The sequence below is a fragment of the uncultured Caulobacter sp. genome (genome assembly GCF_947036865.1).
Lineage (GTDB): Bacteria > Pseudomonadota > Alphaproteobacteria > Caulobacterales > Caulobacteraceae > Caulobacter.
Genome location: NZ_CAMQSF010000025.1, coordinates 1 through 50463, shown reverse-complemented (window position 1 = coordinate 50463; position 50463 = coordinate 1). Strand labels below are relative to the sequence as shown.

Sequence of the window (50463 nt, the reverse complement as noted above, 5' to 3'; positions counted from 1 at the left end):
GGCGCCGCCGCCTTCCGCCGCGACGTCGGAAGGCGGCGGCGCCTCGGCCAGGCGCAGGGCGGCCACGGGACCCATGGCTTGAACCGCGTCCTTCGACAGCTGGTGCAGGTCGACCAGCGGCGTCCCGGTCTCGGCGGCGACCGCGCGCACGGCGTCCGCCCAGGGGGCGAGGTCGTCGAACACCTTTCCGGCCTTGAACTGTCGGCGGATCATCGGCGTGACCAGCACCGGCCGGGCGCCGACCGCGCGGGCCTCGGCGACGAAGCGGCGGAGGTTGGCGGGGAACTCCGTGGCCAGGTCCGTCGAGCGCTCCGGCCGTCCGGGCTGGTCGTTGTGGCCCAGTTGGATCAGCACCCAGGTCGTCTCGAAGCCGCCGGCGCTCATCTCCTTCAGCGCCAGGGCCCACGAGCCCTCGTCGCGATAGGTGCGGGTCGAGCGCCCGCCGCGTCCCAGGTTCACGCAGGCGAGCCTCGAGGACACGCGCCTGGCGCAGAACGCCCCGCCCCAGCCGCTGTTGACCGCCACCGTCGAGTCGCCGACGAGGACGATCTTGCTGGCGCGGAAGACGGGCGCCTGGGCCTGGGCGGCGGGGGCGAGCGCCAGGGCGGCGGCGATGACGGCTTCGAGCATGGCGACCTTCAAATCGGTGGGACCGTCCTCGCCCTTCGACAGGCTCAGGGTGAGGACGACTTTTAGCGCGGCGGTAGAGAACCTCACCCTGAGCCTGTCGAAGGGCGAGGTTCTCGGCGGGCCGCCTAACCCAGCGCCCCATATCGGAAATCCCTGAACCGCGCCGAGCCCTTGCCGGCGGCGTAGAGCCCTGGCTTCAGCATCAGAAAGCCGCCGCGCACATTGTGGTGGTAGCCCGAGACCTCCATGCCCCGGTCGAACCGCTTCCAGGTCCTGCCGCCGTCGCCGCTGGTGTGGAAGCTGACGATGTGGCGGGTGTTGCGCAGCCGCATCCGCATCCGCGCGCCGTGCGGATTGGCCGGCCGGCCGCGCTCGATGCCGTACTGGTGGGTGACGAAGGCCTTCTCGTCGAAGCCCAAGCCGCAATAGAGCTGTCGGTCGTAGAACAGGATCAGCCCCGCGCGGGTGTCGGGATCGACCTCGATGTCGCACTCGATCTCGTAGGCCTGGTCGCCGTTGACGAAGATCAGCGGCGCGCCGCTGGACGGCGCCTCGCCCGCGCCCTTCAGGGTCAGGACGCCGTTCTCGCGCTGGATGCGGCCCTGCTCCCCCGGCTTGGGGTCGAAGAAGGCCCACTGCACGCCGTACTTGTCGGTGGAGAAGTCGTCCGACAGCGCCTTCCCATGCGGGCCGGGCTTGCCGCCTTTCGGCTTGGGGATCGGTTTCGAAAGATCGCCGCCGCCGACCTCGAACCAGCCGTCGGCCGTCCAGGTCACCGGGGCCAGCAGGGTCTGGCGGCCCAGGGTGTAGAAGCCGTTTTCATAGCCGTGATAGACGGTCCACCAGTCGCCGCTTGGGCCTTCGACCAAGGTGGCGTGGCCGCGCGACCACCATTTTTCGGCGTTGTCGACGGTACGGACAACCGGATTGCGCGGGTGGTTCTCCCACGGTCCGGCCAGCGACTTGGCGCGGGCGACGATGACCATGTGGCCGGTCGGCGGGCCAGCCGTGCCGCCCACGGCGGTGACCAGGTAATAGTAGTCGCCGCGCCGCATGACCTTGGGGCCCTCGGGCGAGAAGCCTTCGACGTCCCAGTCGTCCGGATAACGCCAGGGGTCGTAGACGTGCTCGGGCGCGCCGACCGTCGACAGGCCGTCGGGGGCCAGCTGGATGCGGTCGCCGCCGGACAGGAACAGCCAGCGCTGGCCGTGCTCGTCGACGATGTGGCCGGGGTCGATATAGCGCGGCAGCTTCAGGTCGATCGGCTCGGACCACGGCCCCTCGATCTTGTCGGCCCAGATCACGTAGCTGGTGTTGTTGTTGGGCGCCTTGGCCGGCAGGTAGATGTAATAGCGGCCGTCGTGCTTGCAGAGCTCGGGGGCCCAGATCGAGCCGACATTGGTCTTCAGGGTCGTGGTGACCGGCGTCCAGTTCACCAGGTCGCGGCTATGCCAGATCAGCAGCCCCGGATAGGCGTCGAAGGACGAGTGGGTCATGTAGTAGTCGGCGCCGTCCTTCAGGATCGACGGGTCGGGATGGTCGCCGGCCAGGATCGGATTGAGGAAGGTCCCGTCGCCGAGATCGGCCTTGCGCTGGCCCTCGATCCCGCGCGCCCAGGTCTTGGGGGCCGCCGGGGCGGCTTCGCCGCCTGCGGGCAGGGCGGCCAGGCCGGCGCCGGTCAGCAGGGAGCCCAGCGCTCCGCGACGATTGATCTTGGCCATGGCGTTCCTTCCCCTGCGCTTGGCGCTGTTATCGGTCACAGCTAGCGGCAAGGGCGCGGCTTTGTCCACCGGTGTCATGAGGGTCGAGCCGCAAACGAAAACGCCCGGGAGAAGCCTCCCGGGCGCTCGTGTTCCTGGATGCTCCCCCTTAGGGGGAGGATTGGCGCTACCCCTCCATCGCCTCAAGCTCCTTGCCGCGCGTCTCGTGGATCAGCTTCTGCACGAGGAAGAACGAGACCAGGGCGCAGACGGCGTAGAAGCCGTAGGTGGCCGGCAGGCTGGCCTTCTTCATGATCGGGAAGCTGAACGAGATGGCGAAGTTGGCGATCCACTGGGCGAAGCCGCAGATGGCGAGGGCCGAGCCGCGCATCTGGTTGGGGAACATCTCGCCCAGCATCACCCACATGACCGGACCCCAGGAGAGGTTGAAGAAGATCACGTAGAGGTTGGCGGCGACCAGGGCGATCGGGCCGATCGACGGATCCAGGTGCAGGGCGCCATTGACCGTGGTGGCGGTCGAGAAGCACCAGGTCATCACGCCCAGGGTGACGGCCATGCCGATCGACCCGATCAGCAGCAGCGGCTTGCGGCCGATGCGGTCGATCAGGGCGATGGTGGCCAGGCACGCCAGGATCGACAGCGAGCCCGACAGGATGTTGATCTTCAGGCTGTCGTCCTCGGTGAAGCCCACCGACTGCCACAGCACCGAGCCGTAGTAGAAGACGATGTTGATGCCCACCAGTTGCTGGAACACCGCCAGCACCAGGCCGGCCCACAGGATGACGCGCAGCTTCTTGGTCACCGGGTCCAGCACGTCCGAGAGCTTGGGCTGGTGGTCGGCGGCGAGCGAGGCGCGGATCTCCTCGACCTTGCGGGCGCCCTGGCCGGCCCCGAACAGGCGCGACAGGACCGCCTCGGCCTGGGCGTCCTTGCCCTTGGCGACCAGGAAGCGCGGGCTCTCCGGGATGCCCAGAAGGCAGAGGAAGAAGAAGCCGGCGGGGATGACCTGCATCCAGAACATCCAGCGCCAGGCGGGCAGGCCCAGCCAGAACGCGGCGGTCGAGCTGCCGGCGGTGTGGGCCAGGGCGTAGTTGGCCAGGAAGGCGCCGGTCAGGCCGGTGATGATCATGATCTGCTGCACGGAGGACAGGCGGCCGCGAATGTTGGCGGGCGTGACTTCCGAGATGTAGACCGGGCAGAGCACGCTGGCGGCGCCGACGCCCAGGCCGCCGATCAGGCGGAAGATCACGAAGACCAGCGAGGTGTGCGCCGCGCCGGTGCCCAGGGCGCTGATCACGAACAGCAGGGCCGAGATGATCATCACCGTGCGGCGGCCCCAGACGTCGGCCAGGCGGCCGGCGGCGAAGGCCCCAAAGGCGCAGCCCAGCAGAATGGCGGCGACGTTCAGGCCCTCGCCCGCCTCGGTCAGGTTGAAGGCGGCCTTCAGGCCGGTCTGGGTGCCGTTGATGACGCCGCTGTCATAGCCGAACATGAAGCCGCCGATCGTGGCGACGGCGACGATGGCGGCGACGAAGGCCATGTTGACCTTCATGCCCTCCGCGCTCATGCCGGCGCTCGGGCCGGCGTTGGATACTGAAGCCACAGGTTTCCTCCCCATGGGGCCTTCCCGGCCCATTTGACGCCCCGACGGCCCTTTTCGGACCTCTGGTTGACGGCGACCTTAGTGTTACCGGTATCAGCACGCAAGCGGTGGTTCAGGCGCTCGCGCGGACTCTTCGCCGATGGCGAACCGATAGCAGAGAAGGGGGAGGTTAAGCGACGGGGCGCGTGCCGGGCGAGGGCTCAGGCGCGGGGCGGGGTGTCGTATTTCATCGCCCCGATGTCGTTGCCCTCGGGGTCCAGGAAGCGGATCAGCGTCCCCACGGTCGGGATCGTCGCCTTGGCGAAGATCACCTTGCCGCCGTGCGCCTCGACCGCCGCCGCCACCGCGTCGACGTCCTCGACGGCGAAGGTCGGCTCCAGGCCGTTGAGCCCGGTCCCCGAGCGGGGCTCCGAACGCTTGTGCATCAGGCCCTGGATCCCGGGCGCGGCGTCGTCGCCGGTCTGGATCAGGTAGAAGCCGGGCGGTCCCCACGGTTCGAAACGCCATCCGAAGACGGCCTCGTAGAAGGCGCGGGCGCGGTCGACATCGTCGACGTGAAGGGCGAAGGCGGCGAGGTTTGCGGTCATGTGGCAAAGCTAGTCCCCATGGCTTCGGCGCCGCAATCCCGCTATCTAGTCAAACAATGTCGAGAAAACGTCGCCTGCCCGCCGACGAGCCCTTCGTGGTGATCCGCAGCGCCGCCGCGGATCTGCCGCGCGGCGGGGCGATCGGCGGGCATGCCCACGATTGGAGCCAACTGGTCCATGTCGCCGCGGGCCTGGCCAGCGTGCGCACGGCGGCGGGCGCCTGGGTGGCGCCGCCCAGCGGCGCGGTCTGGGTGCCGGCGGGCCTGGATCACACGATCCGCTTCGTCGGGCCGAGCGCGTTCCGCACCCTCTACATCCGTCCGGACTGGCGCGACGACCTGCCCCGGGCCGCCGGGGCGCTGGCGGTGTCGGGCCTGCTGCGCGAACTGATCCTGCGGACGGTCGAGGTCGGCATGCTCGATCGCCGCGACGCGACCGAGGCGGCCCTGGCGGCGCTGATCGCCGGCGAGCTGCAGGCGCGGGGGCCGCCGCCGTTCGTCCTGCCCGCGCCGACCAGCCACGCCACCCGCCGCGCGATCGCGCTGGAGGGCGACATCGCGACCGTCGCCCGGACGGTGGGCCTGGCGCCGCGCACGCTGGAGCGGCGTTTCCTGGCCGAGACCGGGGTCAGCTTCGGGCGCTGGCGCCAGCAGAGCCGACTGCTGAGGGGGCTGGAGCGGGCGGCGGGGGGCGCCTCGATCAAGGCCGCCGCCGAGGCCGCGGGCTACGCCTCGCCCAGCGCCTATGTGGCCGCCTTCCGCAAGGCGTTCGGCGAGACGCCAGGCAAGTATTTCGACGTCTAGACGCGTGGAGGTCAGCGCGGGCGCCGCGTCACGCCCAGATGATGCTCGGCCTCGGTCACCCCGGCTTCGACGCCCAGCTCGGCATAGAGGTCCCCGGCCTCGCGCCAGGCGTCGAGCGCCGGTCGGCCCAGCGCCTCCAGCGCCAGCGCCGTCTGGCGCAGGGCGTTGGCCAGCGACAGGCGCGGCGCGTCGGCCCGCGCGCGATACAGCGCGACGGCCTCTTGGGCGGCGGCCAAGGCGGGCGTGGGCCTGCCGGCCTCCCGGTCGAGATCCGACAGATGACGCAGGGCGTCGGCCACGGCGATCGGGGCGCCCGCGTCTCGCGCGGCCAGGGCCGCCCGGGCATAGGTCGCGTGGGCCAGGTCGACGCGGCCGGCGGCGCGGGCCTGGCGCGCCTCGGCCATCAGCGTCTCGTGCTCGGGCAAGGCGATGTCCTCCCAGGCGTCATCCCGTTCGATCGGCGCGCAGCCGGCGTCTGACGGCGCCCACGCCGAGCAGCGCCAAGGCCGCGAGCGCGGCCGGGATCAGGGCCAGCAGCCAGACCACGACGACCAGAGCAAGCTGCGCCGCCGTCGTCACGACCACCAGGCCGCGCGACTCTCCAGCGTGTTGGAAGGCTCTGCTCACCGACAAGGCGCTGTCCGCGTTCGTAAGACCTGTCTGAAGTCGCGAGTATAGACCTACTCTCACGATCAACCTAGACAAGAATTTTACATTTGCGGTCACATTTCCCAGGTCGGCGTTCGCCGATTTTCTCGAACAGCCGTCGCCCGCCGCCGCGACTTAGTGATTGTGCCGGGGCGGCTTGGACGCCAGGTCCTGGTATTTGACCGCGAATTCCAGCACGCCGCCGGTCTCCAGCTGGCCGGTGTGGGCGCGGTAGATCTCCTGCCAGGGCGTCATGGTCGCCGGGACGGGCGGTATGCCGTCCTTCTTGCGCTCGGCGATCGTCGCCTCGTCCACCAGGGCGTCGCAGCGGCCGGTGTTGAGGTCGATGCGGATCACGTCTCCGGTGCGCAGCCAGGAAAGCCCGCCGCCGACCGCGCTCTCGGGCGAGGCGTTCAGGATCGAGGGGCTGTCGGCGGTGCCCGACTGACGGCCGTCGCCCAGAGTCGGCAGGCTCATGATCCCCTTCTTCAGCAGGTGATCCGGCGGCTGCATGTTGACGACCTCGGCCGAGCCGGGCCAGCCGATCGGCCCCGCGCCGCGGATGACCAGGATGCAGCGCTCGTCGATCTCCAGCGCCGGGTCGTTGATCCGAGCGTGATAGTCGTCGGAGCCGTCGAACACGATGGCGCGGGCCTCGAACACGCCTTCCTTGCCGGGCTCCGACAGATAGCGCGCGCGGAAGTCGGCCCCGATGACGCTGGACTTCATGATCGCGAAGTCGAACAGGTTGCCCTTCAAGACCAGGAAGCCAGCCTTCTCGGCCAGCGGCTGGGCGTAGGGGAAGATCACCTCGCGGTCGGTGGTCTCGCGGCCCTCGAGGTTCCGCGCCATGGTCTGGCCGGTGACGGTCATCACGTCTCCGTGCAGGCGGCCGTTCTGGAGCAGCTCCCACAGCACCGCCGGCGCGCCGCCGGCCCGGTGGAAGCGCTCGCCCAGATACTTGCCGGCCGGCTGCATGTTGACGATCAGCGGGATGTCATAGGCCGCGCGCCAGTCGTCGGCGGTGATCTCGACGCCCGCGTGGCGCGCCATGGCCACGATGTGCGGCTGGGCGTTGGTCGAGCCGCCGGCCGCCGCCACCAGGGCGATGGCGTTCTCGAAGGCCTTCTTCGTCAGAATGTCGAGCGGCTTCACGTCCTCATAAGCCAGGTCGACGATCCGCTGGCCGGTCTTGTAGGCCATCTGGCCGCGCTCGCGGTATGGGGCCGGGATAGCCGCGCAGCCGGTCAGGGACAGGCCCAGGGCCTCGGCCACCGCGTTCATGGTCGAGGCCGTGCCCATCGTGTTGCAGTGGCCCGCCGACGGCGCCGAGCTGGCGGCGCGCTCGATGAACTCTTCCTCGGTGATCTCGCCGGCCGCCAGCTTGCGGCGCGAGCGCCAGATCACCGTGCCCGAGCCGACCAACTCGCCCTCGTGCCAGCCGTCCAGCATCGGACCGCCCGACAGGACGATGGCCGGGATGTTGACCGTGGTGGCGGCCATGATGCCGGCGGGCGTGGTCTTGTCGCAGCCGGTGGTCAGCACCACGGCGTCGATCGGATAGCCGTGCAGGGTCTCGACGAGACCCAGATATGAGAGGTTCCGGTCCAGCGCCGCCGTCGGGCGACGGCAGTTCTCGAAGATCGGATGGACCGGAAACTCCATGGGGATGCCCCCGGCGTCGCGGATCCCGTCCCGCACCCGCTTCACCAGATCCAGGTGGATGCGGTTGCAGGGCGAGATGTCGCTGCCGGTCTGGGCGATGCCGATGATCGGCTTGCCGCTGCGCAGCTCCTCCGGCGTGATCCCGTAGTTCATGAAGCGCTCCAGATAGAGCGCGGTCATGTCGATGTGGTCGGGGTTATCGAACCAATCGCGGGAGCGGAACCGGCGGGGCGTGCGGTCAGGCAAGGCGAACCTCGTGTTGCGGCTGTCCGGCGACATCGACCCGGACGGCGAACAGACCGCCGGCCAGCGGATACTGGGCCAGGGTCTCGTCGCTCAGGTCCTTGCGCGCCGTGGTGAAGTAGAGGGTCTTCAGATCGGGCCCGCCGAAGCAGGGCTTGGTGACGTTCGGGGCGGGCAGTTCGACGCGGCCTATCGCCTCGCCCGTCGGCGAGAAGCGGATCGCGCCGAAGCCGCCCCACAGGGCGGTCCAGAGGCACCCCTCGGAATCGACCACCGAACCGTCCGGATAGACGTCGTCGCCGAGCGCGATCTTCACGAACACGCGCTTGTTGGACAGCAGGCCCTCGGGCGACAGATCATAGGCCCAGATCGTCTTTTCCAGCGTGTCTGTGTGGTAGAACGTCTTGCCGTCGGGCGACACGCACGGGCCGTTGGTGATGCAGATGTCCTTGTCCATCCGCGCCACGCCCTGGGCGTCCATGCGGTACAGCGAGCCGGTCTTGGCCGTTTCGCCATCGTGCATGGTGCCGAACCACAGGCGGCCTTGCGCGTCGACCGTCGCGTCATTGGGACGGTTGTCCAGTTCCGGCGGCTCGATGGTGAGCAGCGGCTGGTAGCCCGACAGCGGGTGGAACTTGTAGAGGCCGGACTTCAGGCCGGCGATGAAGCCGCCCAGCGAGAGGGGCGCCACGAAGCCGACCGGCTCGGGCGCGCCGACGGCCAGGGCTTCGCCGGTGTCGGGCTCGTAGCGGAGGATCTTCCGCCCCTTGATGTCGACGAACCACAGCGCGCCGCCGAACCAGATCGGGCCCTCGCCCAGCGTGGCCTTCAGATCCCAGACGCAGGTAACTTGATCGCTCATGACAGCCTCTTCAAAGCCCTCTCCCTGGATGGGGAAGGGTTAGGTGGCGGTGTCGGCGGCGTTCGATCCCGGATCGCCGCGTCACCCCATCCCCGACCCTCCCCCTTCAAGGGGGAAAGGGGCGTTTGTCAACGCCAGCCCGCGTCGATCCAGTATTCGTGGCCGGTGCAGAGGCTGGCGTCGTCCGAGGCCAGGAACAGCACCAGCGAGGCGACGTTCTCCGGGACGATGCGGCCCTTCAGGCATTGAGCCTTGACGATCTCGGCCTCGCCCTCCGGCGTGTACCACTTCTCCTGTCGCTTGGTCTTGACGTTGCCGGGGACCACGCAGGTGACGCGGATGTCGTCGGGACCCAGCTCCCGAGCCAACGCGCGGGTCATGCCTTCGATGCCGGCCTTGGCCGTTTCATAGAGGACGAGGTCCTCAAGGCCGAGGTGCCAGCTGATCGAGCCGAAATTGATGATCGCCCCGCCGCCGCGCTTGGCCATGCCCGGCGCGACCGCCTGGGCGGCGAACACCATGTGGCGCAGGTTCACGCCGATGCGGTTGTCCCAGTATTCGGGGGTCAGGTCGGCCAGGGTGTGGCGATCGTCGTTGCCGGCGTTGTTGACCAGCACGTCGACCTCGCCGATCTCCGCCAGCGTGGCCTTCAGCGCGGCCAGGTCCATCAGGTCGCAGCGCTTGTAGACCGGCGCGATGGCCGCGCCGGGCGAGAGCTGGGCGACCAGGGCCTCGGAGTCCTCGTCGATGATGTCGAGGAAGATCACCTCGCTGCCCTGGCGCACGAAGCCGGCCACCAGGCCCGCCCCGATGCCCGAACCGCCGCCGGTGATGACGACGCGCTTGCCCTTCAGGCTGGGATAGATGGCGGAGGACATGCTGCTTAGGACCACGAATAGGAGGTTTTGGTCTGGGTGAAGAACTCGACGGCGGCGAAGCCCTGTTCGCGGGCGCCGTAGGAGCTGCTCTTCGTGCCGCCGAACGGCACGTGATAGTCGACGCCGGCCGTGGCCAGGTTGACCATGGTCATGCCGGCGCGGGCGTGGCGCTGGAAGTGGCGGGCGTGCTTCAGCGAGGTCGTGGCGATGCCGGCCGACAGGCCGAACTCGACGCCGTTGGCGATCTCCAGGGCCTCTTCGTAGCTCTTGACCCGGATGGTCGAGGCGACGGGGCCGAAGACCTCCTCGTTGTTGATCCGCATGCCGGCCTCCGTGTCGGCGATCAGGGTCGGCCGCACGTACCAGCCCGGATTGTCGAGCTTGATCCGATCGCCGCCGGTGACCACGCGGCCGCCTTCCGAGGTGGCGATGTCGATATAGCGGTAGCTGGTCTCCATCTGGTCCTCGCTGACGGCGGGACCGATCTGAGTGTTCGGATCGAGCGCGTCGCCGACCCGCAGGGCCGCGACCTTCTCGGCCAGCAGGGCCACGAAGCGGTCGTGGATGCCGTCCTGGACGATCAGGCGCGAGCTGGCCGTGCAGCGCTGGCCGGTGGCGAAGAACGAGCCGTCCAGGGCGATGGCCACGGCGCGCTCCAGGTCGGCGTCGTCCAGCACGATCAGCGGGTTCTTGCCGCCCATCTCCAGCTGCACGCGGGCCTGGCGGGCCACGGCGGCGGCGGCCACCTGGGACCCGACGCTCTGCGAGCCCGTGAACGAGACGCCGTCGACATCCTTGTGCTTGACCAGGGCGTCGCCCATCGACCCGCGGCCGAACAGCATGTTGAAGACGCCCGCCGGGGCGCCGCACTCGGCCATGATGTCGGCGATGACGTTCGCGGTGGCCGGGGTCGGGCCGGCCGGCTTGATCACCACGGTGTTGCCGAAGGCCAGGGCCGGGGCGGCCTTCCAGGCCGGGATGGCGATCGGAAAGTTCCACGGCGTGACCAGGCCATAGACGCCGACCGCCTGGCGGTAGGTCTGGATCTCGACGCCCGGACGGGTGCTCTCCAGGTTCTGGCCGTGGCGGCGCAGGGCCTCGCCGGCGAAATACTTGAAGATGCGGCCGGCGCGGACCGTCTCGCCGATCCCCTCGGCCAGGGTCTTGCCTTCCTCGCGGGCCAGCAGGCGGCCGATGTCGGCGCTGCGGGCGATGATGGTCGAGCCGACCTTGTCCAGCAGGTCCGAACGGACCTCCGGCGAGGCCTCGGACCAGGCCGGGAAGGCCTTGCGGGCGGCGGCGACGGCGGCGTCGACCTCGGCCTGGCCGCCCATCGGGACCTTGGCGACGACGTCGTGGGTGTTCGAGGGGTTCAGGCTCTCGGCCGGGGCGTCGGCGGCGACGCGTTCGCCGCCAATATAGTGGCGCAGGGTGTCGGTCATCGCGCTGACTTTCCTAGAGGAGGCCGCGGCCGGCCAGATTGCGGATCAGGGCCGAGAGGCCGAACGTCCAGGGCTTGGCCTGGTCGCAGGTGGTGACCTCGTTCTCCAGCACGCCCAGCTTGGGCGTCGAGACGCGGACCCGGTCGCCGACCTTGTGGGTGAAGCCCTGGCCGGGCGTGTCGCGGTCCTGGATCGGGGCGAACATCGTGCCCAGGAACAGGGCGAAGCCGTCCGGATACTGATGCTGCTTGCCAAAGGCCTGGCCGGCCAGCACGGCCGGGTCGCGGCTGATCAGGCTCATGTTCGACTTGCCGTCGAGCACGAAGTTGTCGCGGCCGGTGATCTTCAGCTCCACCTCGGCCGAGCGGACGTCGTCCAGGCCGAAGGCGCCGTCGAACAGGCGGAAGAACGGCCCGATGGCGCACGAGGCGTTGTTGTCCTTGGCCTTGCTGAGCAGCAGGGCGCTGCGGCCCTCGAAGTCGCGCAGGTTGACGTCGTTGCCCAGCGACGCGCCGCGAATCTGGCCCGAACCGTCGCACAGCAGCACGACTTCCGGCTCGGGGTTGTTCCAGTGGCTGTCGCTGCGTACGCCGACATGGTCGCCCCAGCCCATCGAGGACAGGGTCGGGCCCTTGGTGAAGATCTCGGCGTCGGGGCCGATGGCCACTTCCAGGTACTGCGACCACAGGCCGTCGGCGACCAGCGCGTCCTTGAGCCGCGCCGCGCCTTCCGAGCCCGGCTCGACGCTCTTGAGGTCGCCGCCCATGCGGTCCGACAGCTGCTGGCGGATTTCCAGGGCTTTCGCCGCGTCGCCGCGCGCCCGCTCCTCGATGACCCGCTCCAGGGTCGAGACGGCGAAGGTGACGCCGGCCGCCTTCAGCACCTGCAGATCGACCGGGGCCAGCAGCTTCACGGGCGCCGCGCCGTCGGGGTCTTCCCAGATCGGGCGGATGTCGAGGGCCTCCAGCGGACCCTTGTCCTCGCCGCGCGGGATCTCGGCGCCGGGCGCATAGGCGTTCATCAGGTCGGCTGCCGTGGGGGCGATGCGCGACATGTCCTCGACGCGACCGCCGCGCACCAGCACGGGCGTGGGGCCTTCACCGAAGTCGATGCGGCCCAGCAAGGTCGCGTCACGCCAATCTTCCGGCAGGAATTCACTCACGCCCACGGCGTCATCTCCCCTTGTCGAGCGTCTTGAGGCGCCGATACCACGGCGGCGCTCGTTCTCTAAGCACTTGGTAGCGCTAACATGTGGCGACGGCAAGCTGCTTGTCTGACCAATTATGAACCCTCTCCCGGAGGGGAGAGGGTTTCCTAAGCCCCCACCGGCCCGCTCGAGTCCCGCACGATCAGCGTGTGAGGGTGGGTCAGCTGGCGAGGCTCGGTTCCGCCGTCGCGTTTGCGGCGGATCTCCTCCAGCACCAGATCGACCGCGGCGCGGGCCATGGCGGCGATCGGCTGGTGGACCGTGGTCAGGGCGGGCCAGATGTTGTCGGCGATCGAGGTGTCGTCGAAGCCGACGATCGACACGTCGCCCGGCACGTCGAGGCCCAGGCGATGGGCCAGGCCCTCGGCGGCGGCGGCCATGTCGTCGTTGGCCGCGAAGATGGCGGTGGGGCGGGGCTCGGCGGCCAGCAGCCGCTCGGCCGCGTCCAGGCCCGAGCGATAGGTGAAATAGCCCTGCTCGACCCGGATGTTCTCCATCGGCACGCCCGCCGCCTTCAGCGCGCCCATGAAGCCGTCCAGCCGCTGCTGGCTGACGGTCTGGTTCGGGTGGCCCTTGATGAAGCCGAACCGCTTGTGGCCCAGGCCGATCAGGTGCTGGGTCAGCTCGAAGGCGGCCGCCTCGTTGTCGATGCGGATCGTGGCCATGTCGGTGCTGGCCGCGCCCGGGGCGACGGCCACGGCGGCGGCGCCGGCGGCGCGGATCTCGGCCAGCACTTGCGGCGACTCGCACAGCGGCGGCGGCAGGATCAGGCCGTCGACGCCCGTCTTCAGCAGCCGGGCCAGGGTGGCGCCGGCCAGCTCCGGCTCGGCGCATTTCTCGATGACGATCTGGGCCCCGGTGCGGCTGCTCTCGTCCAGCGCCCCGACCAGGAACTCCGACAGATAGCCGGTCGAGGGGTTGTCGTAGAGCAGGCCGATGCGGAACGGCGCCGAGCCGGCCAGGCTGCGCGCGGCGGGATTGGGGGCGTAGTTGAGGTCGGCGATCGCCTGCTCGACCAGGGCGCGGGTCTCGTCCTTGACCGTGCTCTCGCGATTGATGACCCGCGAGACGGTCATCGGCGAGACGCCGGCGCGGGCGGCGACGTCGCGGATGGTGGCGCTCTGGGTCGTCCGGCGGCGCTGGCGTTCGGCGGGCTGGCTCATTCTCGGTGTTCGTCCCTTCGCAGGGCCGCGAGACTAGACCGCTTCGGGCCGCGCTTGGAAGACGCGCCGGCTAGTAGACGTCCCGCCGGTAGCGGCCCTCGTCGGTCAGGCGCTCCAGCGCCTCGGCCCCGAGGATCTCGATCAAGGCCGCGTGCACCTCGCGCGACATGCCCTCCAGCGATCCGCAGACATAGATCGCCGCGCCGTTGGCGACCCAGCGGCGCAGGATGGTCGCCGCCTCGCGCAGGCGGTCCTGGACATAGACCCGCTGCGCCTGGTCGCGGGAGAAGGCCAGGTCGACCCGGTCCAGCAGGCCCGAGGCCCGCCAGGCCTCGATCTCGTCGCGATGGAAATAGTCGTGGGCCTGCGTCCGCTCGCCGAACACCAGCCAGTTCCAGCGCACGTTCAGCGCCGCCCGGGCCTTCAGATGGGCGCGCAGCCCCGCCAGGCCCGTGCCCGCCCCGATCAGGATCAGCGGACGGTGGGCGTCGGGCGCGTGGAAGCTCCGGTTGGTCCGCACCCGGGCCTCGATCGGCTGGCCGACCTCCGCGAGGCGGCACAGCCAGCCCGAGCCCAGGCCCGGCGCGCCGTCGGGACCCAGCATCAGACGCACGATCAGCTCGACCGCGCCGTCGGACGGCAGGGAAGCGATCGAATATTCCCGGTGCGGCAGGTCCGGGTCGTTGCGCGGGCCGATCTCCAGGATGTCGCCGGCCTGCCAGGTCGCGCCGGCCGGCGGAGTCAACCGGACGGACCAGGCCTCGCCGCCGGGGCTGCCCGGGTTGAGCAGCGTGCGCTCGGCCAGGATCCAGCGGTCATAGGCCGGGCGGGTCCAGTCGGGGGCGTCGGTGACGCCGGTCAGCTGGGCCAGCTGCCCCTGCCAGTGGCGCAGCGCGGCGGGGTCGCCGTCGTCGACCTCGACCCGGTCGAACAGCGGGCTCGCGCCGGCGTGGGCCAGCCAGGCGTCCAGCGTCCGGCCGAACGCGCAGGGATGGGCGTAGCTGAAGTCGCCCAGGGCCAGCACGGCGTAGCGCAGGGCCGACAGGTCGAGCCCGTCCTTCATCACGTCGCGCAGGAAGGGTCTGGCGGCGTCGGGCGCGTCGCCCTCGCCGGTGGTGCTGACCACGAACAGGGCGCGGCCGGTCAGGTCGGCGGCGGTGACGGCCGAGAGCTCGCGCAGGATCACCGGCGCGCCGGCCTCCGACAGCGCCTTGGCGGTGGCGGCGGCCAGCTCCTCGGCGAAGCCTGTCTGGCTGGCGAAGGCGACCAGGATCGGCTCGCCCTCGCCCCGAGACAGGTTTCCGGCGGCCTTGCGCGCGGCGGCGCGGCGCAGGGCCTCGCGCGCGGCGATGGCCAGGCAGAACAGGGCGTAGAGCGCCAGCACGACGCCGGCGGCGATCAGGCGGCGCGCCTCGGGCGGCAGGGCGTGAAGATCGGGCATCAGTCGAGCATCGCCGAGAGGGCGGGGGACAGGCGCTCTTCGAAGCCGTCGTCGGCGCGGCTGACGATCAGCGCGGCCAGGTCATGCGCGGTGGCGAAGGCCAGGGCCGCGTCCGGCTCCATGACGGTCAGGGCGGTGGCCCAGGCGTCGGCGCTCATGCAGTCCTTGGCCAGCACGGTGACGCTGACGGTTGGATGGGTGGTCGGCGCGCCGGTCCGGGGATCCAGGGTGTGGGCGTAGCGGCGGCCCTCGTGGTCGAAGAAGCGGCGATAGTCGCCGGAGGTGGCGACCGACAGGTCGTGCAGGGCGACCAGGGTCGGTTCGGCGTCTGCGGCGCCCAAGGCGTCGCGGGGCGGGCGCTCCAGCTCGACCCACCAGGGCTGGCCGTCGGGCTTGGCGCCGGTTCCGCGCAGCTCGCCGCCGACCTCGACCAGGTAGCTGCGCACGCCGGCGCGATCCAGGGCGGCGGCGGCCTGGTCGACGCCGAAGCCCTTGGCGATGCCGTTGAGATCCAGGCGAAGGCCGCCGGGCTGGAACAGGGCCTCGCCGTCCAGGGTCAGGCGCCGCCAGCCGCTGGCCTCGCGAAGGGGCTCGACCGACTCCGGCTCGGGCGGACCGCCCGAGAAGGGACGCGGGCCAAAGCCCCAGAGATCGACCAGGGCGCCGAGGGTCGGGTCGAAGGCCCCGTCGCTGGCCCGCGCGATCTCGATCGCCCGGCGCAGAACCGTCGCCATGCCGGCGGGCAGGGGCGTCCAGCTTCCGGGCGCGGCGCGGTTGTAGCGCGACAGGTCCGCCGCCGGCTCCCACGGGCTCATCTCGGCGACCACGGCGTCGAGCGCGCGCTGGACCATGGCGGCGAGCGCCGGCAGGTCGACGGTCGAGGGCAGCACCGCCTTGACCGACCAGGTCGTGCCCATGGTCGCGCCGCCGAACGCGCGCACGTCTCCGCCCACCGGACGGGCGGGCGGCGTGGTCAGCACGGGAACGAGGACGCGAGGCATTGGGTCGTTCCTGAACCCTTCCCCTTGATGAGGGAAGGGCAGGGTTGGGGGGGATGCGGCGGTGAGGCTGGCGCGATGTTCGCGAACGGCGCCGCCCCCATCCCCGAAGGTTTCCCCCTCCTAAGGGGGAGGGGGCGTCTTACGGCGTCTGGGCCTCGATCACCGCGGTGTAGCTGGCGCTGTAGCCGTCGCCGGCCAGCGGCTGGGCCGCCGGCGGCTGTCCGCCCATGCCCGGCATGCCGCCGGGGGGCGGTCCGCCCCGACCGGTCTCGCCCGAGCGATAGCTGGCGCTGATCCACCACAGGCCCGCCTGGGGCACGGTGATCTTGAAGGCGCCGTCGGGGCCGGTCTTGACCACGGTCTCGGCCTCGCCCTTGGCCGACCAGCGGTCGTAGCCGCGCATCAGCGTCACCTCCAGGCCCGCCGCCGGCTTGCCGTCGATCAGCAGCTTGAAGGTCGCCGGCTCGGTGGCCACCACGTCCGACGGGTGGGTCACGGCCTGCAGCTCCAGGCCCTGGCCGGTCGGCTTCAGCGCCGCGTCGGTCGGCTTGTCGCGGGTCACGAAGGTTTCGCTGCGCGAGACCGAGCGGATGGTCTTCAGATCGGCGGCGCCGGCCGGAACCTGCTTGGCGAAGTCCTCGCCCGAACCCCGGAAGCGCTTGACCTCGCCGTTCTCGGTCCAGCTGGCCATGATGCTGGTGGTCACCGAGGCGACCTTCCACGTGCCCGGCTTGGTCACCTGCACGTCGAAGGTCGAGCGGAACTTGCCCATCGACGGGCTGCTGGGCTGGACCGGCTGACCGTCGGCGTCCAGCACCGTGATCGAGGTGATCGGCAGCGGGCGCAGGTCCGGGAAGAACAGATCGTCGGACGAGGCCGCGTCGAACGTCACCCAGGCGTTGGGGCCCGACAGCACGGTCGTCGAGGGGGCCACCCAGTTGCGGCCGGCGTGGGCCGCGGCGGGCAGGATCGCGGTCGCGCCCAGGGCGACGACGGCGAGCAGGCGGGCTTTCAGGCTCATGGCGCGGGCCTTTCTCACTTCACCGTCACCGAGACGGCGCCGAGCTCGGACGCGCCCTTGCCGGCCGTCTTCCCCGGCTTGCCCCAGCTGAACGGAACGCTGACCGACTCGAAGCCGCCGGCCTCGCGGGCCGCGTCGATCACCAGGTTGTACTGACCGGGCTTGAGGCCCTTCAGCGGACCCTTGGCGTCGCTGAAGCTCACCTTCTGCGGACCGGGCGCGTGGGTGGCGCCGCTGATGCCGTCGGCGTTGGGGAAGGTCATCTCGCGGCCGGCCTTGCGCCACCACTTGCGCATGTCCTTCAGCCACTTCTCGTGGTTGGGCTTGTACCAGACCGCCAGGGTGCCGGCCGAGGTCCCGTCGGCGTTCTCGATCCAGATCGAGATGTAGGGCGCGTGGTACTCGGCGACCTTCTGGGTCGGGATCGTGAAGTTGACGTCGAGATCGGCGGCCATGGCCGGCGCCGCGGCGCCCAGGCCGATGGCCGCGCCGGTGAAAGTCAGCAGGGGGATAGAACGCTTCACGATGAGACCTCAGAGATGGACGAAAAGGATGACGAGAAGGATCGGCGCGACCAGGCCCAGCCCGACCAGCGGCCAGGTCAGCGGCCGCGCGCGGGCGTGGAACTGCAGCAGGATCAGGCCGGTGATCGTGAAGATCACGCACGCGCCGGCGAAGATGTCGATGAACCAGCCCCAGGCCTTGCCGGCGTTGCGGCCCTTGTGCAGGTCGTTGAGCAGGCTGATGGCGCCGCGTGTCGTCTTTTCATGTTCGATCGCGCCGGTCTGGCGGTCGATCGACACCCAGGCGTCGCCGCCGGGGCGGGCGAGGGCGACATAGACCTCGTCGGCGGACCAGTCGCCCACGCGCCCCGCGACGTCGGCGCCGACCGCCTTGTCCAGGAAGGGTTCGAGCTGAACGGGCAAGGGACGCTTGCCCTCGGTCGGACCCTTGGCCAGCAGGGCCAGCAGCTCGGGCGGCAGGGTCGCCTTGCGATCGACCACCACCGGCTTGGCCTCGATGGCGTCGGCGTGGTTCAGGGTGAAGCCCGTCACCGCGAACAGCAGCATGCCGATCAGCGACACGGCCGCGCTGATCCAGTGCCACTGGTGCAGCTGCTTGAGCCAGAAGGAGCGGCGGGTCTGGGCGGCGGCGGATTTCAAGGGCGTGTTCGCGAAGGACCTTCGGACGGCGTGAGACGTCCATACTTGAGAACGGTTTGCAATTGCAAGCGTGCGCGCCAAGCTTTGGCGCGCACGGCGGCTTTTCCATCGGTCCCAGCTATGGCGGGAGCGTGACAGATTGTTGCGCCACCGTAGCACACGACCCCGGGACGGGGCGCTAGACGGCCGTTTCCTGGCGGAAGGTCGCGACGAGCACGTCGCGCAGGGCGGGACTTTCGGGATCCAGCGGGCGGATGGGGGTGACCCCGTGCAGCACGCGCCGGTCGTCCAGGAACACCGCGTCGCCCGGCGCGGTCAGGGTGAACGAGCCGAGGCTTTCGCCGTCCGGCGCGAAGATGTCGGTGACGCCGCTGTCGACATTGCGCCGCTCGACCAGCATGACGATGACCCAGTCGACGCCGTCGCGATGCGCGCCCTCCGGGGTCGGCAAGCCGGCTCCGCCGGCCTGGGCCTCGATGCGGAACTGGTGCAGTTCGACGTGCCACGGCGTGGCGGGCGCGCCGGATAGCGGGTGGAACAGCTCAAGGCCCGCCGCGATCACGCCTTGGGTGACGGGGTGGTCGGCGATCGCCTCGGTGACGGGCTCGAACCAGCGCTGCACGCCGCCGTTCAGCGGGTTGTAGTCGCGGCTCTGCCAGTGCGGCTGATGCGGCTTGCGGACGACCTGACCGGGCCGGGCGGAGAAGGCCGCGAACCGTCGGCGGCGATAGCGGCCGCCGTCGGCCATGAAGCCGTCCAGCGGCAGGTCGTTCCAGCTGTCGGCGAAGCGCGTCCAGTCCCGGGCGCCGATCAGCGCCATCGTCTCGGGACCGTCGAACCGGACGAAACCGTCTGCCGCCAGCCGATCGGGCGCGCTCAAGCCTCCGCGTCCGGCTTGAAGAACAGGCCCAGCTTCAGGCTCCGCGCGATGCGCTCGGCCTTCTGGCCGACGATGGCGGCGCGCGGGGCGTCGAACAGCTCGACGCAGGTCTGATGGAAGAGATTCAGCCAGGGCATGAACAGGCCCTCGGTCAGGCCCTCGACGCCCTGGTGCGCGACCATCGGCTGGCCCTTGTAGCGGCCGGTGGTGTTCAGCACCGACGACCAGAAGTCCTTCAGCTTGGCCAGGTGCGCCGGCCAGCCGTCCTCGCCGATCGCGTGCTCGAAGATCGGCCCCAGGCGATGGTGGCGACGGACGCGCGCGTAGAAGGTCTCGACCAGGGCGTCGATCTCGTCGTCGGTGAACAGGGTCTCAAGAAGGGGCGCGGAAACAGCCATGGCCGCAACATGGCCCTTTCGGCGGCGGACTGAAGCCCGTCCAGATCAAACTTGGCTTTCGATTGTTACTTAAGGGGGGCTTCATACAAACACCGTCTCCCCGGCGAATGCCGGGGCCCAGATTCATCCTGAACATTTTGGGCTGGCCCGCCAAAGCGTTCGCCAAATCAACACGCTTGTGGGTTCGATCTGGGCCCCGGCATTCGCCGGGGAAACGGGTTTCTGGTAGCGCGCTCACGCCACCGTCAGCGTCGCCTTCTTCAGATCCACCGAGTTCGGACCCACCAGGATCGAGAAGTCGCCGGGCTCGACCACGCGCTTCATCTCCAGGTTCCACATCCACAGATCCGACGGCTTGATCTCGAAGGTCACCGTGGTCCTGGCGCCCGGCGCGAGGGTCACGCGCTTGAAGTGCTTGAGCTCCAGCACCGGACGGGTCACCGAGGCGGCCTCGTCGTGGATGTAGAGCTGCACCACCTCGTCGCCGGCCACCTTGCCGGTGTTGGTCACGTCGATCTCGACCTTGACGCTCTCGCCCTGACCGATCGTGGTCTTGGCCAGGCGCGGGGCCGAGATGTCGAAGGTCGTGTACGACAGGCCGAAGCCGAACGGGTACAGCGGGCTCACGTCCCCGCCCAGATAGCCGCGACGGGCCGTGGGCTTCCGGTTGTAGTAGATCGGCAGCTGGCCGACGTCGCGGGCGATGCTGACCGGCAGCTTGCCGCCCGGATTGGCGCGGCCGAACAGCACGTCGGCGGCGGCGTTGCCGGTCTCCTGACCCAGGTACCAGCCCTCGATCAGGGCGTCGGCGCGCTGGGCCAGCAGGTTCACCGACAGCGGCCGGCCGTTCAGCAGGAAGACGACGGTGGGCTTGCCCAGGTCGAAGATCGCCTTGGCCAGGTCGTTCTGCTGGCCGACGAGATCGAGGCTCTCGCGGTCGCCCAGGTGATTGTCGGCCCAGGCCTCGCGGCTGGTCTGCTCGTTGTCGCCCAGCACCATGACCACGACGTCGGCCTTCCTGGCCACCTCGACCGCCTCGGCGATCAGCTTGGCGTTCACGGCCGGGTCGGTGAAGTTGACCTTGTCCTGGGCCCAGATGCGCTGCTCGGTGATCCGCACGGCCTCGGCGTAGTCGAGGGCGAAGCCCTGCGCCTTGGCCTCGGCGGTCAGGCCGTCCAGGATCGAGACCACGTGGCGCGGCTTGTCGGAATAGCCGCCGATCGGCGTGTCCTTGGCGTGGGTCCCCAGCAGGGCCAGACGCTTGATCTTCTTGCCGTCCAGCGGCAGCACGCCCTTGTCGTTCTTCAGCAGCACGACGGTCTTGCGGGCGGCCTCGCGGGCCAGGGCGATGGCGTCGGGCGTGGCGGTCTTGGCGTCGGCGGTCTTCTCGTCGCAGTAGGGGTTCTCGAACAGGCCGGCCTGGAACTTCATCTCCAGCACCCGGGCGACGGCGGCGTCGACCTCGAATTGCGGGATGCGGCCGGCGCGGACGAGCTCGGGGATCAGGGCGTAGGCCTCGCCGTCGGGAAGTTCGACATCGACGCCGGCGTGCATGGCCATCACCGCCGTGTCGGCCAGCTTGTCGGTCAGCTTGTGGCGGGCGATCAGCTCCTTGATCGCGAAATAGTCGCTCTGGACCGAGCCCTTGTAGCCCCACTCCTCGCGCAGGATCTTCGTCAGCAGCCAGCGGTTGGCGTGCGAGGGCACGCCGTCGATCTCGTTGTAGCTGGGCATGACCGACCGCACCGGCAGCTCCTTCACCGCCCGTTCGAACGGCGGGAAGAAGTTCTCGCGCAGGGTGCGCTCGGCGATCTGGGCGGGGCCGACATTGGTGCCGTTCTCGGGCTGGCCGTGGCCGGTCATGTGCTTGAGCGTGGCGAAGACCTTGTCCTTGCCGAGCGGCAGGGTCGTTCCCTGGAAGCCGCGGATGGCCGCCAGACCCATCTCGGCGCAGAGATGCGGGTCCTCGCCATAGGTCTCCTCGATGCGGCCCCAGCGCGGGTCGCGGGCGACGTCGACCACCGGGGCCAGGGCCATGTTCGAGCCCCGGGCGCGCATCTCGCGGGCGGCGACGGCGAACACCTTCTCGGCCAGCTCCGGATCGAAGGTCGAGGCCAGGCCGATGGCCTGCGGGAAGCTGGTGGCGTCGCGGGCCACGAAGCCGTGCAGCGCCTCGTCGTGCATCAGCAGCGGGATGCCCAGGCGCGTCTTCTCGACGGCCCAGTTTTGGGCGGCGTTGGTGTAGCGGGCGGCCTGGGGCGCATTGCGGCCGACCGAGCCGTCCTCGGCCCCGGCGGCGGCGCCGACCACGGTGGCCGGCTTGAGGCCGCGGCGGTCGGTGGGGCGCGAGATCTGACCAAGACCGTTGGGGAAGTTCTTGCTGGCTTCCTCCGGCGAGAACTCGCCCTCGGGGGTCTGGATCTTGGCCTTGGTCAGCCAGATGCCGATCAGCTGGGCGGCCTTCTCCTCCAGCGTCATCCGCGACAGCAGGTCCTGGACGCGGGCGTCGACCGGCTGGGTCGGGTCCTTGTAGAGCGGCTTGCCGCCGGAATTCCTGGGCGTCTTGTCGGCGGCGAGGGCCGGCGCGGCGGCGACCGACAGGGCCGCGAGGCTCGCGCCGAACAGGCGGCGGGTGAGGGTGGTGGTCATCCTGTCGTTTCCCCGAGCTTGCGCTGGTGCGGGGCGGCTCTCAGGGGCCGCCATTGGCCGGCACTATGGGGGCGGTTGTCAGACCACTCAAGCGAGAAATGGTACCGGTCTCATTTTCTCGATGGGTGGTCGCGGTCCGGACGTGAAAAAGGGCCCGCATGGAGGGGCGCGGGCCCTTTGTTGTACGCGTTCGGAGGGATCGAACGGGCGGAGGATGCCACGAACGCCGGCGCTCCGCCCTTCTCCAAATCGTCGCAGGCCGCGAACGCGGCGCGTCGCGGCCCCGGTCGACTACTTCTTGGGGGCCAGGATGTCGCCGAGATGGTCGGGGACGCCGGCGATCCTTTCGAGGCGCGGATAGCGCAGGCCGCCGCGGTAATCGATCTTGACCGTCCGATAGCGGCTGCCGTCCTTGATCAGCAGCTCGACCAGCGGGTTCTCCGGCTTCATCGCCGCCTTGACCGCCTCCTTCAGCTTGTCGCCCTCGTAGGCCTCGCCGTTGACGGCGACGATGGTCAGGCCCTGGGTCAGGCCGGCCTTGAACGCCGGGCCGTCCCACTGGACGTCGGTCAGCACGCCGTCGCCGCCCACCGAAAGCCCGAGCGAATAGGACAGCGACACGCTCTTGGAGCGGGCCTCGGCCTGCTTCATGAAGTCGGTCGGCGTGTCGGTATAGACCAGCTTGTAGCCGCCGCGCTCGAGGCCATCCAGCGGCGCGCGGGGCTGCACCTCCTGGATGCGGCTCTTCAGGAACTTGGCCCAATCGTACGGATAGACGCCGTTCAGCGTCTTGACCACGTCGTCGAAGACGTAGGTGTGCTCGGAGAACGAGCCGTTATCGATGCCGAAGAAGGCCTTGGCGAAGTCGTCCAGCGACTTCTTGCCGCCGGTCTTCTCGCGGATCAGGGTGTCGGCGTCGAGCCAGACCAGCTGGCCTTCGGAATAGTAGTCCTCGCTGCGCTGCCACGACAGCCAAGAGAGCGGCTTGCGGTTGGCGATGATCGGGTCGTTGGTGGTGTCCTGCACCGGACGCCAGTCGCGGCCGCGGCGGTTGTCGTAGACGGCGGCGGTGGCGGCCATGGAGTCCAGGGCCTGCTGCTTGGTCATCAGGCCGGCGCGCGCGGCCAGCACATTGCCCCAGTACTGGGTCTGGCCCTCATAGACCCACATCATGCTGTCGCGCATCGGCACGTTCAGGTTCGGCGTCCACAGGTCGGCGGCGCGCCGGAACTTGCCGTTCCAGGAGTGGGTGTATTCGTGCGGCAGCAGCGAGCGGCCGGCGTACTGCTTCTCCCAGTCGGTGAAGTACTTGGGCGAGACGCCGTTCTCCGACGAGCGGTGGTGCTCCAGGCCGATGCCGCCCAGGCGGTCGGACATGGCCACCAGGAAGTCGTAGTGGTCGTAGTGATGCGAGCCGTAGAGCTTGTAGGCCTGTTGCACGAGCTCCTTGTGCGCCTGGATCTGCTCGGGCTTGGCCTCAAGGTTGTCGGGGCTGTCGGCCACGAGGTTCAGGCGCACCGGGGCCGGACCGGTCGGGTCCAGGTCGATCGACTTGAAGTACTTGCCGGCCATCATCGGCGAGTCGACCAGGATCTCGACATTGGTCGGCTTGAAGGTCGTGGTCTGGCCGTCGGTCTTGGCGGTTTCCAGGGCCGTGGCGAACTTCCAGCCCTCCGGCAGCTTGACGCTAGCCTCGACCGGGATCTGGCGGGTGTAGTAGCCGGCCGGATACATCACGACCTGCAGCCACTGCAGGTTCAGCATTTCGGGCGTGACCTCGATGCGCCCGACCTTGCCCTCGACGGCGGTCAGGAACTGGTAGCGGATCTGGATTTCCTTGACCCCCGCCGGCACGTCGACGTGGAAGGCGTGGACATTGACCACGTCGCGGACCCACGGGATGCGCTTGCCGTTCGCCGTGACGACCAGGCCGGCCAGCTTGTCCAGATCGTTGCGCGGCGAGTGGCCGCCCGGCACCCACTGCGGATAGAGGAAGACGAAGTCGCCCGACTTGGCGACCGGCATGGTGGTCGTGACGTTCCAGATCTTGCGGTCCAGATCAGTGGCGTCGACGGCGACCTTCAGCTGGCCGACATAGGGGATGTCGCGCGGGGCGGCGATCGGCGGGGTCGGCGGCGCGGACTCGGGCGGGCTCTGGGCGAGCGCCGCGGTGGCGACCAGGGACAGGACGGAGACGGAGAAGAACAGCGCTTTCACGAAACACCCCAATGCGGCGCGCGGGTATGCGCCCCGCGACGAGAAGCGGGATGTTTGTGGCCTTCATCCTGACTTGTCGAGGGCAAGTTGGCCGGAGGAGGCCTGGCGCCCGAAAATGGTCGGTTTATCGTTTCGATGCTGAAACTTAGCGTCGTCCGAGCAAAGAAAATCCTCCCCCGAGGGGGAGGATTTCAGCATTGGCCTCAGCCCAGCGGCGGCGAGGTCGGGACAGCGGTGGCGGCGGCCTCGGTCCCCCGGTCGACGCGCAGATTGTTCTGCACGTTGTCGACGCCCGAGACACGCTCGACCAAGGCCTCGGCGCGCTTCTTGTCCTCGCGCGAGCGGACCGTGCCCGAGAGGGTGACGTCGCCGTTCTCGACCGCGACCTCGATCCCATGGGCGTCCAGCCAGCTGTCGTCGGTCAGGCGGTCGTTGATGTCGTCGCGCACGCGCTCGTCGGACCGGCGGTAGCCCTTGGGGCCCCGGCCGCGATGCGCGCCGTCGGCCTCGCGGCGACGCTGGGCGTCGTGGTCGCCCATCCAGGACGAGACCTCGTCCCGCGCCCGGTCGAACCAGCTGCGGTCCTCGTCGTGGGCCGAACGCTCCCCGCCGCGCGGGGCGAAGCCGCGGTCGCGGCTGGGCACGCCATAGGCGTAGCGGTCGCGGTCGCGATGGTCGAAATAGCGCTCGTCGCCATAGTCGGCCGTTCGCCCGCCGCCGCTCCGGCCGTAGTCGCCGGTGGCCGAGCCGAAGTCGTGGCCGCCGACGCGGCCCCAGTCCCCGGGCTGGCGATAGCCGCCCGCGCCCGCGCCGTAGTCCGCGCCCGACCGCGCGCGGCCATAGCCGATGTCGCCGCCCTGTTGCGCCGCGCGCAGGAAATCGTCGCCGTGACGACGGCCGCGATCGCGCTGATCGTAGTCATAGGCCGGATCGCGCCGGCGCCCGGCGTCGTAGCCGTAGCCGCGCTCGCGGTCGAAATCGCCGTCGGGCTCGACGTCGAAACGGCCTTCGCGATCATTCCATCTCTGGGGCATGGGTCTTCTCCGTGGCTTCGGGAGGGGCGGGCGCGCCGGGGCGCCCTGGCTCTCGAACGAGCGGGCGAAGACGCCCGTTCCTAGGGCGGAGCTTGGATCGGCGAATCTGTGCGTAACCTGTGGGGGACTCGCCCTATGCTCTTTACGACCCGCCCACGACCGGTTCTGGCGAAGCGTCGCCCGAGATAGAGGTGGTGGGTTAAAGCCCGCGAGTTCCGCCCTCTGCCTCGATGCGTTTCGACGACCGCTTCCTTGAAGAACTGAAGTCCCGCCTTCGCCCGTCCGACGTGATCGGAAAGACGGTGAAGCTGCGGCGGCAGGGGCGCGAGTACGCGGGGCTGTCGCCGTTCACCAAGGAAAAGAGCCCGTCGTTCTTCGTCAACGACGAGAAGGGCTTCTATCACTGCTTCTCCAGCGGCAAGCACGGCGACATCATCAGCTTCCTGCAGGAGACCGAGCGGCTGACCTTCGCGGAAGCCGTCGAGCGCCTGGCGGCCGAGGCCGGCATGAGCCTGCCCGAGGTCGATCCCCGCGCCGCCCGCGAGGAGCAGAAGCGCTCGTCGCTGGGCGACTGGATGGAACTGGCGGCGGCCTGGTTCGAGGGCGAGCTGCGCCGGCCCGGCGGCCAGGCCGCGCGCGCCTATCTGGAAAAGCGCGGCCTGCCGGAGAAGGAATGGAGCCGCTTCCGCATCGGCTTTTCGCCCAACAACCGCACGGGGTTGAAGGACTATCTGATCGCCAAGGGCGCCAAGCCCGGCGATCTGGTCGACGCCGGCGTGCTGATCGCGCCCGAGGACGGCGGAGCGCCCTATGACCGCTTCCGCGACCGGATCATCTTCCCGATCACCGACAGCCGGGGCAAGGTCGTCTCGTTCGGCGGCCGGGCCATGGATCCCGCCGCCCGCGCAAAGTATCTGAACGGCCCCGAGACCAGCCTCTTCCACAAGGGCCGGGTGCTCTACGGCCTGTTCGAGGCCCGCAAGATCCTGCACGCCGGCCAGAGCGGCGGCGAGCGGCCGCCGATGGTGGTGGTCGAGGGCTATATGGACGTCATCGCCTGCCAGCGGGCCGGGATCCCGGCGGTGGCGGCCATGGGCACGGCCCTGACCGAGGAGCAGATGGAGGCGCTGTGGCGCCTGCACCCGACGCCGACCCTGTGCTTCGACGGCGACAAGGCCGGCCAGCGCGCCGCCGACCGCGCCATCGACCGCGCGCTGCCGCTGCTCAAGCCCGGCCGCTCGTTTCTGTTCTCGATGCCCGTGGGCGGCAAGGATCCGGACGACGTGCTGCGCGAGCAGGGGCCGGCCGCGCTGCGCGCCCAGCTGGCCGACACCAAGCCGTTCGTGCAGCAGCTGTTCGAGCGCGAGCGCGACCTCGAGCCGTTGGACACGCCCGAGCAGCGCACGAACCTGAAGGTCCGCCTGCGCACCATGGCGGCGACCATCGCCGACAAGGACTTGGCGCACGCCTATAAGGAAGAGCTGCTCGACCGGCTGGACGAGATGCGCGCCGCGCGTCGGATCAAGCCCGACGCCAGCGACGCGGCGCGGACGATGTCGCGCGCCCGCTGGGACAACGCGCCGCGTCGCGGAGGGCGCGCCCGGCTGGAGGGCGCCACGGCCGAGGGGCGCCACGCCGCCGCCGCCCTGCAGCAGGCGCCCAAGCCGTTCTCGGCCGCGCTGCTGGTCGCCGCCCTGCGCGATCCCAAGGTGGTCGACGACCGTATCGAGGTCCTGATGAACCAGGGCTTCGGCGACCAGCGGCTCGACGCCATCGCCCACGAGCTGGTCAACCTGCGCATGGAGGCCGACCACGTCGAGGCCGAGATGCTGCGCGGGCGCCTGGCCTCGGCCGGCTTCGACGAGGCGGCCCTGGCGGCCCTGGAGCGCGCGGCCTCGCACGTCACGGCGCTGGACGCCTCGCGCAGCGCCGCCCAGAGCCCCGACGAGGCGGTCCGCGCCCTTTGGTCGCAGGCCTTCGATCTCCTGCTGCGACTGACGGCGCTGGAGCGGGCGGTCGACGACGCCAAGACCGATCTGGCCGACGAGAGCGACTTCCAGACCCTGCTGCGCCTGAAGACCGAACGCGACGCGGTCAAGCGCCTGATCGACAGCGGCGGCTGGACCGATCCGGGACTGGTGGCCCAGGTGCTGCATTAACGGCGCGGTTCAAGCGGGGCCGAAAACCCCGCCCTTCGACAGGCTCAGGGTGAGGTTTTCTACTGACGTTGCGCTGAAGACGGCGCGGCGCGGAAAATAGTCCTCACCCTGAGCCTGTCGAAGGGCGAGGACGGGCCCTTGGCGTTTGCAAATATTGCAGTCGCGGGGCCATCCCATCTTGACACCAGCGCCCCCCAAAGCCACATGCCGACTCAAGGATTTGCCACGCAGCTGACTGACATCGCTCGGGCCGCCCAAGCGCGCGCCCTCATTCGAAACAGGATGTCACCCTCGCCGCCGCCCCAGGTCCCCAGCGGTCGCTTGCCCTTCGCGGAAAGCGCCAAGGCCGCGCCCACGCCGTGATGTCTCCGCCGGGTCTCTCGCGGAGCGATCGCACATGGCGAGATCGGGCGCGTTTGGCGGTTTTTGACGGGAACGTGATCACTGGGACACGCGCTGACCTAAAAGCGCACCGGCGGGCAACGCCCTTCACGACGGATTTTCTCGGCGCCGTTCTCGAGCGAAGGCGGCGTCGATTGCGGAGAGCTTGATGAGCACCAATTCCTCGGCCGAGACGGAAGCGCCCGAAGCCACCGGCGGCGACGGCCCCCTGCTCGACCTGACCGACGCCGGCGTCAAGAAGTTCATCAAGCAGGCGAAAGCGCGCGGCTACGTCACGATGGACGAGCTGAACAAGGTGCTGCCGTCCGAGGAAGTCAGCCCCGACGCCATCGAAGACACGCTGGCCATGCTCAGCGAGATGGGCGTCAACGTGGTCGAGGCCGAGGAGGACGCCGAGGGCTCCGAGGGCGGCGAGGTCGCGACCCGCGACGAGAGCACCGCCGTCATCGCCAGCGACAAGCCGGCCGCCTATGACCGCACCGACGACCCGGTGCGCATGTATCTGCGCGAGATGGGGTCGGTCGAGCTGCTGAGCCGCGAGGGCGAGATCGCCATCGCCAAGCGCATCGAGGCCGGCCGCGACACCATGATCCGCGGCCTCTGCGAGAGCGCCCTGACCTTCGAAGCCATCATGGTGTGGCGCGAGGAGCTGGGCACCGGCCGCATCCTGCTGCGCGAGGTCATCGACCTGGAGGCCACCTACGCCGCGATCAACGGCGTGGCCGCCCAGCCGGCCGCCGAGGACGAGGCCGAGCCGGCCGAACCCGTCGACGACGAGAGCGGCGAGGCCAAGGCCGAGGGCGAGGGCGGCGAGGACGAAGACGACTTCGACGACGGCGCCGGCCCGACCGTCAGCGCCATGGAAGGCGAGCTGCGCGAAGGCGTGATGGCCATCCTAGACGCCATCGCCAGCGAGTTCGAGGCGTTCCGCAAGCTGCAGGACAAGCTGGTCGGCAGCCGCCTGAAGGGCGAGGACCTCTCCGAAGCCGACCGCAAGGCCTATGAAGGCCTGTCGGCGACGATCATCCAGCACCTGAAGACGCTGAAGCTGAACAACAACCGCATCGAGGCGCTGGTCGAGCAGCTCTATGCGATCAACAAGCGCCTGATCGGCCTGGAAGGCCGCCTGCTGCGCCTGGCCGACAGCTACGGCATCAGCCGCGCCGAGTTCCTGAAGGCCTATTTCGGCTCGGAGCTGAACCCGACCTGGACCGAGCAGGTCAAGGCCATGGGCGTGCGCTGGACCAAGTTCGTCGAGAACGACAGCCAGTCGGTCATGGACATCCGCCAGGAGATCGCCGCCCTGGCCACCGAGACCGGCGTGCCGATCGACGACTACCGCCGCATCGTCCAGACCGTGCAGAAGGGCGAGCGCGAGGCCCGTCAGGCCAAGAAGGAGATGGTCGAGGCCAATCTGCGTCTCGTGATCTCGATCGCCAAGAAGTACACCAACCGCGGCCTGCAGTTCCTGGACCTGATCCAGGAAGGCAATATCGGCCTGATGAAGGCGGTCGATAAGTTCGAATACCGCCGCGGCTACAAGTTCTCGACCTACGCCACCTGGTGGATCCGTCAGGCGATCACCCGCTCGATCGCCGACCAGGCGCGCACGATCCGTATCCCGGTGCACATGATCGAGACGATCAACAAGATCGTCCGCACCAGCCGCCAGATGCTGCACGAGATCGGCCGCGAGCCGACCCCGGAAGAGCTGGCCGAAAAGCTGGCCATGCCGCTGGAGAAGGTCCGCAAGGTCCTGAAGATCGCCAAGGAGCCGATCAGCCTCGAAACGCCGATCGGCGACGAGGAAGACAGCCACCTGGGCGACTTCATCGAGGACAAGAACGCCGTCCTGCCGATCGACGCGGCCATCCAGTCCAACCTGCGGGAAACCACCACCCGCGTGCTGGCCTCGCTGACCCCCCGCGAGGAACGCGTGCTGCGCATGCGCTTCGGCATCGGCATGAACACCGACCACACGCTGGAAGAGGTCGGCCAGCAGTTCTCGGTGACCCGCGAACGGATCCGCCAGATCGAGGCCAAGGCCCTGCGCAAGCTCAAGCACCCGTCGCGGTCGCGTAAGCTGCGCAGCTTCCTGGACTCGTAAGGAAGTCGCTCGGACGGGCTCCGAGCCCTCTGAGACAGAGACGCCCCGGTCGCTGGACCGGGGCGTTTTTGTTTGCCTGTTTTCACGCTGAGTGTGGGCGCGGGTCCGGATGGAAATCCTCGTCCCCCCGGGCCGGCGCCGCCGGACCCGGGGGGGGCGAGGACGGCTCCCGAGAGGCCATCAACACTCAACGCTAAACAGCCTTTTGCACGCCCAAAACCAGCGACCCCAACTGTCCGTCGCTCGACATGGCCGCGTAAAGACGGTTTAGCTCGCCCCCGTCGTGAAGCGCGATGTGGGGTTGGCATGAGGGGCATGAAGAATGTTTTCGGCGTGGCGATCGGCCTGGCGCTGGCCGTCCTTTCGGTCGACGCCCGGGCGCAGGTGATCCAGGGCGTTCCGGTCGTCGAGGCGATGACCGACTATGTCGCGCCCGACGGCCTCGTGGCGGTCGAGGGCGCGCGGCGCATCCATCTTCGCTGCGTGGGGCGGGGCTCCCCCACGGTGATCCTCATCGCGGGGCTGGGCAGCTGGTCCGGGACCTGGGCCAAGGTGCAGCCGCGAGCGGCTGAGACGACGCGCGTCTGCGCCTGGGACCGCGCCGGGTTCGGGCTCAGCGACGGCGATCCCAAGGCGGCCCAGACCGTCGGCCGGACCACGGACGATCTCGAGCGCGCCCTGAAGGCCGCCGCCGTCAACGGCCCCTATGTGCTGGTCGGCCATTCGGCGGGGGCGCAAGAGGTGCTGACCTTCGCCGATCGCCATCCGCGCGCGGTCGCCGGGATCGTGCTCGTCGATCCGGCGCGGCCCCACGACGTGGCCCGCGAGGCCGCGGTGGGCCCCAAGGCGGCCGCCGCCGATCGCGCCTATTTCGCCAGCGAGTCTAAGCGCCTGCGCGACTGCGCCGCCGGCGTCGAGAGCGGGCGGATCAAGGCCGGCGTCCCCGCGCCGCCGTGCTTCGTCTACTACCCGGAAATCCCGGCGAAGGCGCAGGCGGCTCTGGCCCGCCTCGACGCCGATCCGGCCCGCCTGCGCACCCAGGCCTCTTCGTACGAGGAGTACGAGCCGAACGGAGAACGGGTCGTCAAGGACGACAGGACCTATGGCGACCTGCCGCTGATCGTGATCAGCTCGGGAAGGCCGGGTCTGTGGGCCGAGGAGGCCAAGGACGAGTTTCCGGCCCTGCAGGCCGACTGGCGGGACAGCCACAAGGCCCTGGCGGCCCTGTCCCGGCGCGGGCAGTGGCGGATCGCCGAGGACTCCAGCCACCTCGTGCAGCTGGACCAGCCTCGGGCGGTCGTCGACGCCATTCGCGACGTCATCCAGGCGGGACCGAAATGAAGGCCTCGGTCGGCGTGTTGCCGGCCTCGACGTCGTCACGCGCCGCCGCCTGCTCCAGCGCTCGCGCCACGGCCGCGAAAAGGTCCTCGCGACGGATCGGCTTGCCGACGTGATCGGTCATGCCGGCCGCGCGGCAGCGGGCGATCTGCTCGGGCAGGACGTCGGCGCTGAGCGCGATGATCGGCATCTCGGCCGCCGGGCCGGGCAGGGCGCGGATGGCGCGGGTGGCGGCCAGGCCGTCCATCCCGGGCATGTGCACGTCCATCAGCACCAGATCGAACGCGCCGCCGCGCGCCGCCTCCAGCGCCTGAAGCCCGTTCTCGGCCGTGGTCACCGCGCAGCCGGCCAGGGTCAGAAGGGCCGTGCCCAGCTCGCGGTTCATCGGATGGTCGTCCACCAGCAGCACCCGGACGGCCCGGTCGGCGGCGACGTCCGCCGGCTCGGCGGGCCGGGCGGCGGCGACCGGATCGCGGCGCTCGGCCGTCAGGGTGATCCAGAACCGCGCGCCCTCGCCCGGACGGCTCTCGACGCCGATCTCGCCGCCCATGGCCGAGATCAGCGCCTTGCTGATCGCCAGGCCCAGGCCCGTGCCGCCATAGCTGCGGCTGATCGAGCTGTCGGCCTGGCTGAAGCGCTGGAAGAGTCGCGGCTGCACCTCGGGCGCGATGCCGATGCCGGTGTCGATCACCTCGAAGGACAGCTGGCCCCGGCCAGGACCGGCCGTCAGCCGCGCGAGGACGCCACCCTCGCTGGTGAACTTCAGCGCGTTGGCCAGCAGGTTCAGCAGCACCTGGCGCAGGCGGGTCTCGTCGAGGGCGAACACCGCCTCGGCGTCTTCCTCGCCGACCGATCGCACCTCGGCGCGCAGGTCCAGGCCCTTGGCGCTGGCGGCCGGGGCGACGATGGCCACCGCGTCGCGCAGCAGGGCCGCCGGCGCGGTGGGGGCCAGGCTCAGCTCCAGCCGGCCGGCCTCGACCTTGGCGAAGTCCAGCAGGTCGCCGACGATCTCGGTCAGGGAGCGGCCGGCGCGGCCGATCAGGTCCAGCCGCCGGCGGTTCTCGGTCGACAGGCTGGGATCGTCGGCGACGAGGGCCGCGAAGCCCAGGATGCTGTTCAGCGGCGTGCGGATCTCGTGGCTGATGGTGGCCAGGAACTCCGACTTCGCCGCGTTGGCGGCCTGGGCGCGAGCCTGGGCGGCGCGAGCGGCGGCCTGGCGGCGCTCCAGCAACACCTGCAGCCTGGCCTGCCGGGCCAGCGCCAGGGCGGTCATCAGGCTGACGACGTAGAGCGCGATGTGAAAGACCAGGGCCTGGCGCAGCGGCTGCAAGTTGGCGTGGGGGGCGAGGCCCGTGCGATGCAGCACCGCCGGGATCGCCGCGGCCAGGGAGGCGGTCACCACCGCCGCCACCGCGCGCGGTCCACCCCGGAAGGTGGCCAGCAGGGCGGGGGCGAACAGCAGCGCCGGATAGGCCACCTCGCCGCTGAACACGAGGACCGAGGTCGCCGCGCCCAGGGCCACGGTGGCCAGGCTTTCGGTCGGATGCACCTTGAAGCCGTCACGATGCCGGCGGTCGGCCAGGATCAGGGTGATGGGCAGGGCGATGGCCACGCCCAGCACGTTGGAGGACATCCAGTCGGTCCAACCCAGCAGGAAGGGCCGGCCGGCGCTGATCGACAGCACGCCGTTCGCCAGGATCGAGCCGGCGGCGGTCAGGGCCGAGCCCACCGAGATCACCAGGATCAGCCCGCGCGGGCCGCGCACCCGGCTCGGCGCGCCCAGGATCCGCATCAGCACGGCGGTGCCGACGATCTGGGCCGTGTCGAGCAGGGTGACCAGCACGCCGAACCGCCAGCCGTCGCCGACGACCAGCTCCAGCCCCAGATGGGCCAGGCCGCAGACGCCGAGAAACCCCGGCCACTGGCGCGGGCTCAGGGCCAGCAGGGCGCCGATCGCCACGGCGTTCGCCGTCCAGATGCTGGGGATGCCGTGCGTCGCGCCGGCCAGGAACAGACTGTAGAGCACCGCGGCCAGATAGGCGCAGATCAGAGCCGCCGGGCGGCTCCAGTCCCTCGATGTGTTACGCCACGCGACGGTCGCCACTTCGACCTGCTCTCCACAACCCGGAAGCTTGACCATAGCGTGCAAAGGTCGGCGTTTGGTTAAAGGCGGCCGGAGGCGCGTCGCGACCGGGTCGCCCGGACGCCGAGAGCCCTCGCAGGGGCTCCAAGTATCTGACTTGAATGCCTGTTTCCCTGGTCTGGAGGTGTCCATCCAAACCAGGCGGGCTCTAGGCGCGGATGGCGATCAGCGACTTGGTCAGGCCCAGAACCTTTTCGTCGACATGGCGACCGTCGGGAAACAGGAACCGGAACTGGGCCTTGTCCAGCAGCCGCGCGTGCTGCACGTCGCGCATGGCCGCGCCGATGTCGGGGGCCTTTTCCGAAAAGCCGTGCGGGCGCTTCATCAGGAGCTTGGCCCGCGTCTGCTCCGAGCGCCAATGGAAGAACGGGCTGGAGAAGTGCGGCTCGATCGGGAACCAGAAGTACGGAGTCTGCACGTAGTAGCGCGGCGCCAGGCGCCGGCACTCGCGGGCGAAGGCCTCCATGCGAGGCCAGTCGCCCACGTGCTCGACCACCGAATTGGAGTGCACGAGGTCGAAGCTATTGTCGGCGTGCTCGGCGAGGTCGCAGGCGTCGCCGACCACGGCGGTGAACAGCGGATCGTCCACCGTGAACGGCTGCGGGTTGAACAGGCTGACATGGACCTTGTTCGCCTCGAGGAATTTCCGGTCGAACAGGATGTTCCAGTAGGTGGGTTCGCCCCCCAGATCGGCGATGCGGCACCGGCCGCGCTCGGCGAAGGTCTTCTCGATCAGGGCGACGACATGCGCCGCGCGCGCACGCCGAAAGCGCGCCGACAGCGAGTTGTCGCTGTCCATGTCCTGCAGGGCGTGGATCAGTTTCATGGCGACACCCTGCCGCGGGCCGCTTGAGATTTGGTGTATGCGCGGCGCCGGCGCCCGCCCGAGGCGGCGCGACGGCTACGAAGGGGCGCTAACCCGACAGCACCTCGGCCAGCGCCTGGAACATCGGCTTGGGCCGCCCGGCGTCGTCGAACGGCAGGCCCTGGTCGCGCGGCCGCTGGCCGGACTGGCCCCGCAGCCAGCTGTCGCGGTCGCGCAGGCCCCAGACCGTGAAGGCGAACCGCTGGGGGGCGGGCAGGGCCATATAGGCCTCGGCCAGCTCGCGGGCGAGGTCGGCCTGGCGGCGCAACAGGTCGGGCAGGCGCGCGAAGTCGGGCCTGTCGCCCAAGGAGACATCCAGCTCCGACACGTGGATCGGCAGGCCGAAGCTGGCCAGATCGCGCATCGCCGCGCGGCAGAGGCCCGGCCGGGTGACGTCGAGATCAAGGTGGCTCTGGGTGCCAAGCCCGCCGATCGGCGCCCCGGCCTTCAAGAGGCGCTCGACCGTGCGCAGGAAGGTCGCCCGCTTGGTCGGATTGTTCTCCAGGTGGTAGTCGTTGATGAACAGCACCGCGTTCGGGTCGGCTTCCTTGGCGTGCTGAAACGCCAGGACCATGTGCTGGTCGACGCCGAGGTTTCGGGTCCAGATCGACGAGCGCAGGGTCACGCCGTCATCGGCCACCGTCTCGTTGACCACGTCCCAACCCACCGCCTGGCCGCGATAGCGTCCGGCCACGGCCAGGATGTAGTTGCGATAGGCCCGCGCGAACGGCTCGCCCTGGCCGTCCAGCTTCAGGAAGGCCGGCATGGCCTGATCGTACCAGACCAGGGTCGTGCCGTAGAGGCGGATGCCGTTCTGGCGCGCGAAGGCGGCGATGGCGTCGGGGCGGTCGAAGCGGAAGCGCCCGTCATCCTGCAGGATGTACTCCATCTTCATTTCCCACTCGGGCGTGAGCTGGGAATAGTGCCGGGCGAACAGCGCGGCGTAGGCGGGATCCTGCAGGAAGGCGTGCTGCACGCAGGCGCCGACCGGAGTCGAGGCGATCGACTTCAGCGGCGTGTCGGTGATCGGCTGGCTCTTGACCTCGCGCGCGCAGGCCGAGAGCGCCAGGGCCGAGGCGATCGCTGATCTTCTGGTGAGATCCAATTTCCGTGTCATCCCGGACGGCCCGAAGGGACGATCCGGGACCCAGGGGGTGAGGGATCGCCGCGCCCGCCGCCCCTGGGTCCCGGCGCTTCGCGCTTCGCGCCGCGGCCGGGATGACAAGAGTTGGTCGGGCTCATGATCGGGAGGCTACCGCCCGCTGACGGCGGCGCGGCGGATGCTGAGCTCGTCCATCTGCGCCGCTTCGAACGCGCCCAGCTTCTTGGCCGCCAGGATCTTGGCCTGCTCGGCGACGTGCTCGTACTTCTTCAGGGCCTCGAAGGCCTCGGAGAGGGCGTCGCGGGCTCCGGCCTCCTCCATCCGGCATTGCTCGATCTGGACCAGCATGTCGGCGCGGCGGCGCTTATAGCCCTCGCGATAACCGATCATGTACCAGCCGGCGCTGGCGTCGCCCTCGGCGCTCTTGGCCTCGGCCTCGGCCTCGGCGTCCAGCATGGCCACGCGCAGCTCGGCGGCCATGCGGCGTTCGACGATCTCGGCGAGGCGTTTCTGCAGGGTCTCGACCTCGTGGGTCGAGAGGCGGATCAGCGAGGCGGCCCACTTGGTCATCAGTAGTCACTCGCCAGGATCTGCCCCAACATGCCGAAAGAGTCGTCCAGAGAGGTTGCTTCTTCCTTATCCTGGCTCAGGAAGGCCTCGATCGCCGGGTTCAGGCGGATGGCGCGGTCGACGACCGGATCGGCCCCGGCGCGATAGGCGCCGATGCGGATCAGCTCTTCCATGTTCGAATAGGCGGCCATCACCTGGCGCGCGCCCTTGACGATGTCGCGCTCGTGCGGGTGCTGGCAGCCCGGCATGGTCCGGCTGATCGACTTCAGGACATTGATGGCCGGGAAGCGGCCGCGCTCGGCGATCGCGCGCTCCATGACGATGTGGCCATCGAGAATACCGCGCGTGGCGTCGGCGATCGGCTCGTTGTGGTCGTCGCCATCGACGAGGACCGTGAACAGGGCGGTGATCGGGGCGGCGGTGGTGCCGTCGGGCCGGATCGGGCCGGGGCCGGCGCGCTCCAAGAGCTTGGGCAGCTCGGTGAAGACGGTGGGCGTATAGCCCTTGGTGGTCGGCGGCTCGCCAGCGGCCAGGCCTATCTCGCGCTGGGCCATGGCGAAGCGGGTCACCGAGTCCATCAGGCAGAGGACCTCCTGGTCCTGGTCGCGCAGATATTCGCTGATCGCCAGGGTCATGTAGGCGGCCTGGCGGCGGGTCAGGGCCGGCTCGTCCGAGGTGGCGACCACTACGACGGCGCGGCGCAGGCCCTCCTCGCCCAGGGTCTCCTCGACGAACTCGCGGACCTCGCGGCCCCGCTCGCCGATCAGGCCGACGACGACGGCGTCGCAGGTGGCCTCCTTGGCCAGCATCGACAGCAGCACCGACTTGCCGACGCCCGAGCCGGCGAAGATGCCCAGGCGCTGGCCCCGGCAGGTGGTGGTGAAGACGTTCATCGACCGCACGCCCAGGTCCAGGCGCTCGCCGACCCGGCCGCGGGCGTGGGCCGGCGGCGGGGCGGTCTTCAGCGGATAGGGAACCTCGCCCTGGGGCAGGGGACCCAGGCCGTCGATTGGCTCGCCGAACGCGTTGATGATGCGGCCCAGCCAGGCCTTGGTCGGGCGGACCACGGCGCCTTCCGGCACGATGCGGATTTCCGCGCCCGGCGCGACGCCCTCGACGGGGCCGAAGGGCATCAAGAGGGCGCGGGTCTCGCGGAAGCCGACCACCTCGGCCGGCAGCGGCTTGTCGCCGAACCGGCTGATCTCGACCCGCGCGCCGACCGCCAGGCGGGTCAGTCCGCCCCGGGCCTCGATCAGCAGACCGTTCACCGCCGCGACGCGGCCGAAGATGGTCAGGGGATCGATACGTTCGACGGCGGCGATGAGGCTACGCAAGACGGCTCCGTGAAACAGCGGGGCTAGACTCGGCCATCGTGGTTAATCGGGTGTGAACTCACCGCGTCGGTGCGACCAATTGGCGGGTCGGAAAGCGCCCGGCCGGCATGGGAATCGGCCGGGGTCCGACGGGCGGCCTCGCGGCGGCCCGAGCGCCGAAAACCTCTCGCGACAGAACGCCGCAAGATCGCCTGCTGGGCGAGCGGCTCTTAACGCCGTAACGGTGTTTCCCCGCCTGGACTTGGTCGATTTTCGAGCGCGGACCCGGCCTTCCGCCAGCCCCCCGGCGACGCCTGCGACCAATGCGACCGGGGGCCGGAAGGCCGCTTGCACCCGATTCGCAAATCAGATTAACCATCAAGCCGACAGAAACATTCACCATTAACCAGTCTTAAATTAACTCTCCGGCAGAATGGTCGAAGGGTTTCAACGGCGGGCTTCCGCCAAGACGTTCGAATACGCCAGTTTTGGCGTGGAGGGGCTCATGCGCGTACTGTTGATCGAGGATGACAGCGCGACCGCGCAGACCATCGAACTGATGCTGAAGTCTGAAGGCTTCAACGTCTACACGACGGATCTGGGCGAAGAAGGCGTCGATCTTGGCAAGATCTATGACTACGATCTTATCCTGCTGGATCTGAACCTTCCGGACATGAGCGGCATCGACGTGCTGCGCACCCTGCGGGTCGCCAAGATCAACACGCCGATCATGATCCTGTCGGGCACCGCCGAGATCGACACCAAGGTCAAGACCTTCGCCGGCGGCGCCGACGACTACATGACCAAGCCCTTCCACAAGGACGAGATGATCGCCCGCATCCACGCGGTGGTCCGTCGTTCGAAGGGCCACGCTCAGTCGGTGATCAAGACCGGCGACATCGTCGTCAACCTCGACGCCAAGACCGTCGAGGTGAACGGCAACCGCGTGCATCTGACCGGCAAGGAATATCAGATGCTCGAGCTGCTCTCCCTGCGCAAGGGCACGACCCTGACCAAGGAAATGTTCCTGAACCACCTCTATGGCGGCATGGACGAGCCCGAGCTGAAGATCATCGACGTCTTCATCTGCAAGCTGCGCAAGAAGCTGGCCGCTTCGGCGCACGGCAAGCACCACATCGAGACGGTCTGGGGCCGCGGCTATGTGCTGCGCGACCCGAACGAGGCGGTCAACGCCGCCTGATCTCAGCGCCTTCGCGCCCGGATACGCCCACCCTCGCGGTGGGCGTTTTCGTTTATCGATCATACGGTTACGCTTGGCCGACCCAGGTTGGTTAACCAGACCGTGACAAATCAACCGAAGCGCCGAATAGTCCTTGCCGTCCGGATCGCGCTTGCGCTAGGTCCGGCCCGACGCTTGCTGGGGGGCGACCCAGCCGTCTCATTTTGACGAGCGCGGCATCGACACCGACGGGGGCCCGATGCAGGAATTCGATCCCAGACGCAGCGCCACGCGCTGGGCGCCGAGGATTTTCACCGCCGTCGCCGGCATGGCGGCGCTGGCCCTGGGCTGGAAGCTGACGGCCGACGACGTCTCGGCCCCGAAGGTCAAGGCGCCCCTGGATCCCGCCGCCCTGACGGCCCTGCAGCACGTGGCCTTCGCCAGCGCCGAGGCCCAGCCCGGCTTCGAGCGTCCCGAGAATGTCGAGGTCAAGGTCCGCCCCGGCGAGACCCTGCAAGGCGCCGTGCAGCGCGCCGGCGTCGCGCCGGAAGAGGCCCAGGCCGTGGTCGCGGCCCTGAAGGGCGCGGTCGACACCGTCAACATCAAGGCCGGCATGGCCTTCGAGGCCGCCATCGCCCAGCGGCGCAGCCAGCGCGGTCCCGCCCGGCTGATCGGGCTGTCGATGCGCACCAGCCCGAACTCGACCCTGACCGTCTCGCGCACCTTCGACGGCGCCCTGCGCCTGCGCGAGCTGGAAGAGAAGGTCCGCGACGAGAAGAAGGTCGCGTGCGGCGAGATGGAGGGCTCGTTCTACGAGAGCGTGGCCAATGTCGGCGGCACCCCGGCGGTGATCAGCGAGGCGGCCAAGCTGTTCTCGCACAAGATCGACTTCGCCCGCGACATCCACGAGGGCGACCGCTTCTGCCTGGTGTTCGACCGCAAGGTCACCGAGAGCGGCCGCACGGTCGAGGCCGGCGACCTGGAATACGCCGAGGTCAAGGGCCAGAAGTTCTACGCCTTCGATCGCCGCGACAGCGACGGCAAGCAGCAGTTCTTCGACGAACTGGGCAAGAACATCAAAGGCTTCCTGCTGCGCACCCCGGTCGACGGCGCGCGGATCACCTCGACCTTCGGCATGCGCAAGCACCCGGTGCTGGGCTTCACGCGGGCGCACAAGGGCGTCGACTTCGGCGCCGGGACCGGCACCCCGATCCTGGCGGCCGGCGACGGCGTCGTGCTGGAGGCCAGGCGCTGGGCCGGCTATGGCAACTGGCTGCGCATCCGCCACTCCGGAGCCTGGGACACCGGCTACGGCCACATCTCGCGCTACGCCCCGGGCATTCGGCCGGGCGTGCATGTCCGCCAGGGTCAGGTGGTCGCCTATGTCGGCGCCACCGGCCTGGCGACCGGTCCGCACCTGCACTACGAGGTCTGGCAGAACGGCGAGCGGGTCAACCCGATCGGCGCCAAGGTGCCGCAGGGCACGGTGCTGGGCGGTTCGGAACTGGCGGCCTTCAAGTCGCAGAAGGCCCGGATCGATCACCTGCTGGCCGAGGGCGGCGAGCCCGTCGGCAACCCCGATACCCCCAAGCTGGCGTCGGCGGATCTCGACCGGGTGGGGCGATCCCTGCGTTAGGGCGCTTTGGCTCTCCGCCGCTGATCCAAAGCGTTCGCGAAAGCTTAGGAGCCCCGAGCCCGAGTTGCCCCGCGACGGGCGCGACATGGTCGCGAAGGCTCTAAGGCCTGATCTCGGCGGCAAGACGCCGCGCTTGACTGTTGCCTTTTCAAAGAGATCGCGCCACGCGGCCGTCGCCTCGAACCGACGAGCGTGGCGCGGCATAACGGCGCGCAGGTCCAGAAACTGTGCGGCCAGATTTACATTTCCAATAACCGCGCTCAACCACAGATGAAACTTGTTCTGGTGGATTGAAGTAGAGGTAAAACCCAAACTGGGTATTTCAAAAATTCCGTTGAACACTTCTTTTGTCGGAAAGCCGACGCAAAAATTAACTGTTTTTTTCTGAGATGAACCCAGGTTCGATCTGAACTGTCTCTAGCGTCGAGCCTGGAGCGGCGAACTGGGGGTTCCAGCGTGAACAATATCAAGATTGGGCAGAAGCTTTCGCTCGCCTTTGGCCTCGTGACCTTGGTTTCGGTCCTGGTCGCGGCGCTGGTTCTCTTCAATCTGGGAAGCATCCGCAGCACCTCCCACTGGAACGACCACACGCGCGACGTTCTCTCCCAACTGGACGCCATCGGTTCGTCGATGGTCGATCAGGAGACCGGCGTGCGCGGCTATCTGGTGTCGACCGACGAGCGCTTTCTCGAGCCTTATCGCAAGGGCGGCGCGGTCACGGCGGCGGCGCTCGACAAGCTGGCGTCGCTGACGTCCGACAATCCCCAGCAGCAGGCGCGGATCGCGACGCTGCGCGGGCACGTCAAGCATTGGCAGACCCAGGTCGCCGCCGAAGAGATCCGCCTGGTGCAGTCGGGCGGGGTCGAGGCGGCGCGAAGCCTGGAAGCCTCGGGCGTGGGCAAGACGTCCATGGACGGCATCCGGGCCGCCGTCGGACAGATGCGCGACGCCGAGAACGCCTTGCTGGCCTCGCGTTCGACGAAGCGGGACAGCGCCATCCGGATCAGCGAGATCGTCCTGATCGTCGGCGGCCTGTTGTCGGCCGGCCTCTCGGCGACCCTGGGCGTCTTGATGACGCGCTCCATCGCCAGGCCGATTGGCCTGATGACCGGCGTCATGGGCAAGCTGGCCGCGGGCGATCTGACGGTCGAGGTCGGCGGTCGCGGACGCGGCGACGAGATCGGCGCCATGGCCCAGGCGGTTCAGGTGTTCAAGGACAACGGCCTGCGCGCTCGCGCGCTCGAGACCGAGGCCGAGCGGATGCGCGCCGACGCCGACAGCGAGCGCGGGCGCACCGAGGCCGAGCGTCGCAAGGTCGAGGCCGAGCAGGCGATGGTGGTGACCACCCTGGCCGCCAGCCTCGGACGCCTGGCCAAGGGCGACCTGACCTGCCGCATCGTCGAGGAGTTCAACGGCCAGTACCGCCAGATCAAGACCGACTTCAACACGACCGTGGAAAGCCTCCAAGAGGCCATGACCGCCATCGCCGAGGCGACCGGCGGCATCCGCGGCGGCTCGGACGAGATCGCCTCGGCCTCGAACGACCTGTCGCGCCGCACCGAACAGCAGGCGGCCAGCCTGGAAGAGACCGCCGCCGCGCTGGACCAGATCACCGCCACGGTCAAGCGCAGCGCCGACGGCGCGCGCCAGGTGTCGTCGGCCGCCTCGGCCGCCAAGCAGGACGCCGAGCGTTCGGGAACGGTGATGCGCGACGCGGTGTCGGCGATGGGCGAGATCTCCGAGAGCTCGGGCCAGATCGGCCAGATCATTGGGGTCATCGACGAGATCGCCTTCCAGACCAACCTGCTGGCGCTGAACGCCGGGGTCGAGGCCGCGCGCGCCGGCGAGGCGGGCAAGGGCTTCGCCGTCGTCGCCCAGGAAGTCCGCGCCCTGGCTCAACGCTCGGCCGAGGCCGCCAAGGAGATCAAGGCCCTGATCGCCAACAGCTCGGACCAGGTCGAGCGCGGCGTCAAGCTGGTGGGCGAGACGGGGTCGGCCCTCGGCGCCATCGCCCTGAAGGTCAACGAGATCGATCGCCTGATCTCCGAGATCGCCGAGTCCGCCCAGCAGCAGGCCGTCGGCCTCAGCGAGGTCAACCAGGCCGTGAACCAGATGGATCAGGTGACCCAGCAGAACGCGGCGATGGTCGAACAGGCCACGGCGGCGGCGACCAGCCTGAAGGGCGAGGCCGGCGAACTGGAGCGGCTGGTGTCGCGCTTCGACACCGGCGCCAGGGCCGGCGCCGCCCGCGCGGCGCGGGCGGCCTGATCGCTCAGTTCGTCCCGGCCACGGCCAGCAAGGCCGCCAGGCCGACCTGCATGCCCTTGACGCTCTCGCCCTTCTCGATGTCGATCCACTCGTCGAGGGCGTGAGCGCGGCCGGCCTTGCCGCCCGACCCGATGGTGACGGCCGGGATGCCCAGGCTCATCGGCACGTTGCTGTCGGTGGAGCTGTCCTGGTGCTCCGGCTTGAAGCCCAGCGCCGTGATCGCCGCGGCCGTCAGGGTCACGATGTCGGACTTCGGATCGGTCGTCCCCGCCGGCCGCTCGCCGATCACCTTGGCCTCGTAGCTGACCTTGCCGGCCCGGGTCGAGCGGGCGGCGTTCTCGCCCTCGACGGCCTTGTCGAGGATGCCGATCAGCGTCTGGTCCAGCTTGGCCAGCTCGGCCGCGCTCTCCGAGCGCATGTCGAACTCCATGAACACGCTGTTGGGGATCGAATTGACCGAGGTGCCGCCGCCGGTGACGCTGGCCGCGTAGGTCGTCTTGGGCTCCTTGGTCGTCTGCACGGCGTAGAGGTCGGTCACCGCCTTGGCCATGGCCGCCATCGGATTGACGATGCCGAACGCGCCGTAGCTGTGGCCGCCCGGACCCTTGAAGGTCACGCGATAGCGCTTGGAGCCGACGCCGCGATCGACGATCCGGTACGGGTCCGAGCCGTCCATCGAGAAGAACGCGCTGATCCGGCCCTTGTAGGGCCCCTTGTTGAACAGGAACCGCGTGCCGCGCAGGTCGCCGGGGCCCTCCTCGCCGACATTGCCGACGAACAGGATGTCGCTCTTGGTCGAGATCTTGGCCGCGTCCAGCGCGCGCATATAGGCCAGCAGGGTCGCCAGCGAGCGGGTGTCGTCGCCAATCCCGGGGGCCATCAGCCGGGTCCCCTCGCGCCGCACCTTCACGTCCGTGCCTTCCGGGAACACCGTGTCGAGGTGGGCGGCGAGGACCACGAACGGACCCTTGCCCTTGGTGACGGTCCCGGGCCGCACGCCCATGACATTGCCCTCGGCGTCCATCTCCACGTTCGTCAGGCCGTGCGCCTTCAGCATCTCCAGATAGGCCTTGGCCCGCGCGGCCTCCTTGAACGGCGGGGCCGGGATCTCGGTCAGGGTGATCACGTCGGCGATCGTGCGGTCGTAGTCGGCGTCCAGCTTGGCGGCGGCGGCCTTGAAGGCGGGCGAGGCCACCAGCTTGGCGACGGCCTTGTCGGGATCGGCCTTCGGCGCGGCGACGGCGGGGGCGGCGATGAGCGCGGCGGCGAGCGCGGCGATGGGGGCGAGCAGGGAAGGGCGGAGGGTCATCTCGGCGTCCAGAAAGAATCCTAGCTTCACTCCTAACCGATTTCCCCGGCGAACGCCGGGGCCGAGATTCATTCGGGGAGGCGGGAAGGACGCTAGGCGGTGAGCCGCGCCATGCCGCCCATCCAGGGATCGCTGACTGAGTCCCGACCGGTCTCGATCCGTCCCGCCAGGCGCCGCAGCCAGGTCTCGTCGCCATCGTGGCGCGCGGTCAGGTCGTACCAGCCCTGCTGGGTCGGCCAAAGGGTCTCCCGAACCTCGCCGGGCGCCAGGACGACGCGTTCGACGCGCCCGTCGGCCTCGACCACCACCGTGCGCCGCTGGCTGTCGGCGTTGGTGAAGACCAGCGCCATCCGGGCCTTGCTGGCGTCCGCGCGACTGAACAGGCCGACCTTGCCGCCGGGCCCGCCGGCGAAGCGGCGGTGAAAGCCGTTGGGACCCAGCACCCAGAGGTCATGGGCGCCGGCGGGCCAGACGCCCACCAGGCTCTGGCCGGGGCCGACCGTGAAGCGGCGCGGAACCTCGTCGAGGCGAAGCTTGTCATAGACATGGAACACGGCCGCGACGCCGCCGTGGTTCTCGAAGGTCAGGCCGTTGCCGGTCAGCGACGGCTCGACCGACAGCGCATAGGGCAGGGCGCGCGAGGGCCGCGTCCCCTTGGCCTGCTCGGGCGCGACGATCGTGTCCGGGGTCGGCGGCTTGGCGCGGCCCGGCAGGGCGTGGGCGCGTTCGGCCGCCTCGCGGGTGGCCGGCAGAGCGGGGAAGGGTTTGTCGTTCGGCGTCTTGAAGTCGAAACAGGTCAGGAGGTCGCCGCACACCGCCCGCCGCCACGGCGAGATGTTCGGCTCCATCACGCCGAACCGCGCTTCAAGAAAGCGGATGACCGAGGTGTGGTCGAACACCTGGCTGTTGACCCAGCCGCCTCGGCTCCAGGGCGAGATCACGTACATCGGCACGCGCGGGCCCAGGCCATAGGGCCGGCCCATCAGGTCGTCGCGCTCGCCCTTGGCCTCCGTCGGGTTGCGGACCAGGTGGTGCTCGGCCGAGAGGTCGACGGTCGAGCCGCCGACCGGCTTGCCGTCGGCGTCGCGCGAGGGCGGGGCCGGCGGCGGCATGTGGTCGAAGAAGCCGTCGTTCTCGTCGAACATCACCAACAGCACGGTCCGCGCCCAGACCTTCGGGTCGGCGGTCAGGCAGTCGATGACCCGCGCGGTGTAGTCCGCGCCCTGGGCGGGGCTGGACGGGCCGGGATGCTCGCTGTCGGCGGCGGGGGCGACGATCCACGAGACTTGCGGCAGGCGCCCGCTCAAGACGTCCTCGCGCAGCTTGTCCAGATGCCAGGTCGACAGGCCCAGTTGCTTGAGGCGCGGATCCGAGCCGGGGACGCCGTGATAGCTGTCGCGGAAGGTCTTGAACCCGGCCAGCGGGTTATCGGTGAAGTTGTCGGCCATGTCCTGATAGACCCGCCAGGACACGCCCGCCTTCAGCAGCCGCTCGGGATAGGTCGTCCAGCGATAGGAGTCGGCCGCGCCGCCCTTTTCCGGGAAGTCGTCGTGCGAGTTGGAGATCGACGGGCCGCCGGCCCGGCCCAGGCCGTCATTGGTGCCCGACCACAGGAACAGGCGGTTGGTGTTGGTCCCCGTCTGGGTCGAGCAGTGATAGGCGTCGCACAGGGTGAAGGCCTCGGCCAGGGCGAACTGGAACGGGATGTCGGCCCGCTGGAAATAACCCATCGACCAGGGATGCTTGGCGTCCGGCCAGCGGTCCATGCGGCCCTGGTCCCAGGCGTCCTGGGCGTCGGTCCAGCTGTGCGGCGTGCCCTCGACCCGCATGTGGGCGAAGGTCTGGGCCGTGTTCAGCGGGAACGGCGCGAGGGTCTTGTCCTTGTCGTAGGCCTGGACGAACACCGAGCCGCCCGCGCGACCGGGCGCGTCGCGGACCGGGACCGGGAAGCGGTCGCCGAAGCCCCGCACCCCGTTCAGCGTCCCGAAATAGTGATCAAAGCCCCGGTTCTCCTGCATCAGGATCACCACGTGCTCGACGTCCTTCAGCGTGCCGTGGCGGACGTCGGCGTCGATCGCGGCGGCGCGGGCCAGGGCCGGCGGGAGCGCGAGGGCGCCGATGGCGGCGAGCAGTCCGCGACGGTCGAGCTGGGTCATGGCGGGGGAACTCCGGGAAGCTTGGCCGGAGTTAGCATGCGGTGTTTGGCGGGCGCGTGACAGGGCGGTTGATGCGGGCGCGCAAGCAGAAACCCTCTCTTTTTGAGAGAGGGATTCGATTTGGCGCGAAGAGGAGCGGCGCGCCCCTCAGTCGAACACGATCACCGACCGCGCCAGCTCGCCGCGCTTGAGTTCGTCGAAGGCCGAATTGACGTCCTCCAGCTTGATCCGGCGCGAGATCAGCTCGTCCAGCTTCAGCTTGCCGGACATGTAGAAGTCGACCAGGCGCGGCATGTCGACCGGGAAGCGGTTGGAGCCCATGTAGCTGCCCTGGATCCGGCGCTCGCCCAGGAAGTCGACGCCGTGCAGCTCGATCTTGGTGCCCACCGGGATCATGCCGATGACATTGGCCGTGCCGCCCCGACGCAGCATCTTGAAGGCCGCTTCGGCCGTCGCCTTCAGGCCGATGGCCTCGAAGCTGTGATGGACGCCGCCGGCGGTCAGCTCGATCACGGCCTTGGCCACGTCGTCGACCGCCGAGGCGTCGATGACGTCGGTCGCGCCGAAGACCTTGGCCAGCTCCAGCTTGGAGGGCACGCGGTCGATGGCGATGATCCGGCCGGCGCCGGCGATCGCCGCGCCATTGATCGTCGCCAGGCCCACGCCGCCGCAGCCGATCACGGCCACGGTCTCGCCCGGGCGGACGTTCGAGGTGTGCATGACCGAACCGACGCCGGTCATCACCGAGCAGCCGATCAGGGCGGCGCGGTCGAACGGCATGTCCTTGCGGATCGCCACGCAGGCGTGCTCGTGCACCAGCATCATCTCGGCGAAGGACGACAGGTTCAGGAACTGGGCCATGGGCCCCGTTCCGCCGTTCAGGTCCTCCTTGAACAGGCGCGGCGCGTCGCCCTTGGCCCGCCGGGTCTCGGGACTGACGCACAGGTTCATGTGCCCGGTAAGGCAGACCTCGCAGTGGCCGCAATAGGGGTTGAGGCAGGTGATCACGTGGTCGCCGACCTTGACGGTCCGCACCTCGTCGCCGACCGCCTCGACGATCCCGGCGCTCTCGTGGCCCAGCACGGCGGGCAGAGGGTGGGTGTAGGAGCCCTCGACGAAGTGCAGGTCGGAGTGGCACACGCCGGCGGCCTTGGTGCGGATCAGCACCTCGCGCGGGCCGGGCTTGCCGATGGCCACGGTCTCGATCTCGAGGGGCTTGCCCACCTCGCGCAACACAGCGGCCTTCATCGTCGTCTCCCTTGCTTTGGCCCGGAGACTAGCGTCGCGCTCGGGGTCGGCGAAAGGGGGCGTTCGAACGAATGTTTGGAAAATGCGTCGGTCGCCGCTTGATATTAGGAAGTTTCCTAATTAGCTTTCTGCCTATGAACGGCGTCTTCAAAGCCCTGTCCCATCCGGCGCGCCGCCAGATCATCGCCATGCTGCGCGAGCGCCCGAGGCTGTCGGGCGAGATCGCCGCCGCCTTCGACATGAGCTGGCCGACGATCACCGGCCACCTGACGTCCCTGAAGGACGCCGGCCTGGTCGACGCCGAGCGGGAGGGGACCTCGATCCGCTACCGCCTGCGCCTGTCGGCGCTGGAGGAGGCGGTCGCCGTTCTGCTGGACCTTGTGGATGCGGCCCCGAAGGCCGATCCGATCGGAGATCTCGACCATGGACGGTCAGACTAAGCGCGGCGATCTCAGCTCCTGGATCCTGACGGCGGGCCAGTTCGGCCTGGCCGGGGCCATCGCCTTTTTCGGGCCGACCCGCCCGATCCCGATGCATTTCGGCCTGGACGGCGAGGTTGATCGCTGGGGCGGGCGGCTGGAGATGGCGGCCGTGGTGCTGCTGCTGGCGGTGATCTCGGCGGTCGCGATGCTGTTCGCGCGCCGGCCGGATCAGGAAGTCCACCTGCTGCGCGACCGGCGCTACAGCCAGCGGGCGGTGGTCTGGGTGCTGTCGCTGGTCGCGCTGCTGTCGGCCTGCCTGACCTGGGGATGGTTCGACCAGCCGGGGCCGCGCTTCGGCATGGCGGTGATCAGCGTGCTGCTGGCCGTCGTCGGCGTCCTCCTGGGCAAGACCAGCCCCAACGCCATGATCGGCGTGCGCACGCCCTGGACCTATGCCAGCCGGCTCTCGTGGGAAAAGGCCAACCGCCTGGCCGGCCGCCTGTTCTTCTGGGGCGGTGCGCTCGGCGCGCTGGCCGCGCCGTTCGCGCCTCAGCCGGAAGGCTTGCGCGCCGTGACCCTCGGCGCGCTGCTCGTCGGGGCGGTGTCGGTGTTCGAGAGCTGGCGCGTCTGGCGCGCCGACCCGGACCGGGCGGCTTAAGCCGCCAGCGCTTCCGGCGGGCGCTCGGGCAGGATGCGGCTGACGGCCAGCAGCACCGTCATGGCGCCTTCGCCCGAGGTGATCACGGCCGAGACCAGCGGCGAGTCCTCGCCGTCGCCCAGCGACGGCGGCGGATTGATCTGCTCGGCCTCGACGGTGAAGCTGTCGCAGACGGCGTCGACCAGAAGGCCGGCCACGTCCTTGTGGTTCTCGACCACGATGATCACCTGGCGCGCGCCGTCCTGGGCCGCGCCCTTGCCCAGCCGCCACGACAGGTCGATGACCGGCATGACCTGGCCACGCAGATTGATCACGCCACGCACATAGGGCGGGGCCTCGGGCAGCGGGGTCGGCGGCGTCACGCCGCGGATCTCGCGCACCGCGCTGACGGGAACGCAGTAGGTCTGGGCGCCGACCTCGAACGACAGAACCTGCAGGGCCTGGCCCTGGGCGTAGGACTCGGAAATGGTCATGGCGGTCTCCGCGGAGGTCGCGAGGGTTGGTCCCGCCGACGGTGGCCGAAAAAGATGAACAAACCGGTTCCGAGCGGCGTTGAAAAAAATCCGTTCAGGCGCCGTTCAGGCGGAAGGTCCGAAGCTGCCGCCAACGCTTGAGACGACGCGCCGCGCCGCCGGGAAGCGAAGACCCAAGGGAGGCCCTCATGGCCAACAAGATCATCACCTCGGTCGGTCGGGTCGCCGCCGGCGTCGCCGCCCTGTCGCTGACGGTCGCCGCGACCACGGCCTCGGCCGATCCGCGCTATTATTATGACCGCGACCGCCACCGGGGCGGCGACACCGCCGCGGCCGCCATCGCCGCCGGCATCGTCGGTCTCGCGGTCGGCGCGGCGATCTCCGACAGCCACCGCAACGACCGCTACGACGATCGCGGCTACTACCGTCAAGGCTATTACGACCAGGGCTACCGCGGCTACTATTCGCAGACGCCGGGCTACGGCTATGGCTACGGCTACGCCCCGCGTCCTTATGCCGCGCGCGAATGCTGGACGACGCGCGAATACGACCGCTGGAACGGCTCGTACTACGAACGCACCGTCTGCCGCTAAGCCCTGGACATCAGTCGCCGTTGTGAGCCGGCGACCTGATCGGCGCGTCCGCCCCGACGCCGCCACGCAGCCCCGAGGTCCCCCGACCTCGGGGCTGTTTCGTTTTGAGGATTCCGGGACTCGACTCCGGCCGCGATAAGGAACAAAAAAGGAACATTACCGCGAACTTCAGGAGGGTCCGCCATGTCGCTCGCCGCTCGGGACACCGTTTTCGACAGCCCCTTCGGCGCGGGCCTGCGCCTGACCGAGGACCGGCTGGATATCGCCGAGGCGGTGCTGGCCGGCGCCTGGCGCACGCTGCGCGCGGCCGGCTTCGGCGAGGCCGAGGTGCAGGCGCTGTTCGATCAGATCGCCGACCGTCCCGAGGATCTGGCGCGCCGCCTGCGCAAGATGGCCAACGCCGGGGCCTGACAGGCCTGAAGAGGGCTGGGCTTTCGCGGGGATGCATCCGTCCTGGAAGGTCGCCCGTACCTTGAATACGGCTCGATAACCCAGCCCGGGCCGAACCACCGCGCGTCCGCCGACCGTCCCCAAAACCCGGCGGGCGAGCCTCGAGGCCTTCCCGACGACGACCCCAACGTCGGCGGGGAGGCCCGTTGGCCCTCGGTCGATCCCTGGACCCCCTGTCAGCTTCGGACGTTCAAGGCGTTCAAGAGGGAATTCAAGACTTAGGACGCGCGATCCAGCAGGGCGCGCAGGATCTCGGCGCGCTGGGCGGTGTCGACGCCGATGCGGCCGGCCAGCTCGCGAATGCCGGCCGGATAGGCCTCGCCGCCCTCGGCGATCGCCCTGGCCTGGTCGGCCAGACGGCGAAGCTCGCGGTCCAGCCGCTCGATCTCCTCGCGGGCCAGGATCCGCGCTTCTTCCTGCAGGCGCTTGACGCGCTGGCTGGTGGTCTCGGGTCCGCGCCCGAGGTCGTAGATTTCCGCCGCGCCCGGGACGGGCGGCACGATCTGCAAAGGCTTGCCGGCCATGGATTGGGCTCCTCGATCCGGACCGGTTCGCGCCGGTCCACATCGATACAAAGCCTCGCTTAGCGCCAGTGTTCCGTACCGTCTTTCGGAAACGGCGCCGCCGTGGCCGCCGCGCCACACGCGCTCGGCGGGCCCGAGCGCGAAAGCCGCGCCGGGCCTCTCGCGGTCAGTGGGCGGTGTGATTGTAGGGCGTCTGCGAGGCCGACGGCGGCGAGGCCGGGGCGGCGGCGGCGCGCTCCTGCGGCGGGGCCGGGCGGCGGGACTTCCGGCTGCGGCCCTGGAATTCCGCGC

43 protein-coding genes are annotated in these 50463 nt (G+C 69.6%); 11 read left to right on the top strand and 32 right to left on the bottom strand.

What is annotated here, in order from left to right:
- The 4 genes from Q0V34_RS13795 to Q0V34_RS13780 all read right to left on the bottom strand — a co-directional run.
- On the bottom strand, positions 1 to 630 hold a 630-nt coding region (locus Q0V34_RS13795), incomplete at its 3' end, for a rhamnogalacturonan acetylesterase (protein WP_297512829.1).
- A gap of 125 nt (positions 631 to 755) precedes the next feature.
- Positions 756 to 2351 carry a family 43 glycosylhydrolase gene (locus tag Q0V34_RS13790; RefSeq protein WP_297512827.1) on the bottom strand — a complete coding sequence of 532 codons (1596 nt, stop codon included), beginning with the start codon at positions 2349 to 2351 and terminating at the stop codon, positions 756 to 758.
- Positions 2352 to 2517: 166 nt separating this feature from the next.
- The gene (locus tag Q0V34_RS13785; RefSeq protein WP_297512825.1) at positions 2518 to 3954 is read right to left on the bottom strand and encodes a sugar porter family MFS transporter; all 1437 of its coding nucleotides are present in this window, start codon (positions 3952 to 3954) and stop codon (positions 2518 to 2520) included.
- A 200-nt stretch (positions 3955 to 4154) separates the two neighbouring features.
- The gene (locus Q0V34_RS13780) at positions 4155 to 4541 is read right to left on the bottom strand and encodes a VOC family protein (RefSeq protein ID WP_297512823.1); all 387 of its coding nucleotides are present in this window, start codon (positions 4539 to 4541) and stop codon (positions 4155 to 4157) included.
- A gap of 56 nt (positions 4542 to 4597) precedes the next feature.
- On the opposite strand from Q0V34_RS13780, the gene Q0V34_RS13775 reads away from it, so the two are divergent.
- Positions 4598 to 5344 carry a helix-turn-helix domain-containing protein gene (locus tag Q0V34_RS13775; protein ID WP_297512821.1) on the top strand — a complete coding sequence of 249 codons (747 nt, stop codon included), beginning with the start codon at positions 4598 to 4600 and terminating at the stop codon, positions 5342 to 5344.
- Between the two features lie 11 nt (positions 5345 to 5355).
- Here the strand turns inward: Q0V34_RS13775 and Q0V34_RS13770 are convergent, their stop codons facing one another.
- The 18 genes from Q0V34_RS13770 to Q0V34_RS13685 all read right to left on the bottom strand — a co-directional run bounded on the left by Q0V34_RS13770 (position 5356) and on the right by Q0V34_RS13685 (position 25256).
- Positions 5356 to 5769 (bottom strand): hypothetical protein, encoded by a 414-nt coding sequence (locus Q0V34_RS13770; protein WP_297512820.1) that lies wholly within the window; start codon positions 5767 to 5769, stop codon positions 5356 to 5358.
- Positions 5770 to 5788: 19 nt separating this feature from the next.
- A complete protein-coding gene (locus tag Q0V34_RS13765) occupies positions 5789 to 5971 on the bottom strand; it encodes a hypothetical protein (RefSeq protein WP_297512836.1) in 183 nt (60 codons plus the stop codon).
- 156 nt (positions 5972 to 6127) lie between these two features.
- The gene (xylD, locus tag Q0V34_RS13760; protein WP_297512819.1) at positions 6128 to 7903 is read right to left on the bottom strand and encodes a xylonate dehydratase XylD; all 1776 of its coding nucleotides are present in this window, start codon (positions 7901 to 7903) and stop codon (positions 6128 to 6130) included.
- Positions 7896 to 8762, bottom strand: coding sequence for an SMP-30/gluconolactonase/LRE family protein (locus Q0V34_RS13755; protein ID WP_297512818.1), 867 nt, complete (start codon positions 8760 to 8762; stop codon positions 7896 to 7898). Before Q0V34_RS13755 ends, xylD begins: the two co-directional genes overlap by 8 nt.
- A gap of 128 nt (positions 8763 to 8890) precedes the next feature.
- Positions 8891 to 9640 carry a D-xylose 1-dehydrogenase gene (gene xylB, locus Q0V34_RS13750; protein ID WP_297512817.1) on the bottom strand — a complete coding sequence of 250 codons (750 nt, stop codon included), beginning with the start codon at positions 9638 to 9640 and terminating at the stop codon, positions 8891 to 8893.
- A gap of 5 nt (positions 9641 to 9645) precedes the next feature.
- Positions 9646 to 11082: an aldehyde dehydrogenase family protein gene (locus Q0V34_RS13745; protein ID WP_297512816.1), complete on the bottom strand. Its 1437-nt coding sequence runs from the start codon at positions 11080 to 11082 to the stop codon at positions 9646 to 9648.
- Positions 11083 to 11095: 13 nt separating this feature from the next.
- Entirely contained in the window at positions 11096 to 12250 is a 1155-nt protein-coding gene (locus tag Q0V34_RS13740) for a fumarylacetoacetate hydrolase family protein (RefSeq protein WP_297512815.1), read from the bottom strand.
- Between the two features lie 146 nt (positions 12251 to 12396).
- Positions 12397 to 13452, bottom strand: a complete 1056-nt coding sequence (locus Q0V34_RS13735) for a LacI family DNA-binding transcriptional regulator (protein ID WP_297512814.1) — start codon at positions 13450 to 13452, stop codon at positions 12397 to 12399.
- A 70-nt stretch (positions 13453 to 13522) separates the two neighbouring features.
- Positions 13523 to 14893: a sulfite reductase subunit alpha gene (locus Q0V34_RS13730; RefSeq protein ID WP_297512812.1), complete on the bottom strand. Its 1371-nt coding sequence runs from the start codon at positions 14891 to 14893 to the stop codon at positions 13523 to 13525.
- Positions 14893 to 15846, bottom strand: coding sequence for an FAD:protein FMN transferase (locus Q0V34_RS13725; RefSeq protein ID WP_297512834.1), 954 nt, complete (start codon positions 15844 to 15846; stop codon positions 14893 to 14895). The genes Q0V34_RS13730 and Q0V34_RS13725 overlap by 1 nt, the downstream gene beginning before the upstream one ends.
- Positions 15847 to 16033: 187 nt before the next feature.
- Entirely contained in the window at positions 16034 to 16915 is an 882-nt protein-coding gene (locus Q0V34_RS13720; RefSeq protein ID WP_297512810.1) for a DUF4198 domain-containing protein, read from the bottom strand.
- A 14-nt stretch (positions 16916 to 16929) separates the two neighbouring features.
- On the bottom strand, positions 16930 to 17439 hold the full coding sequence (locus Q0V34_RS13715) for a DUF2271 domain-containing protein (RefSeq protein WP_297512808.1): 510 nt from the start codon (positions 17437 to 17439) through the stop codon (positions 16930 to 16932).
- 9 nt (positions 17440 to 17448) lie between these two features.
- Complete coding sequence (locus Q0V34_RS13710; protein WP_297512806.1) at positions 17449 to 18078, bottom strand: PepSY-associated TM helix domain-containing protein; 630 nt, start codon at positions 18076 to 18078, stop codon at positions 17449 to 17451.
- A gap of 178 nt (positions 18079 to 18256) precedes the next feature.
- A complete protein-coding gene (locus Q0V34_RS13705; RefSeq protein WP_297512831.1) occupies positions 18257 to 18898 on the bottom strand; it encodes a 2OG-Fe dioxygenase family protein in 642 nt (213 codons plus the stop codon).
- 56 nt (positions 18899 to 18954) lie between these two features.
- Positions 18955 to 19356 (bottom strand): group III truncated hemoglobin, encoded by a 402-nt coding sequence (locus Q0V34_RS13700; RefSeq protein ID WP_297512804.1) that lies wholly within the window; start codon positions 19354 to 19356, stop codon positions 18955 to 18957.
- Positions 19357 to 19590: 234 nt separating this feature from the next.
- The gene (locus tag Q0V34_RS13695) at positions 19591 to 22005 is read right to left on the bottom strand and encodes a glycoside hydrolase family 3 N-terminal domain-containing protein (protein WP_297512802.1); all 2415 of its coding nucleotides are present in this window, start codon (positions 22003 to 22005) and stop codon (positions 19591 to 19593) included.
- A 291-nt stretch (positions 22006 to 22296) separates the two neighbouring features.
- Positions 22297 to 24234, bottom strand: a complete 1938-nt coding sequence (locus Q0V34_RS13690; protein WP_297512800.1) for a peptidase M61 — start codon at positions 24232 to 24234, stop codon at positions 22297 to 22299.
- A gap of 191 nt (positions 24235 to 24425) precedes the next feature.
- Positions 24426 to 25256, bottom strand: a complete 831-nt coding sequence (locus tag Q0V34_RS13685) for a BON domain-containing protein (RefSeq protein ID WP_297512798.1) — start codon at positions 25254 to 25256, stop codon at positions 24426 to 24428.
- 230 nt (positions 25257 to 25486) lie between these two features.
- On the opposite strand from Q0V34_RS13685, the gene dnaG reads away from it, so the two are divergent.
- The 3 genes from dnaG (at position 25487) to Q0V34_RS13670 (ending at position 31265) form a co-directional block, all read left to right on the top strand.
- Positions 25487 to 27415, top strand: a complete 1929-nt coding sequence (gene dnaG / locus Q0V34_RS13680) for a DNA primase (RefSeq protein WP_297512796.1) — start codon at positions 25487 to 25489, stop codon at positions 27413 to 27415.
- Positions 27416 to 27965: 550 nt separating this feature from the next.
- Positions 27966 to 29924, top strand: coding sequence for an RNA polymerase sigma factor RpoD (gene rpoD, locus Q0V34_RS13675; RefSeq protein ID WP_297512795.1), 1959 nt, complete (start codon positions 27966 to 27968; stop codon positions 29922 to 29924).
- 315 nt (positions 29925 to 30239) lie between these two features.
- Positions 30240 to 31265, top strand: coding sequence for an alpha/beta hydrolase (locus tag Q0V34_RS13670; RefSeq protein WP_297512793.1), 1026 nt, complete (start codon positions 30240 to 30242; stop codon positions 31263 to 31265).
- Here the strand turns inward: Q0V34_RS13670 and Q0V34_RS13665 are convergent.
- From Q0V34_RS13665 to fliI, 5 genes are all read right to left on the bottom strand, one after another.
- Positions 31243 to 33366 carry an ATP-binding protein gene (locus Q0V34_RS13665; RefSeq protein WP_297512791.1) on the bottom strand — a complete coding sequence of 708 codons (2124 nt, stop codon included), beginning with the start codon at positions 33364 to 33366 and terminating at the stop codon, positions 31243 to 31245. The two genes, Q0V34_RS13670 and Q0V34_RS13665, sit on opposite strands and share 23 nt — an antisense overlap.
- Before the next feature lie 187 nt (positions 33367 to 33553).
- Positions 33554 to 34231 (bottom strand): class I SAM-dependent methyltransferase, encoded by a 678-nt coding sequence (locus Q0V34_RS13660; protein ID WP_297512788.1) that lies wholly within the window; start codon positions 34229 to 34231, stop codon positions 33554 to 33556.
- A gap of 88 nt (positions 34232 to 34319) precedes the next feature.
- Positions 34320 to 35387 (bottom strand): endo-1,4-beta-xylanase, encoded by a 1068-nt coding sequence (locus tag Q0V34_RS13655; RefSeq protein ID WP_297512786.1) that lies wholly within the window; start codon positions 35385 to 35387, stop codon positions 34320 to 34322.
- 135 nt (positions 35388 to 35522) lie between these two features.
- Positions 35523 to 35942 (bottom strand): flagellar export protein FliJ, encoded by a 420-nt coding sequence (locus Q0V34_RS13650; RefSeq protein WP_297512784.1) that lies wholly within the window; start codon positions 35940 to 35942, stop codon positions 35523 to 35525.
- Positions 35942 to 37276 (bottom strand): flagellar protein export ATPase FliI, encoded by a 1335-nt coding sequence (fliI, locus tag Q0V34_RS13645; protein WP_297512782.1) that lies wholly within the window; start codon positions 37274 to 37276, stop codon positions 35942 to 35944. The genes Q0V34_RS13650 and fliI overlap by 1 nt, the downstream gene beginning before the upstream one ends.
- Positions 37277 to 37760: 484 nt before the next feature.
- Between fliI and ctrA the strand changes: the two genes are divergently transcribed.
- From ctrA to Q0V34_RS13630, 3 genes are all read left to right on the top strand, one after another.
- Positions 37761 to 38456, top strand: a complete 696-nt coding sequence (gene ctrA, locus Q0V34_RS13640; RefSeq protein WP_297512780.1) for a response regulator transcription factor CtrA — start codon at positions 37761 to 37763, stop codon at positions 38454 to 38456.
- Positions 38457 to 38694: 238 nt separating this feature from the next.
- Positions 38695 to 40071, top strand: a complete 1377-nt coding sequence (locus Q0V34_RS13635; RefSeq protein WP_297512778.1) for a peptidoglycan DD-metalloendopeptidase family protein — start codon at positions 38695 to 38697, stop codon at positions 40069 to 40071.
- A 456-nt stretch (positions 40072 to 40527) separates the two neighbouring features.
- Entirely contained in the window at positions 40528 to 42339 is a 1812-nt protein-coding gene (locus Q0V34_RS13630; RefSeq protein WP_297512776.1) for a methyl-accepting chemotaxis protein, read from the top strand.
- A gap of 4 nt (positions 42340 to 42343) precedes the next feature.
- Here the strand turns inward: Q0V34_RS13630 and Q0V34_RS13625 are convergent, their stop codons facing one another.
- From Q0V34_RS13625 to Q0V34_RS13615, 3 genes are all read right to left on the bottom strand, one after another.
- Positions 42344 to 43648, bottom strand: a complete 1305-nt coding sequence (locus tag Q0V34_RS13625; RefSeq protein WP_297512774.1) for a M20/M25/M40 family metallo-hydrolase — start codon at positions 43646 to 43648, stop codon at positions 42344 to 42346.
- 92 nt (positions 43649 to 43740) lie between these two features.
- Positions 43741 to 45804, bottom strand: a complete 2064-nt coding sequence (locus Q0V34_RS13620) for a phosphocholine-specific phospholipase C (protein WP_297512771.1) — start codon at positions 45802 to 45804, stop codon at positions 43741 to 43743.
- Positions 45805 to 45951: 147 nt separating this feature from the next.
- Positions 45952 to 47052: a Zn-dependent alcohol dehydrogenase gene (locus tag Q0V34_RS13615; protein ID WP_297512769.1), complete on the bottom strand. Its 1101-nt coding sequence runs from the start codon at positions 47050 to 47052 to the stop codon at positions 45952 to 45954.
- Positions 47053 to 47186: 134 nt separating this feature from the next.
- On the opposite strand from Q0V34_RS13615, the gene Q0V34_RS13610 reads away from it, so the two are divergent.
- Together Q0V34_RS13610 and Q0V34_RS13605 are read left to right on the top strand one after the other, a co-directional pair.
- A complete protein-coding gene (locus Q0V34_RS13610; protein ID WP_297512767.1) occupies positions 47187 to 47492 on the top strand; it encodes a metalloregulator ArsR/SmtB family transcription factor in 306 nt (101 codons plus the stop codon).
- The gene (locus tag Q0V34_RS13605) at positions 47476 to 48132 is read left to right on the top strand and encodes an SdpI family protein (RefSeq protein ID WP_297512765.1); all 657 of its coding nucleotides are present in this window, start codon (positions 47476 to 47478) and stop codon (positions 48130 to 48132) included. The genes Q0V34_RS13610 and Q0V34_RS13605 overlap by 17 nt, the downstream gene beginning before the upstream one ends.
- Here Q0V34_RS13605 and Q0V34_RS13600 read toward each other — a convergent pair.
- Positions 48129 to 48605, bottom strand: a complete 477-nt coding sequence (locus tag Q0V34_RS13600) for a chemotaxis protein CheW (RefSeq protein ID WP_297512763.1) — start codon at positions 48603 to 48605, stop codon at positions 48129 to 48131. The two genes, Q0V34_RS13605 and Q0V34_RS13600, sit on opposite strands and share 4 nt — an antisense overlap.
- Positions 48606 to 48793: 188 nt before the next feature.
- Between Q0V34_RS13600 and Q0V34_RS13595 the strand changes: the two genes are divergently transcribed.
- Together Q0V34_RS13595 and Q0V34_RS13590 are read left to right on the top strand one after the other, a co-directional pair.
- On the top strand, positions 48794 to 49198 hold the full coding sequence (locus tag Q0V34_RS13595; protein WP_297512761.1) for a hypothetical protein: 405 nt from the start codon (positions 48794 to 48796) through the stop codon (positions 49196 to 49198).
- A 183-nt stretch (positions 49199 to 49381) separates the two neighbouring features.
- On the top strand, positions 49382 to 49609 hold the full coding sequence (locus Q0V34_RS13590; protein WP_297512759.1) for a hypothetical protein: 228 nt from the start codon (positions 49382 to 49384) through the stop codon (positions 49607 to 49609).
- A 257-nt stretch (positions 49610 to 49866) separates the two neighbouring features.
- Here the strand turns inward: Q0V34_RS13590 and Q0V34_RS13585 are convergent, their stop codons facing one another.
- Entirely contained in the window at positions 49867 to 50172 is a 306-nt protein-coding gene (locus Q0V34_RS13585) for a hypothetical protein (protein WP_297512757.1), read from the bottom strand.
- Positions 50173 to 50463: the final 291 nt, after the last annotated feature.

Bases quoted from the DNA above. Each gene is read 5' to 3' on its own strand.
- Q0V34_RS13775 (WP_297512821.1), top strand. From the start codon at position 4,598: ATGTCGAGAAAACGTCGCCTGCCCGCCGACGAGCCCTTCGTGGTGATC.
- Q0V34_RS13605 (WP_297512765.1), top strand. From the start codon at position 47,476: ATGGACGGTCAGACTAAGCGCGGCGATCTCAGCTCCTGGATCCTGACG.
- Q0V34_RS13655 (WP_297512786.1), bottom strand. From the start codon at position 35,387: ATGACACGGAAATTGGATCTCACCAGAAGATCAGCGATCGCCTCGGCC.
- Q0V34_RS13735 (WP_297512814.1), bottom strand. From the start codon at position 13,452: ATGAGCCAGCCCGCCGAACGCCAGCGCCGCCGGACGACCCAGAGCGCC.
- Q0V34_RS13670 (WP_297512793.1), top strand. From the start codon at position 30,240: ATGAAGAATGTTTTCGGCGTGGCGATCGGCCTGGCGCTGGCCGTCCTT.
- ctrA (WP_297512780.1), top strand. From the start codon at position 37,761: ATGCGCGTACTGTTGATCGAGGATGACAGCGCGACCGCGCAGACCATC.
- Q0V34_RS13720 (WP_297512810.1), bottom strand. From the start codon at position 16,915: ATGAGCCTGAAAGCCCGCCTGCTCGCCGTCGTCGCCCTGGGCGCGACC.
- Q0V34_RS13610 (WP_297512767.1), top strand. From the start codon at position 47,187: ATGAACGGCGTCTTCAAAGCCCTGTCCCATCCGGCGCGCCGCCAGATC.
- Q0V34_RS13755 (WP_297512818.1), bottom strand. From the start codon at position 8,762: ATGAGCGATCAAGTTACCTGCGTCTGGGATCTGAAGGCCACGCTGGGC.
- Q0V34_RS13620 (WP_297512771.1), bottom strand. From the start codon at position 45,804: ATGACCCAGCTCGACCGTCGCGGACTGCTCGCCGCCATCGGCGCCCTC.
- Q0V34_RS13705 (WP_297512831.1), bottom strand. From the start codon at position 18,898: ATGGCGCTGATCGGCGCCCGGGACTGGACGCGCTTCGCCGACAGCTGG.
- Q0V34_RS13660 (WP_297512788.1), bottom strand. From the start codon at position 34,231: ATGAAACTGATCCACGCCCTGCAGGACATGGACAGCGACAACTCGCTG.
- Q0V34_RS13600 (WP_297512763.1), bottom strand. From the start codon at position 48,605: ATGACCATTTCCGAGTCCTACGCCCAGGGCCAGGCCCTGCAGGTTCTG.
- Q0V34_RS13590 (WP_297512759.1), top strand. From the start codon at position 49,382: ATGTCGCTCGCCGCTCGGGACACCGTTTTCGACAGCCCCTTCGGCGCG.
- Q0V34_RS13700 (WP_297512804.1), bottom strand. From the start codon at position 19,356: ATGGCTGTTTCCGCGCCCCTTCTTGAGACCCTGTTCACCGACGACGAG.
- Q0V34_RS13745 (WP_297512816.1), bottom strand. From the start codon at position 11,082: ATGACCGACACCCTGCGCCACTATATTGGCGGCGAACGCGTCGCCGCC.
- rpoD (WP_297512795.1), top strand. From the start codon at position 27,966: ATGAGCACCAATTCCTCGGCCGAGACGGAAGCGCCCGAAGCCACCGGC.
- Q0V34_RS13790 (WP_297512827.1), bottom strand. From the start codon at position 2,351: ATGGCCAAGATCAATCGTCGCGGAGCGCTGGGCTCCCTGCTGACCGGC.
- Q0V34_RS13780 (WP_297512823.1), bottom strand. From the start codon at position 4,541: ATGACCGCAAACCTCGCCGCCTTCGCCCTTCACGTCGACGATGTCGAC.
- Q0V34_RS13585 (WP_297512757.1), bottom strand. From the start codon at position 50,172: ATGGCCGGCAAGCCTTTGCAGATCGTGCCGCCCGTCCCGGGCGCGGCG.
- Q0V34_RS13730 (WP_297512812.1), bottom strand. From the start codon at position 14,893: ATGCCCGATCTTCACGCCCTGCCGCCCGAGGCGCGCCGCCTGATCGCC.
- xylB (WP_297512817.1), bottom strand. From the start codon at position 9,640: ATGTCCTCCGCCATCTATCCCAGCCTGAAGGGCAAGCGCGTCGTCATC.
- Q0V34_RS13685 (WP_297512798.1), bottom strand. From the start codon at position 25,256: ATGCCCCAGAGATGGAATGATCGCGAAGGCCGTTTCGACGTCGAGCCC.
- Q0V34_RS13595 (WP_297512761.1), top strand. From the start codon at position 48,794: ATGGCCAACAAGATCATCACCTCGGTCGGTCGGGTCGCCGCCGGCGTC.
- dnaG (WP_297512796.1), top strand. From the start codon at position 25,487: ATGCGTTTCGACGACCGCTTCCTTGAAGAACTGAAGTCCCGCCTTCGC.
- Q0V34_RS13695 (WP_297512802.1), bottom strand. From the start codon at position 22,005: ATGACCACCACCCTCACCCGCCGCCTGTTCGGCGCGAGCCTCGCGGCC.
- Q0V34_RS13615 (WP_297512769.1), bottom strand. From the start codon at position 47,052: ATGAAGGCCGCTGTGTTGCGCGAGGTGGGCAAGCCCCTCGAGATCGAG.
- Q0V34_RS13635 (WP_297512778.1), top strand. From the start codon at position 38,695: ATGCAGGAATTCGATCCCAGACGCAGCGCCACGCGCTGGGCGCCGAGG.
- Q0V34_RS13650 (WP_297512784.1), bottom strand. From the start codon at position 35,942: ATGACCAAGTGGGCCGCCTCGCTGATCCGCCTCTCGACCCACGAGGTC.
- Q0V34_RS13625 (WP_297512774.1), bottom strand. From the start codon at position 43,648: ATGACCCTCCGCCCTTCCCTGCTCGCCCCCATCGCCGCGCTCGCCGCC.